The sequence below is a fragment of the Enterobacter cloacae complex sp. SHL021 genome, assembly GCF_049237765.1.
Taxonomy (GTDB): Bacteria; Pseudomonadota; Gammaproteobacteria; order Enterobacterales; family Enterobacteriaceae; genus Enterobacter; species Enterobacter cloacae.
On record NZ_JBMKJG010000001.1, the window covers coordinates 1 to 56969 of the forward strand.

Annotated in this window: 54 protein-coding genes, 1 pseudogene and 1 CRISPR repeat array; of the genes and pseudogenes, 28 read left to right on the forward strand and 27 right to left on the reverse strand. The window is 55.6% G+C overall.

Features of this window, described 5'->3' with window-relative positions; translation table 11 throughout:
• Positions 1–116: 116 nt before the first annotated feature.
• Entirely contained in the window at positions 117–2549 is a 2433-nt protein-coding gene (locus ACOTZF_RS00005) for a formate C-acetyltransferase/glycerol dehydratase family glycyl radical enzyme (RefSeq protein ID WP_038984953.1), read from the reverse strand.
• A 4-nt stretch (positions 2550–2553) separates the two neighbouring features.
• Positions 2554–3453 (reverse strand): glycyl-radical enzyme activating protein, encoded by a 900-nt coding sequence (locus ACOTZF_RS00010; RefSeq protein WP_040020702.1) that lies wholly within the window; start codon positions 3451–3453, stop codon positions 2554–2556.
• 128 nt (positions 3454–3581) lie between these two features.
• Here ACOTZF_RS00010 and fsa point away from each other — a divergent pair, with 128 nt between their 5' ends.
• Positions 3582–4244: a fructose-6-phosphate aldolase gene (gene fsa, locus ACOTZF_RS00015; RefSeq protein ID WP_029882869.1), complete on the forward strand. Its 663-nt coding sequence runs from the start codon at positions 3582–3584 to the stop codon at positions 4242–4244.
• A 62-nt stretch (positions 4245–4306) separates the two neighbouring features.
• On the opposite strand, the gene moeB is transcribed toward fsa, so the two are convergent.
• Together moeB and moeA are read right to left on the reverse strand one after the other, a co-directional pair.
• Positions 4307–5059, reverse strand: coding sequence for a molybdopterin-synthase adenylyltransferase MoeB (moeB, locus tag ACOTZF_RS00020; protein ID WP_100168458.1), 753 nt, complete (start codon positions 5057–5059; stop codon positions 4307–4309).
• A 1-nt stretch (position 5060) separates the two neighbouring features.
• The gene (gene moeA / locus ACOTZF_RS00025; protein ID WP_100168457.1) at positions 5061–6293 is read right to left on the reverse strand and encodes a molybdopterin molybdotransferase MoeA; all 1233 of its coding nucleotides are present in this window, start codon (positions 6291–6293) and stop codon (positions 5061–5063) included.
• 189 nt (positions 6294–6482) lie between these two features.
• Here moeA and iaaA point away from each other — a divergent pair.
• The 5 genes and pseudogenes from iaaA to gsiD all read left to right on the forward strand — a co-directional run bounded on the left by iaaA (position 6483) and on the right by gsiD (position 12705).
• Positions 6483–7446, forward strand: a pseudogene (gene iaaA / locus ACOTZF_RS00030) (beta-aspartyl-peptidase).
• Positions 7433–9304, forward strand: coding sequence for a glutathione ABC transporter ATP-binding protein GsiA (gene gsiA / locus ACOTZF_RS00035; RefSeq protein ID WP_040020707.1), 1872 nt, complete (start codon positions 7433–7435; stop codon positions 9302–9304). The pseudogene iaaA and the gene gsiA overlap by 14 nt, the downstream one beginning before the upstream one ends.
• 23 nt (positions 9305–9327) lie before the next feature.
• Complete coding sequence (gsiB, locus tag ACOTZF_RS00040; protein WP_129251488.1) at positions 9328–10866, forward strand: glutathione ABC transporter substrate-binding protein GsiB; 1539 nt, start codon at positions 9328–9330, stop codon at positions 10864–10866.
• 5 nt (positions 10867–10871) lie between these two features.
• On the forward strand, positions 10872–11792 hold the full coding sequence (gene gsiC, locus ACOTZF_RS00045; RefSeq protein ID WP_020689877.1) for a glutathione ABC transporter permease GsiC: 921 nt from the start codon (positions 10872–10874) through the stop codon (positions 11790–11792).
• Between the two features lies 1 nt (position 11793).
• Positions 11794–12705 (forward strand): glutathione ABC transporter permease GsiD, encoded by a 912-nt coding sequence (gsiD, locus tag ACOTZF_RS00050; RefSeq protein ID WP_029882874.1) that lies wholly within the window; start codon positions 11794–11796, stop codon positions 12703–12705.
• A gap of 63 nt (positions 12706–12768) precedes the next feature.
• On the opposite strand, the gene rimO is transcribed toward gsiD, so the two are convergent.
• A complete protein-coding gene (gene rimO / locus ACOTZF_RS00055; RefSeq protein ID WP_013097432.1) occupies positions 12769–14094 on the reverse strand; it encodes a 30S ribosomal protein S12 methylthiotransferase RimO in 1326 nt (441 codons plus the stop codon).
• 216 nt (positions 14095–14310) lie between these two features.
• On the opposite strand from rimO, the gene bssR reads away from it, so the two are divergent.
• Both bssR and ACOTZF_RS00065 read left to right on the forward strand, forming a co-directional pair.
• Positions 14311–14694 (forward strand): biofilm formation regulator BssR, encoded by a 384-nt coding sequence (bssR, locus tag ACOTZF_RS00060; protein WP_013097430.1) that lies wholly within the window; start codon positions 14311–14313, stop codon positions 14692–14694.
• Between the two features lie 106 nt (positions 14695–14800).
• The gene (locus ACOTZF_RS00065) at positions 14801–15919 is read left to right on the forward strand and encodes a PQQ-dependent sugar dehydrogenase (RefSeq protein ID WP_129251487.1); all 1119 of its coding nucleotides are present in this window, start codon (positions 14801–14803) and stop codon (positions 15917–15919) included.
• Here ACOTZF_RS00065 and ACOTZF_RS00070 read toward each other — a convergent pair whose 3' ends face one another.
• Positions 15920–16546 carry a glutathione S-transferase family protein gene (locus tag ACOTZF_RS00070; protein ID WP_013097428.1) on the reverse strand — a complete coding sequence of 209 codons (627 nt, stop codon included), beginning with the start codon at positions 16544–16546 and terminating at the stop codon, positions 15920–15922.
• 241 nt (positions 16547–16787) lie between these two features.
• Between ACOTZF_RS00070 and dacC the strand changes: the two genes are divergently transcribed.
• Entirely contained in the window at positions 16788–17993 is a 1206-nt protein-coding gene (dacC, locus tag ACOTZF_RS00075; RefSeq protein ID WP_040020720.1) for a serine-type D-Ala-D-Ala carboxypeptidase, read from the forward strand.
• A gap of 49 nt (positions 17994–18042) precedes the next feature.
• Here the strand turns inward: dacC and deoR are convergent, their stop codons facing one another.
• The 3 genes from deoR to ACOTZF_RS00090 all read right to left on the reverse strand — a co-directional run bounded on the left by deoR (position 18043) and on the right by ACOTZF_RS00090 (position 20213).
• On the reverse strand, positions 18043–18801 hold the full coding sequence (deoR, locus tag ACOTZF_RS00080) for a DNA-binding transcriptional repressor DeoR (RefSeq protein ID WP_129251486.1): 759 nt from the start codon (positions 18799–18801) through the stop codon (positions 18043–18045).
• A gap of 67 nt (positions 18802–18868) precedes the next feature.
• Positions 18869–19477, reverse strand: coding sequence for an undecaprenyl-diphosphate phosphatase (gene ybjG, locus ACOTZF_RS00085; RefSeq protein WP_020689884.1), 609 nt, complete (start codon positions 19475–19477; stop codon positions 18869–18871).
• 7 nt (positions 19478–19484) lie between these two features.
• Entirely contained in the window at positions 19485–20213 is a 729-nt protein-coding gene (locus ACOTZF_RS00090; protein WP_047351942.1) for a phosphatase PAP2 family protein, read from the reverse strand.
• A gap of 167 nt (positions 20214–20380) precedes the next feature.
• Here ACOTZF_RS00090 and ACOTZF_RS00095 point away from each other — a divergent pair, with 167 nt between their 5' ends.
• Complete coding sequence (locus tag ACOTZF_RS00095; RefSeq protein ID WP_129251485.1) at positions 20381–21613, forward strand: MFS transporter; 1233 nt, start codon at positions 20381–20383, stop codon at positions 21611–21613.
• A 58-nt stretch (positions 21614–21671) separates the two neighbouring features.
• On the opposite strand, the gene ACOTZF_RS00100 is transcribed toward ACOTZF_RS00095, so the two are convergent.
• Together ACOTZF_RS00100 and ACOTZF_RS00105 are read right to left on the reverse strand one after the other, a co-directional pair.
• On the reverse strand, positions 21672–22484 hold the full coding sequence (locus ACOTZF_RS00100; RefSeq protein WP_023620241.1) for a Cof-type HAD-IIB family hydrolase: 813 nt from the start codon (positions 22482–22484) through the stop codon (positions 21672–21674).
• Entirely contained in the window at positions 22474–23688 is a 1215-nt protein-coding gene (locus ACOTZF_RS00105) for an MFS transporter (RefSeq protein ID WP_421636038.1), read from the reverse strand. The genes ACOTZF_RS00100 and ACOTZF_RS00105 overlap by 11 nt, the downstream gene beginning before the upstream one ends.
• 82 nt (positions 23689–23770) lie before the next feature.
• On the opposite strand from ACOTZF_RS00105, the gene ACOTZF_RS00110 reads away from it, so the two are divergent.
• Positions 23771–24322 (forward strand): TetR/AcrR family transcriptional regulator, encoded by a 552-nt coding sequence (locus tag ACOTZF_RS00110; protein ID WP_014831216.1) that lies wholly within the window; start codon positions 23771–23773, stop codon positions 24320–24322.
• Between the two features lie 15 nt (positions 24323–24337).
• On the opposite strand, the gene arsC is transcribed toward ACOTZF_RS00110, so the two are convergent.
• From arsC to ACOTZF_RS00140, 6 genes are all read right to left on the reverse strand, one after another.
• Complete coding sequence (arsC, locus tag ACOTZF_RS00115; RefSeq protein WP_038984932.1) at positions 24338–24769, reverse strand: glutaredoxin-dependent arsenate reductase; 432 nt, start codon at positions 24767–24769, stop codon at positions 24338–24340.
• Between the two features lie 12 nt (positions 24770–24781).
• Positions 24782–26071 (reverse strand): arsenic transporter, encoded by a 1290-nt coding sequence (locus ACOTZF_RS00120; RefSeq protein WP_038984930.1) that lies wholly within the window; start codon positions 26069–26071, stop codon positions 24782–24784.
• A gap of 35 nt (positions 26072–26106) precedes the next feature.
• Positions 26107–26427, reverse strand: coding sequence for a metalloregulator ArsR/SmtB family transcription factor (locus ACOTZF_RS00125; protein ID WP_038984928.1), 321 nt, complete (start codon positions 26425–26427; stop codon positions 26107–26109).
• Positions 26428–26741: 314 nt separating this feature from the next.
• Positions 26742–27437: a DUF6216 family protein gene (locus tag ACOTZF_RS00130; RefSeq protein WP_421636039.1), complete on the reverse strand. Its 696-nt coding sequence runs from the start codon at positions 27435–27437 to the stop codon at positions 26742–26744.
• 338 nt (positions 27438–27775) lie between these two features.
• The gene (locus ACOTZF_RS00135; RefSeq protein WP_014831221.1) at positions 27776–28378 is read right to left on the reverse strand and encodes a GIY-YIG nuclease family protein; all 603 of its coding nucleotides are present in this window, start codon (positions 28376–28378) and stop codon (positions 27776–27778) included.
• A gap of 345 nt (positions 28379–28723) precedes the next feature.
• On the reverse strand, positions 28724–30409 hold the full coding sequence (locus ACOTZF_RS00140; RefSeq protein WP_014169303.1) for an aspartate:alanine antiporter: 1686 nt from the start codon (positions 30407–30409) through the stop codon (positions 28724–28726).
• A gap of 270 nt (positions 30410–30679) precedes the next feature.
• Here ACOTZF_RS00140 and ACOTZF_RS00145 point away from each other — a divergent pair, with 270 nt between their 5' ends.
• Positions 30680–31063 (forward strand): inner membrane protein YbjM, encoded by a 384-nt coding sequence (locus tag ACOTZF_RS00145; RefSeq protein WP_013097375.1) that lies wholly within the window; start codon positions 30680–30682, stop codon positions 31061–31063.
• 27 nt (positions 31064–31090) lie between these two features.
• Here ACOTZF_RS00145 and ACOTZF_RS00150 read toward each other — a convergent pair whose 3' ends face one another.
• Together ACOTZF_RS00150 and ACOTZF_RS00155 are read right to left on the reverse strand one after the other, a co-directional pair.
• Entirely contained in the window at positions 31091–32602 is a 1512-nt protein-coding gene (locus tag ACOTZF_RS00150; RefSeq protein ID WP_129252567.1) for a hypothetical protein, read from the reverse strand.
• A gap of 433 nt (positions 32603–33035) precedes the next feature.
• A CRISPR array of direct repeats spans positions 33036–33543; the repeat unit is 28 nt; unit sequence GTGCACTGCCGTACAGGCAGCTTAGAAA.
• A gap of 331 nt (positions 33544–33874) precedes the next feature.
• Positions 33875–34144, reverse strand: a complete 270-nt coding sequence (locus tag ACOTZF_RS00155) for a GrxA family glutaredoxin (protein WP_006809455.1) — start codon at positions 34142–34144, stop codon at positions 33875–33877.
• A 184-nt stretch (positions 34145–34328) separates the two neighbouring features.
• Between ACOTZF_RS00155 and nfsA the strand changes: the two genes are divergently transcribed.
• The 11 genes from nfsA (at position 34329) to ACOTZF_RS00210 (ending at position 45077) form a co-directional block, all read left to right on the forward strand.
• On the forward strand, positions 34329–35051 hold the full coding sequence (gene nfsA, locus ACOTZF_RS00160) for a nitroreductase NfsA (protein ID WP_020689894.1): 723 nt from the start codon (positions 34329–34331) through the stop codon (positions 35049–35051).
• A gap of 51 nt (positions 35052–35102) precedes the next feature.
• The gene (gene rimK / locus ACOTZF_RS00165) at positions 35103–36005 is read left to right on the forward strand and encodes a 30S ribosomal protein S6--L-glutamate ligase (RefSeq protein ID WP_013097373.1); all 903 of its coding nucleotides are present in this window, start codon (positions 35103–35105) and stop codon (positions 36003–36005) included.
• A gap of 63 nt (positions 36006–36068) precedes the next feature.
• Positions 36069–36545 (forward strand): YbjN domain-containing protein, encoded by a 477-nt coding sequence (locus ACOTZF_RS00170; protein ID WP_003858385.1) that lies wholly within the window; start codon positions 36069–36071, stop codon positions 36543–36545.
• A 351-nt stretch (positions 36546–36896) separates the two neighbouring features.
• On the forward strand, positions 36897–38009 hold the full coding sequence (gene potF / locus ACOTZF_RS00175) for a spermidine/putrescine ABC transporter substrate-binding protein PotF (RefSeq protein ID WP_013097372.1): 1113 nt from the start codon (positions 36897–36899) through the stop codon (positions 38007–38009).
• Positions 38010–38152: 143 nt separating this feature from the next.
• Positions 38153–39286, forward strand: a complete 1134-nt coding sequence (gene potG / locus ACOTZF_RS00180) for a putrescine ABC transporter ATP-binding subunit PotG (RefSeq protein ID WP_013097371.1) — start codon at positions 38153–38155, stop codon at positions 39284–39286.
• A 10-nt stretch (positions 39287–39296) separates the two neighbouring features.
• On the forward strand, positions 39297–40250 hold the full coding sequence (potH, locus tag ACOTZF_RS00185) for a putrescine ABC transporter permease PotH (protein ID WP_038984429.1): 954 nt from the start codon (positions 39297–39299) through the stop codon (positions 40248–40250).
• Positions 40247–41092 (forward strand): putrescine ABC transporter permease PotI, encoded by an 846-nt coding sequence (potI, locus tag ACOTZF_RS00190; RefSeq protein WP_020689897.1) that lies wholly within the window; start codon positions 40247–40249, stop codon positions 41090–41092. The genes potH and potI overlap by 4 nt, the downstream gene beginning before the upstream one ends.
• A 65-nt stretch (positions 41093–41157) precedes the next feature.
• On the forward strand, positions 41158–41631 hold the full coding sequence (locus tag ACOTZF_RS00195; RefSeq protein ID WP_020689898.1) for a YbjO family protein: 474 nt from the start codon (positions 41158–41160) through the stop codon (positions 41629–41631).
• Between the two features lie 40 nt (positions 41632–41671).
• Positions 41672–42811, forward strand: coding sequence for a 23S rRNA (uracil(747)-C(5))-methyltransferase RlmC (gene rlmC / locus ACOTZF_RS00200; protein WP_038984433.1), 1140 nt, complete (start codon positions 41672–41674; stop codon positions 42809–42811).
• Positions 42812–42916: 105 nt separating this feature from the next.
• Positions 42917–43624, forward strand: coding sequence for a response regulator transcription factor (locus ACOTZF_RS00205; RefSeq protein WP_029883196.1), 708 nt, complete (start codon positions 42917–42919; stop codon positions 43622–43624).
• Complete coding sequence (locus ACOTZF_RS00210; RefSeq protein WP_038984436.1) at positions 43608–45077, forward strand: sensor histidine kinase; 1470 nt, start codon at positions 43608–43610, stop codon at positions 45075–45077. The genes ACOTZF_RS00205 and ACOTZF_RS00210 overlap by 17 nt, the downstream gene beginning before the upstream one ends.
• Positions 45078–45163: 86 nt before the next feature.
• Here ACOTZF_RS00210 and artJ read toward each other — a convergent pair whose 3' ends face one another.
• The 6 genes from artJ to ACOTZF_RS00240 all read right to left on the reverse strand — a co-directional run bounded on the left by artJ (position 45164) and on the right by ACOTZF_RS00240 (position 49667).
• Positions 45164–45895, reverse strand: a complete 732-nt coding sequence (gene artJ / locus ACOTZF_RS00215) for an arginine ABC transporter substrate-binding protein ArtJ (protein WP_013097364.1) — start codon at positions 45893–45895, stop codon at positions 45164–45166.
• A 155-nt stretch (positions 45896–46050) separates the two neighbouring features.
• Positions 46051–46719: an arginine ABC transporter permease ArtM gene (gene artM / locus ACOTZF_RS00220; protein WP_013097363.1), complete on the reverse strand. Its 669-nt coding sequence runs from the start codon at positions 46717–46719 to the stop codon at positions 46051–46053.
• The gene (gene artQ, locus ACOTZF_RS00225) at positions 46719–47435 is read right to left on the reverse strand and encodes an arginine ABC transporter permease ArtQ (RefSeq protein WP_013097362.1); all 717 of its coding nucleotides are present in this window, start codon (positions 47433–47435) and stop codon (positions 46719–46721) included. Before artQ ends, artM begins: the two co-directional genes overlap by 1 nt.
• Positions 47436–47441: 6 nt before the next feature.
• Entirely contained in the window at positions 47442–48173 is a 732-nt protein-coding gene (gene artI, locus ACOTZF_RS00230) for an arginine ABC transporter substrate-binding protein ArtI (protein WP_020689903.1), read from the reverse strand.
• Positions 48174–48193: 20 nt separating this feature from the next.
• Positions 48194–48922, reverse strand: coding sequence for an arginine ABC transporter ATP-binding protein ArtP (gene artP, locus ACOTZF_RS00235; protein ID WP_013097360.1), 729 nt, complete (start codon positions 48920–48922; stop codon positions 48194–48196).
• A gap of 226 nt (positions 48923–49148) precedes the next feature.
• Positions 49149–49667, reverse strand: coding sequence for a lipoprotein (locus ACOTZF_RS00240; RefSeq protein ID WP_013097359.1), 519 nt, complete (start codon positions 49665–49667; stop codon positions 49149–49151).
• Between the two features lie 107 nt (positions 49668–49774).
• Between ACOTZF_RS00240 and ACOTZF_RS00245 the strand changes: the two genes are divergently transcribed.
• The 3 genes from ACOTZF_RS00245 (at position 49775) to ACOTZF_RS00255 (ending at position 51812) form a co-directional block, all read left to right on the forward strand.
• Complete coding sequence (locus tag ACOTZF_RS00245) at positions 49775–50098, forward strand: heavy metal-binding domain-containing protein (protein ID WP_006174327.1); 324 nt, start codon at positions 49775–49777, stop codon at positions 50096–50098.
• Complete coding sequence (locus tag ACOTZF_RS00250; RefSeq protein WP_038984441.1) at positions 50095–50925, forward strand: N-acetylmuramoyl-L-alanine amidase; 831 nt, start codon at positions 50095–50097, stop codon at positions 50923–50925. Before ACOTZF_RS00245 ends, ACOTZF_RS00250 begins: the two co-directional genes overlap by 4 nt.
• A 263-nt stretch (positions 50926–51188) precedes the next feature.
• Positions 51189–51812, forward strand: a complete 624-nt coding sequence (locus ACOTZF_RS00255) for a helix-turn-helix domain-containing protein (RefSeq protein WP_029883200.1) — start codon at positions 51189–51191, stop codon at positions 51810–51812.
• Here the strand turns inward: ACOTZF_RS00255 and ACOTZF_RS00260 are convergent.
• Together ACOTZF_RS00260 and ACOTZF_RS00265 are read right to left on the reverse strand one after the other, a co-directional pair.
• Complete coding sequence (locus ACOTZF_RS00260) at positions 51809–52435, reverse strand: hypothetical protein (protein WP_038984443.1); 627 nt, start codon at positions 52433–52435, stop codon at positions 51809–51811. The two genes, ACOTZF_RS00255 and ACOTZF_RS00260, sit on opposite strands and share 4 nt — an antisense overlap.
• Entirely contained in the window at positions 52435–53988 is a 1554-nt protein-coding gene (locus tag ACOTZF_RS00265; protein WP_038984445.1) for an ExeA family protein, read from the reverse strand. Before ACOTZF_RS00265 ends, ACOTZF_RS00260 begins: the two co-directional genes overlap by 1 nt.
• A 299-nt stretch (positions 53989–54287) precedes the next feature.
• Between ACOTZF_RS00265 and gspC the strand changes: the two genes are divergently transcribed.
• Together gspC and gspD are read left to right on the forward strand one after the other, a co-directional pair.
• Positions 54288–55019: a type II secretion system protein GspC gene (gene gspC / locus ACOTZF_RS00270; protein WP_029883203.1), complete on the forward strand. Its 732-nt coding sequence runs from the start codon at positions 54288–54290 to the stop codon at positions 55017–55019.
• A 12-nt stretch (positions 55020–55031) separates the two neighbouring features.
• A complete protein-coding gene (gene gspD / locus ACOTZF_RS00275) occupies positions 55032–56960 on the forward strand; it encodes a type II secretion system secretin GspD (protein WP_013097352.1) in 1929 nt (642 codons plus the stop codon).
• Positions 56961–56969: the final 9 nt, after the last annotated feature.

The window sequence follows — 56969 nt, forward strand, 5'->3', positions numbered from 1 at the left end:
CTGTAAAGGCACGATGAGGTCTCTTCTGATTTGTTAGCGCAACCAGTAGATCACACTTCATCGTGCTTTTCATTTTTCTGGGGAACCCTCAGCCCGATGGGAGAGGGGATACTTCGTTACAGCGTATGCTCCGTACGCGCAATGATATCGTCCTGCGCATCCGGCGACAGGGCGGTGAAGAACGCCGAGTAGCCTGCGACGCGTACCACCAGGTCACGATACTGGTCCGGGTGTTTCTTCGCGTCCAGCAGCGTTTCGCGTGAAACGATGTTGTACTGAATATGCCAGCCTTTATGCACCTCGAAGAAGGTACGCAGCAGTATCATCAGCTTTTGACGGTCGCTGTCGTTTTCCAGCGTTGACGGGTTCAGCTTCTGGTTTAACAGCACGCCGCCAAGAATCGCTTCGGTCGGCAGTTTACCCACGGAGCCGATCACCGCCGTTGGACCGAGATGATCGGTACCGGAGGCCGGACTGGCGCCTTCCGCCAGCGGGGTGTGCGCTTTGCGTCCGTCCGGAGTCGCCATTGTCGCTGCACCAAACGGCACGTTTGCGGAGATGGAGGATGTGCCCGCGTAGTAGTTACCGCCAATGGGGCCACGGCCGTAACGCGGGTTGTGATACTGCTTCAGCTCGTCAATGTAGGTCTGATAAGCACGGGTCAGCAGCATGTCCACACTGTCGTCATCGTTGCCGTACTTCGGCGCACCGTTGATAAGACGCTGACGCAGCTGCTCGTGCGTCAGCCCGTCGAAGTCATCCGCCAGCGCCGCCGCCAGCTGCTGCTGACCGATGACGCCCTGCTCGAACACCAGTTTCTTCACCGCCGCCAGGCTGTTACCGAGGTTGGCAATACCTACCTGCAGGCCGGAGACCCAGTCATACTTCGCACCGCCCTGCTTGATGCTTTTCGCCCGCTCGATGCAGTCATCCACAAGCGCCGAGCAGAGGATATCGTGGACATTCTCTTCCAGCATGGTGTCCACGACATACTCAATCTCGATGGATTTACGGGTGTAATAGCGGATCTGGGTATCCCAGGCCGTCATCACCTCGTCGAAATTGCCGAAGTTACCGGCAGAGAGCGCTTTCTCCTGCGGCAGGAACACTTTCCCGCTGGTGGCGTCGCGGCCGCCTTCCAGCGCGGCGAGCATCACGCGGGCGAAGTTAATAAAGCTCATGCCGGTGCAGCGGTAGCCCCATTTGCCGCCAACGGCGGTTTCGATGCAGCCGATGGCGGCATAGTCGTACGCATCTTCTTTTTCTACGCCGAGCTTGATGAATTCCGGGATCACGATTTCATCGTTGTTGAACGCTGGCATGCCGAAGCCGCAGCGGATCACCTGCACGCAGGCGTCGAGGAAGTCGTTGCTCATCCCTGCGTGATAACGCACGCTCAGGTTTGGCTGGGTGGAGCGCAGACGACCGCAGGACTCCAGAATCGCGTAAGAGAGCGGGTTGACGGCGTCCATTGGCTCACCGTTGACCAGCTTCTGACCGCCGATGGTGACGTTCTGGTACAGCGGGCTGCCTGCGGAGGCTTTGGAGTGCGAGCCGGAGCGGATCTTGTTCACTTCCAGCAACTTCAGCCAGCAGCTGTGGAGCAACTCGATGGCGTGCTCGCGGTCAAGGCTCTGGTTCAGTTCTACGTCGCGACGGTAGTACGGGTAGAGATACTGATCCATGCGGGCGAACGACACGGAGTGGCCGTTGGACTCAATCTGCAGGATAAGCTGAATGAAGTAGCACAGCTGCAGCGCCTGCCAGAAGGTTTTTGGCGGTTCATGGGCAATCGCGTCACAGTTTTCCGCTATCGCCAGCAGCTCGTCGCGGCGGCTGACGCGGGATTCGGTAGCCGCCATTTCACGCGCCAGGGCTGCAAAACGTTCGATATGCAGACTTACCGCCTCCAGCACGATATCTATCGCTTTCAGGAACTGATCGCCGTGCAGGTCGTCCAGCACCGTCAGGTTGATGCGCGAGCGGCGCTCGGCCACTTTAGCACGCAGGCCGTCGAGCCCTTTTTCCAGCACCAGCGGGAAGTTCACCGCCAGGTGGGCATCGCCGGAGGTCATGTTGCCTTCGGCTTTGATAATGCCGGTTTCCAGCAGGCTTTTCTGCTCGTCGGTGAACATGCCGTAACAGCGATCCTGTACCGTCTGGCCGCGCCACCACGGGCAGATCTCATGCAGAACGCGCTTATTCTCTTCGCTGACCGCAAAGCCTGCGCCGGGACGGTCCGCCAGATCGTCAATCTCTTTCTCAATCCAGGAGACGGTATATTCCGGGAAGATCGGCGCGGCGCGCACTTCGCTTGCCTGGTTACCAACGATCAGCTCATCGTGTTTGATCCAGATGGTGCGCTGCGCGAGATGATGTGCCAGCGCCAGCGCGCGACGCACCGGGATCGGTTTATCCATATGCTGCTGGTACATTTCAGTGTAGTGCTGCGCGCGCTCGGTACAGACCGGCGGCTTCACGATATGCACCAGGGCCATTTTGTGCGCTTTAATGCGCTCGCTGAGGGTGTTGAGATTCAGGGTAGTCATCGTTTTATCCTCGTAAGGTCGCGGTTAACCCTTTCTGGCAGGCATACTGCTGTGCAAAGTCCAGTAGCGCAGGGTTATCCAGCGGTTTGTCAGGGGCAGAGTAGGGTTGGCCGAGCAGTGTGTATTTGTTCATGCCCAGCGTGTGATACGGCAGAAAGTGAATGTCGCGAACGTTCAGTTCGTCGGCGGCGAAATTGGTAATGGCGGTAACAGAGGCTTCATCGGCGTTAAAGCCCGGGATCAGCGGCACGCGAATGATGATTTTTTTCCCGGCCGCCGCCAGGCGTTTCAGGTTGTCCAGGATGCGTTTTGCCGAGCCGTCCGTCCACTGTTTGAACACCTCTGCATCCACATGCTTCAGGTCGGCGAGGAACAGATCGATATACGGTAGTGAAGGCGCGATATAGTGCCACGGCACGTGAAGGCAGGTTTCGACGGCGGTATGAATACCCTGTTCATGGCTGGCTTTAAACAGCGCCAGTGCTAGATCGGGGTTCATAAACGGCTCGCCGCCGGAGAGGGTGATTCCGCCGCCGCTGCGGTCGTAAAACGGCTTATCGCGCAGGACGGTCGCCATGATCTCCTCCACCTGACGTTCTTCACCACATACGGTGAGCGCCTGTGTCGGGCAGCAGTCGGTAAGGGCGTTAAGCGTCTGTTCGTCTAGTTTCTCTCGGTGGATGACCAGCCCGTTCAGCGCACGTTCGATACAGCCCGGTGCCGCCTGCTGGCACAGATCGCAGCCGTCCAGGCAAAGACGTGCATCAAACAGCACGTCCCGCGTGCGGGCCCGGCTTTCCGGGTTCTGGCACCAGCGACAGCCCAGCGAGCAGCCTTTCAGGAACACCACGGTACGGATCCCGGGGCCATCGTGGGTAGAGTAACGCTGAATATTGAAGATCATGATTTCGCCTCTCATCTTGCATATGAAGATTAAATTACTTTCGAATGAAAGTTATCTTGATGCAGGTCAACTCCTGAGCAGGTTTTGTCGTGATAGGGTAAGTGCAGGCTAAAATTGAGGGCGACATCATGGAACTTTATCTCGACACTTCTGACGTTGCGGCAGTGAAAAAGCTCGCACGCATCTTCCCGCTGGCGGGCGTAACCACCAACCCCAGCATTGTGGCGGCAGGCAAAACGCCGCTTGAGGTTCTGCTGCCAGAACTGCACGACGCGCTGGGTGGCAAAGGCCGTCTGTTCGCGCAGGTGATGGCCACGACCGCCGAAGGCATGGTGGACGATGCGCGTAAGCTGCGTGCCATCATTAACGACCTGGTGGTGAAAGTGCCGGTGACGGCGGAAGGGCTGGCGGCGATCAAAATGCTGAAAGCAGAAGGGATCCCGACGCTGGGGACCGCGGTATATGGTGCCGCACAGGGGATGTTGTCCGCGCTGGCGGGGGCAGAGTATGTCGCGCCTTACGTTAACCGCGTGGATGCGCAGGGCGGAGACGGGATCCAGACCGTTGTGGAATTACAGCAGTTGCTGACGCTGCATGCCCCGCAATCAAAAGTACTGGCGGCGAGCTTCAAAACCCCGCGTCAGGCGCTGGATTGCCTGCTGGCCGGCTGTGAGTCCATCACGCTGCCGCTGGACGTGGCGCAGCAGTTTATTACCTCTCCGGCGGTGGATGCGGCGATCGTGAAGTTTGAGCAGGACTGGCAGGGGGCGTTTGGACGGACGGCTCTCTGACGCGTTATCTCCCTCTCCCGGTGGGAGAGGGCAGGGGTGAGGGCATCAGGCCGCAACGAGGTTTAACCGCTGCACACCTCACACCCCGGATTACGCATCAGCTTCATCTCGCGGAACTGGCAGGTCATTGCGTCATACATCACAATTTTCCCCGCCGCTGGCGTACCGTAACGGGTCAGCACTTTGATCGCTTCCATCGCCTGCAGTGACCCGATCACGCCGACTAACGGCGCCATCACGCCCGCCTCGACGCAGGTGAGCGCATTCTCACCAAACAGGCGGCTCAGACAGCGATAACACGGTTCGCCTTCAGCATAGGTAAAGACGCTGATCTGTCCTTCCATGCGGATTGCCGCGCCAGAAACCAGCGGCGTTTTGTGGGTAAAACAGCCGGCGTTTAGCTGGTTGCGGATGGCGACGTTATCAGTACAGTCCAGCACCAGATCGTGCTTTGCGATTTGCGCGTTTAACGCCTCGTCATCCAGCATCGCGTTAATCGGAGTGAACTGAACGTGGGGGTTGATGCGCGTTAACGCTGCGCGGGCAGAGTCCACCTTCGGCTGGCCGAGTGTCGCATCGCTGTGCAGCGTCTGGCGCTGCAGATTGGACACCGACACGGTATCAAAGTCCAGCAGCGTCATCTTGCCCACACCCGCCGCGGCGAGGTATTGCGCGGCGGCGCAGCCCAGACCGCCCAGGCCGACGACCAGTACGCTGGCCGCCTTGAGCGCTTCCTGGCCTTCAAAATCAAAACCGCGCAGGACAATCTGGCGGTTATAGCGCATCATCTCTTCATCGCTCAGTTCCGCCGCCATCTTAGCCTCCGAACAGGTGGTTAAAGCGCTCCACCTCAACCCATTCGCCTGCTTCCACATTGCCACGCTCGCGCTCCAGCACTATAAAGCAGTTGCCCTGGCTGAAGGAGCTGAAAATGTGCGAGCCCTGATGGCCGGTGGTGCTCACCTCCAGCTCGCCCTCCGCGTTGCGCGTTAGAATACCGCGCTGGAAATCAAGACGACCGGGGGATTTCTTAAGGCGCGTAGCGGCACGCACGCGCTGGCGTACCGGCAGCGGACTGGCACGGTTACCCGAAAGCTTCGCCAGCAGCGGGATCACCAGCTGGTAGAAGGTCAGGGCGGCAGAGACCGGGTTACCCGGCAGGCCGCAGAACCAGCTGTGCTTAAGCTTGCCAAAAGCGAACGGTTTGCCCGGCTTGATGGCCAGCTTCCAGAAGGCGATTTCACCCAGCTCTTCCAGGATGGTTTTGGTGTAATCCGCTTCACCCACCGAAACACCGCCGGAGCTGATCACCACGTCGGCCGCGTTGTCTGCCTCAATAAAGGCGGCGCGCAGTTTTTCCGGGTCATCAGGAATAATGCCAAGGTTGATCACTTCACAGCCCAACTGCTCCAGCATCAGGTGTACCGCCAGACGGTTGGTGTCGTAAATCTGCCCGTCCTGCAGCGGCTGGCCCGGAAGCTGCAATTCGTCACCGGTAGAAAAGAGCGCGACGCGCACCTGACGGATCACCTCAATGTCTGCGATACCGAGCGAGGCCAGTACCGGCAGTTCACCCACCGTCAGCTTCTGCCCCGCAGCGAATACCGTTGCGCCAAGAGCAATATCTTCGCCGGTGCGGCGGATGTTCTGGCCTGCTTTGACGCTGGCGGTAAAGCGCACGCCGTCAGCGGTCTGTTCGGTCTCTTCCTGCATCACTACCGCATCGCAGCCTGCGGGAACCGGCGCGCCGGTCATGATGCGCACGCAAGTGCCCACAGGCCATTCTCCGTTAAACGGTTGACCGGCGAAGGCTTTTCCTGCGACAGGCAGCGCCTGACCCGTCTGGAGATCCGCCAGGCGTACCGCGTAACCGTCCATCGCTGAGTTATCAAACCCCGGCACGTTAAGCGGGGAAATGATGTCGCGTGCGGCAATACGACCAAAACAGCGCGCCAGCGGCAGCGTCTCTACGTCGTGCAGCGGGGAAAGTCGGTCAAGCATCTGCGTGAGTGCCGTCTCAAGCGGCATCAGTCCGGCGGTAAAATCCATGGTGGGCTCCAGCACAGTAACAACGAAAGCGCTCATTATGGCAGAAAAGTGCGGCTAACTGTATGACCCACCATGAGTACCCTTTACATCGCAGTTGCGTCTTTCTATATTCAAAAATTATCTGAAGAATCATCAACGATAATGATATTTATAGAAAAAGCCGCCATGCAGGCTGACAGGTGAGGCGAAATGGTTAATGCGGTAATCGCAATTCATGGCGGCGCCGGGGCTATTACCCGTGCACAGCTCAGTCCTGAGCAGGAGAAGCGCTACATTGATGCGCTCTACGCCATTGTCGAAACGGGCCAGCGAATGCTGGAGGCGGGCGAAAGCGCGCTGGATGTGGTGACCGAAGCGGTACGTCTGCTGGAAGAATGTCCGCTGTTCAATGCGGGGATTGGTTCCGTGTATACGCGTGACGAGACGCACGAGCTGGATGCCTGCGTGATGGATGGCGTCACCCTGAAAGCAGGGGCCGTGGCGGGCGTGAGCCATCTGCGCAACCCGATTCTGGCGGCGCGACTGGTGATGGAAGAGAGTCCTCATGTGCTGCTGACGGGCGTTGGGGCGGAGAACTTTGCCTTCGCACACGGGATGGAGCGGGTATCGCCGGATCTTTTTTCCACTGACGAGCGCTACCAGCAGCTACTGGCAGCCCGTACGGCGGGCATGACCCAGCTGGACCACTCCTCACCGCTCAATGAAACCACCAAAATGGGCACGGTTGGCGCGGTGGCGCTTGATAAGGCTGGCAATCTGGCGGCGGCCACCTCAACCGGCGGCATGACCAACAAGCTACCGGGCCGGGTTGGCGATAGTCCGCTGCCGGGCGCCGGGTGCTATGCCAATAACGCCACGGCGGCGGTCTCCTGCACCGGGACCGGCGAAGTGTTTATTCGCGCGCTCGCCGCATACGACATTACCGCCCTGATGGATTACGGCGGGCTCAGCCTGAGTGAAGCCTGCGAGCGTGTGGTAATGGAAAAGTTGCCCGCGCTGGGCGGTGAGGGTGGACTCATTGCGGTGGACCGTGAGGGTAACGTAGCCCTGCCGTTCAACAGCGAAGGGATGTACCGCGCCTGGGGCTATGCCGGTGATGAACCCAGCACCGGGATCTATCGTGAATAAGGGGGCAACGCGTGCCGCACAGTGAAGAGCTGGATAACCGCGAAGTGCTGGCTGTCCATCAGCTGAATATTGCGTTTCAGGAGGAGCGGCAGTTCATCCCCGCAGTAGAGAATTTATCCTTCTCACTCAACCGCGGCGAAACGCTGGCGATTGTGGGGGAGTCCGGCTCCGGGAAATCGGTCACCGCGTTGGCGCTGATGCGCCTGCTGGAACAGACGGGCGGGCAAATCAGCAGCGAGAAGATGCTTCTGCGCCGTCGCAATCGTCAGGTCATTGATTTAAACGAGCTGAGCGCAGCACAGATGCAGGGCGTGCGCGGGGCGGATATCGCGATGATCTTCCAGGAGCCGATGACCTCGCTGAACCCGGTCTTCCCGGTTGGAGAGCAAATTGCCGAATCCATCCGCCTGCATCAGGGACTGAGCGGCGATGAAGCCCTTCTGGAAGCCAAACGGATGCTGGAGCTGGTACGTATCCCGGAGTCGCAGTCCATACTGGGCCGCTATCCGCATCAGCTCTCCGGCGGGATGCGTCAGCGGGTGATGATTGCCATGGCGCTCTCATGCCGTCCGGCGGTATTGATTGCGGACGAGCCGACGACAGCGCTGGATGTCACCATTCAGGCGCAGATCCTGCAGCTTATCAAAGTGCTGCAGCAGGAGATGGAGATGGGGGTGATGTTTATCACCCACGATATGGGCGTGGTCGCGGATATTGCCGATCGCGTGCTGGTGATGCACCAGGGCAGGGCGGTAGAAACCGGCACGGTAGAGCAGATTTTCCATGCGCCCGCCCACCCATACACCAAAGCGCTGCTGGCGGCGGTTCCGCGTCTGGGAGCGATGAACGGCAGCGATCTTCCGCGCCGTTTCCCGCTGATTTCCCTTGAGGCGGCGGGCCGCCAGGAAGAGGAAACCGAGCAGGACACCGTGGTCCCCGGCAAGCCCATTCTTGAGGTGCGGGATCTGGTGACCCGTTTTCCTCTGCGCAGCGGCATTTTCAACCGCGTAAAGCGTGAAGTGCACGCGGTTGAAAATGTCAGTTTTGATTTATGGCCAGGCGAAACGCTGGCGCTGGTGGGGGAGTCGGGCTGCGGCAAATCCACCACCGGACGCGCGTTACTTCGGCTGGTGGAGTCGCAGGAAGGGAGCATTACCTTTAACGGCGAACGTATCGACACCCTTCCTGACAGTAAGCTTCAGGCGGTGAGGCGGAATATCCAGTTTATTTTTCAGGATCCGTATGCGTCTCTGGACCCGCGCCATACGGTGGGGTATTCGATTATGGAGCCGTTGCGGGTGCATAACCTGCTCGACGGCGAAGCCGCACAGCGTCGGGTGGCGTGGCTGCTGGAACGCGTGGGGCTGAAGCCGGAACATGCCTGGCGTTACCCGCATGAGTTTTCCGGCGGTCAGCGGCAGCGAATTTGTATTGCCCGCGCGCTGGCCCTGAACCCAAAAGTGGTGATCGCAGACGAATCTGTCTCGGCGCTGGATGTCTCTATCCGCGCGCAAATCATCAATTTATTGCTCGACTTACAGCGGGATCTGGGGATTGCCTTTCTCTTTATTTCCCACGACATGGCGGTGGTGGAGCGCATCAGCCATCGCGTGGCGGTGATGTATCTGGGGCAAATCGTCGAGATTGGTCCGCGGCGGGCGGTGTTTGAGAACCCGCAGCACCCATACACCCGTAAGCTGATGTCTGCAGTACCGGTTGCCGATCCCGAACACCGTCACGGGCAGCGCGTGCTGCTGCAGGATGAGATGCCGAGCAATATTCGTAAACGGGGTGAGGTCATGGAGCGGGTCACGCTGCGTGAAGTGGGCCCCGGACATTTTGTTGCCCCTCCGCGTCAGGACAATGCATTTTCGCGGTTATAACGTACAACAGGCAGGAGAACACAATGGTTAAATTTGTTGCTCGTACATGGCTGTTAGCCGCGAGCGTGACGGCAGCCCTGGCCGCCTCTCCCGCGTTCGCTGCCAAAGATGTGGTGGTTGCCGTCGGCTCCAATTTCACCACCCTCGATCCCTATGACGCCAACGATACGCTGTCGCAGGCGGTCGCCAAATCGTTCTACCAGGGGCTGTTTGGCCTGGACAGAGAGATGAAGCTGAAAAATGTGCTGGCAGAGGGGTACACCGTCTCGGATGATGGGCTGGTCTATACCATTAAGCTCAGAACCGGCGTGAAGTTCCAGGATGGCACCAATTTCAACGCGGAGGCGGTGAAGGTTAACCTCGACCGCGCCAGCAACCCGGAAAACAGCCTCAAGCGCTATAACCTCTATAAAAATATCGCCAGCACCGAGGCGGTCGATCCGACAACGGTAAAAATTACCCTGAAAGAGCCGTTCTCGGCCTTTATTAATATTCTGGCGCATCCGGCGACGGCGATGATCTCCCCTGCCGCGCTAAAAAAATACGGGAAAGATATTGGGTTCCATCCGGTCGGTACCGGCCCGTATGAGCTGGTGACCTGGAACCAGACGGACTTTGTAAAGGTGAAGAAATTCGCCGGCTACTGGCAGCAGGGGCTGCCGAAGCTCGACACCATCACCTGGCGCCCGGTGGTGGATAACAACACCCGCGCGGCGATGCTGCAAACCGGCGAAGCGCAGTTTGCCTTCCCGATCCCGTACGAGCAGGCGGCGATCCTGCAGAAGAACAGCAAGCTGGAGCTGGTGGCCAGTCCGTCGATTATGCAGCGTTACATCAGCATGAACGTGACGCAAAAGCCGTTTGATAATCCCAAAGTGCGCGAGGCCATCAACTACGCGATTAACCGTCAGGCGCTGGTGAAAGTGGCCTTCGCGGGTTTCGCCACCCCGGCCACCGGCGTGCTGCCACCGGCTATTGCCTATGCGCAAAGCTATCAGCCGTGGCCATACGATCCGGCGAAAGCCCGTGAACTGTTAAAAGAGGCGGGCTTCCCGAACGGCTTTAGCACCACGCTGTGGTCATCCCATAATCACAGTACCGCGCAGAAGGTGCTGCAGTTTACCCAGCAGCAGCTGGCGCAGGTCGGTATTAAGGTGCAGGTCACCGCGATGGATGCCGGGCAGCGTGCAGCAGAAGTGGAAGGGAAAGGGCAGAAAGAGAGCGGCGTGCGGATGTTCTACACCGGCTGGTCGGCCTCTACCGGTGAGGCTGACTGGGCGCTGTCGCCGCTGTTCGCCTCACAGAACTGGCCGCCGACCCTGTTCAACACGGCGTTCTACAGCAACCCACAGGTGGATAAAGATCTTGCCGATGCGCTGAAAACCACCAAACCGGATGAGAAAGCGCGCCTCTACAAAGACGCACAGGATATCATCTGGAAAGAGTCGCCGTGGGTACCGCTGGTGGTGGAAAAACTGGTTTCGGCGCATAACAAAGCGTTGACCGGGTTTTACATCATGCCGGATACGGGCTTTAGCTTTGACGATGCGGATTTAAAATAACACTCATGCTCAATTATGTTTGTAAACGCCTGCTGGGGCTTATCCCGACGCTGCTGATTGTGGCGGTACTGGTGTTTTTGTTTGTCCATCTGCTGCCGGGCGATCCGGCGCGTCTGGTGGCCGGGCCAGAGGCGGATGCCACCGTCATTGAACTGGTGCGCAAACAGCTTGGTCTCGACCAGCCTCTGTACATGCAGTTTCTCCATTATATTTGCAACGTGCTGCAGGGCGATTTTGGTATCTCGATGGTGTCGCGTCGCCCGGTATCGGAAGAGATTGCCAGCCGCTTTATGCCTACGTTCTGGTTAACGATTGCCAGCATGTGCTGGGCGGTGGTGTTTGGGCTTGGCGCCGGGATTGTCGCTGCCGTCTGGCGCAACCGCTGGCCGGACAAGCTCGGCATGGCACTGGCGGTGACCGGGATCTCTTTCCCTGCCTTTGCGCTGGGGATGCTCCTGATGCAGATTTTCTCCGTGGAGCTGGGCTGGTTGCCCACCGTCGGGGCCGATACCTGGAAGCACTACATTCTGCCGTCCATGACGCTGGGCGCGGCCGTCTCCGCGGTGATGGCGCGCTTCACCCGCGCGTCGTTCGTTGACGTGTTGAGTGAAGATTACATCCGTACCGCACGGGCGAAAGGGGTGAGCGAGAAGTGGGTCATCCTCAAGCACGGTTTTCGCAACGCGATGATCCCGGTGGTGACCATGATGGGGCTGCAGTTCGGCTTCCTGCTGGGGGGCTCTATCGTGGTGGAAAAGGTCTTCAACTGGCCGGGGCTGGGGCGCCTGCTGGTGGATTCGGTCGAGATGCGCGACTATCCGGTCATTCAGGCGGAAGTTCTGCTCTTCTCGCTGGAATTTATTCTTATCAATTTAGTGGTGGATGTGCTGTACGCCGCCATTAATCCGGCCATCAGGTATAAGTAAGATGCGATTGTTGAACTGGCGTCGTCAGGCCATTGTAAACGCTATGCCGGGGCTGAAGCCGGACCATATCCGCACCCCATGGTTTGAATTCTGGCGGCGCTTTCGTCGCCAGCCTGTTGCCATGACGGCGGGGCTGTTTGTACTGCTGCTGATTGTGGTGGCCGCCATTGCGCCGTGGGTGGCACCGTATGATGCGGAAAACTACTTTGATTACGACCGCCTGAATGACGGACCGTCGATGATGCACTGGTTCGGCGTGGACTCTCTGGGACGCGATATTTTTAGCCGCGTGCTGATGGGCGCGCAGATATCGCTCGCCGCCGGGGTGTTTGCGGTGCTTATCGGTGCGGTCATCGGGACCGTTCTGGGCCTGGTGGCAGGGTATTACGAGGGCTGGTGGGACCGGATCATTATGCGCATTTGCGACGTGCTGTTTGCCTTCCCCGGCATTTTGCTGGCAATTGCGGTTGTCGCCATTATGGGCAGCGGCATGGCGAATGTCATCATCGCCGTCGCGGTCTTTTCGATCCCGGCGTTTGCCCGTCTGGTGCGCGGTAATACGCTGGTACTGAAGCAGCAGACCTTTATTGAATCCGCCCGCAGTATGGGGGCCAGCGACGCCAACATCCTGTTCAGCCATATTCTGCCGGGTACGGTGTCGTCGATTGTTGTCTATTTTACGATGCGTATTGGCGTGTCGATAATTTCCGCCGCCAGCCTGTCGTTTCTGGGATTAGGGGCCCAGCCACCGACGCCGGAGTGGGGCGCGATGCTCAACGAGGCGAGGGCAGATATGGTGATTGCGCCACACGTGGCGATATTCCCGAGTCTGGCGATTTTCCTGACCGTGCTGGCGTTCAACCTGCTGGGGGATGGGCTGCGCGATGCGCTGGATCCGAGGATTAAGGGGTAGGGCAGTGGAATGTGCCGGGTGGCGGCTACGCCTTACCCGGCCTACAAAACAGGCGCTGGGTGTTTAAACCCGGCTACCCCACAGGTCATACTCGTCGGCGTTTTCCACTTTCACGCGAATGATGTCACCCGGCTTAACGTTGGTTTCCCCGTTCAGGTACACCGCGCCGTCGATTTCAGGGGCATCCGCCATGCTGCGGCCAATCGCGCCTTCTTCGTCAACTTCGTCGATGATGACCATAATTTCGCGGCCCACTTTCTCCTGCAAACGTTCAGCAGAGATCTGCTGTTGCAGCTGCATGAAGCGGTTCCAGCGCTCTTCTTTTACCTCTTCCGGCACCTGATCCGCCAGTTCGTTAGCGGTTGCGCCTTCAACCGGGCTGTACTTGAAGCAGCCTACGCGGTCCAGACGGGCCTCTTTCAGGAAGTCGAGCAGCATCTGGAAGTCTTCTTCGGTTTCACCCGGGAAGCCAACGATGAAGGTCGAACGCAGAGTCAGATCCGGGCAGATTTCACGCCACTGCTTGATGCGCGCCAGCTGGCGGTCAACGGAGCCTGGGCGTTTCATCAGCTTCAGGATACGCGGGCTGGCGTGCTGCAGCGGGATATCCAGGTACGGCAGGATTTTGCCTTCGGCCATCAGCGGGATGACGTCGTCAACGTGCGGATAAGGGTAAACGTAGTGCAGACGCGTCCAGATGCCCAGTTTAGCGAGCTGTTCGCACAGGCCGACCATGCTGGTTTTCACCGGCTCGCCGTTGTGGAAACCGGAACGGTGCTTCACATCCACGCCGTAGGCGGAGGTATCCTGGGAGATCACCAGCAGCTCCTTCACGCCCGCATCGGCCAGACGTTTGGCTTCTGCCAGCACTTCGCCAATTGGGCGGCTCACCAGATCGCCACGCATGGACGGGATAATGCAGAAGGTGCAGCGATGGTTGCAGCCTTCGGAAATTTTCAGGTAAGCGTAGTGACGCGGCGTCAGCTTCACCCCCTGTTCCGGCACCAGGCTCAGGAACGGGTTGTGCTTAGGCTTGGGCACGTAGTGATGAACATGTTCCAGCACCTGCTCGTAGCTGTGTGGACCGGTGATCTCCAGCACCTTCGGGTGCACTTCACGGATCTGGTCCTCTTTTGCGCCCAGGCAGCCGGTCACAATCACTTTGCCGTTTTCCGTCAGGGCTTCACCAATGGCTTCCAGGGATTCCTGAACCGCGCTGTCGATAAACCCGCAGGTGTTCACGATCACCATGTCGGCGTTGTCGTAGCTTGGCACCACGTCGTAGCCCTCGGTGCGAAGTTCGGTCAGGATGCGTTCAGAATCCACCAGGTTTTTCGGGCAGCCCAGGGAGACAAAGCCGATTTTCGGCGGGTGCGTAACATTGCTCATAGGTTAAAAATTCATCAATTATGGAGTTATCAGGGCGGGATTTTACAGCGTATCGCGGGGGATTTATACACTCTTTGCAGTGCAGATGATGCCCGCGCAGGTTGTAACATTGTAAAGAATGTTAATCAGTTAAGAATAATTGATCTCAGGCATTAAACTGTACAAAAAATAACCTTATTCTGACTGTGCACAGGGGCTGACAGAGGAGGAATGAGCATGTCCGTTGACAGACTGAAACGCGATCTGCTGAACAAGCTGATCAACGCCCGAATCGACCTTGCCGCATATCTGCAGCTGAGGAAGGCGAAAGGGTATATGTCAGTCAGCGAAAGCGAACATCTGCGTGATAATTTCTTTGAACTTTGCAATTTCATGCGTGAAAAAGCACCCATCCTGAAAGCGGAATACGCCGAAAGCGAATGTATTGCGCTGCGCCGCGCCGCCGAGGTGCTCTCCATTGCCGGGGTTTGTCTGATGAATGGACGCCATGACTGCCCGACTTTTATCGCTGTAAACGCGGAGAAGCTTGAAAACTGCCTGACAACGCTCTCTCTATGCATCATGTGTCTGAACGAGCACGCGAAGCTTGAACAGCACTGATTCCGGGGGAGGCAACTCCCCCTTCTGATTAAGCTTTTGTAAAAGTGATAACGCGCCCGGACGTAGTGGCTAATCTTTATGCCATATGCCGATAAAGGAGCGCGTTATGCACCGATCCTCGCTGATTTTCCTGCCTGCGTTGTTATTTCCGTTTTCGCTCCTTGCTGCGCCTGATGCGGTTGAGGTTGAGGTATTGCAGAACAAACTCGAACACCCCTGGTCGCTGGCGTTCCTGCCGGATAACAAAGGGCTGCTCGTGACGTTGAAGGGCGGCCAGTTGAAACACTGGCAGGCCGGGAAAGGGCTGTCAGACCCGATAACAGGGGTGCCCAAAGTCTGGGACAACGGACAGGGAGGACTGCTGGACGTGGTGCTGGCGCCGGATTTTGCCACCTCGCGCCGCGTCTGGCTGAGCTACGCCGAGGCAGGCGCTGACGGCAAAGCCGGAACGGCAGTGGGTTATGGGCGCTTAAGCGACGATCTTTCCCGCCTTGAGGCGTTCCAGGTGGTGTTCCGTCAGATGCCGAAACTCTCCACCGGTCACCACTTTGGCGGAAGGCTGGTGTTTGATGGCAAAGGCTATCTGTTTATTGCGCTGGGCGAAAACAACCAGCGCCCGACGGCGCAGGATCTGGATAAACTCCAGGGGAAAGTGGTACGCCTGACGGAGGATGGCAAAGTCCCGCCGGATAACCCCTTTGTGAACACCGCCGGTGCGCGGCCGGAAATCTGGTCTTATGGCATTCGTAACCCGCAAGGGATGGCGATGAACCCGTGGAGCGACACGCTGTGGCTTAATGAACACGGCCCGCGTGGCGGGGATGAGATCAACATCCCGGAGAAAGGGAAAAACTATGGCTGGCCGCTGGCGACCCACGGTATCAACTACAGCGGATTAAAAATTCCTGAGGCGAAAGGTGAACACGTTGAAGGAACCGAAAAACCGCTGTTTGTCTGGAAAGTCTCACCCGCCGTGAGCGGAATGGCGTTTTATAACAGTGACGTGTTCCCGCAGTGGAAAAACAAGCTGTTTATCGGGGCGTTGAAAGAGAAGGATGTGATCGTGCTGAGCGTGAACGGCAACACGGTGACCGAGGACGGGCGGATCCTGGGCGACCGGAAACAGCGCATTCGCGATGTGCGCGTCGGTCCGGACGGCTATCTGTATGTTCTGACCGATGAAACGGACGGGCAGTTGCTGAAAGTCAGCCCGTCCGGGAGGTGATCAGCTTACCGGAATCATCACCACGTTACGGTAGGCCGGGCGTTCGCTCAGCTGTTTAAGCCAGCGCGCCAGGTGCGGGCGCGGCGTCCACGTCAGACCGAGGTTGGTCAGGTTCCAGACAAATGGCGCAACGGCAATATCGCCCACGCCGAAGTCCGCACCCGAGAACCAGGCGTGTTTCGCCAGCTCATCGTCCATCATCGCAAACAGATTTTCACAGGCGTCCTGCGCCGCATGAATGGCGGGATAGTCGCGCTCGGCTTCGGGGGTTCTGACCAGCCCCATCAGGATCACGCGGTGCGTGGGGGAGAGCGTCTGGTTGGCCCAGTCCATCCATTTTTCCCCCTGCGCGCGGCGGGCCGGATTTTCTACCCACAGACGGCCTTGTCCATACTGGGCGGCCAGGTAGCGGACAATGGTGTTGGATTCCCACAGCGTGGCGTCCGTCTCATCATCGCGCAGCAGCGGCACCAGGCCGTTCGGGTTCATCGCCAGGTAGTCGGCGTCTTTATTAACCCCATACTGCAAACCCGCCATTATCTGGTTAAACGGTAAATCCAGCTCCTCCAGCGTCCAGAGCACTTTTTTGACGTTGGTCGAATTATTCCTTCCCCACAGCGTAATCATAATTACTCCCGATAAGATGTGAATCCGAGTCAGCTTTTCGCCATGGTGAGATAAACCTAACAATTACGCAACAGAAGAGAAAAAAATCGCCTTAATCAAAGCGTATCTGAATGTTATTGCATAAACTTTAATAACTTTACCCTCGTTGGGTTTCATTAACCGTTTTAGTGCGCTATTACTCATCGCTTCTTGCGACACGGTGATGTGACGTAATTTTTGAATGGACACTCGGGTGGCATTTATGACGCGAAAAATGACTTCTCTGCGCAGCCTGGCGGCAGGCTCCGCGCTCCTTTTCCTGTTTGTACCAACTCTCTATGCGGCTGAGCAGGCTGCGCCCGAAGCGCCGCCGGTAGATGCGCGTGCCTGGATCCTGATGGATTACTCCAGCGGTAAAGTGCTGGCGGAAGGCAATGCGGATGAGAAACTCGACCCGGCCAGCCTGACCAAAATCATGACCAGCTACGTGGTTGGCCAGGCGTTGAAGGCGGGTAAGATCAAGCTCGACGATATGGTCACTATCGGGAAGGATGCCTGGGCGACCGGCAACCCGGCGCTGCGCGGGTCATCGGTAATGTTCCTGAAACCGGGCGATCAGGTTTCCGTTTCCGATCTGAATAAAGGGGTGATTATCCAGTCCGGCAACGATGCCTGTATCGCCCTGGCAGATTATGTTGCGGGAAGCCAGGACTCGTTTATTGGCCTGATGAACGGCTATGCGCAAAAGCTGGGTCTGACCAACACCACCTTTAAAACCGTCCACGGTCTGGATGCGCCGGGCCAGTTCAGTACCGCGCGCGATATGGCGCTGCTCGGCAAGGCGCTTATTCATGATGTGCCGGACGAATATGCCATCCACAAAGAGAAAGAGTTTACCTTTAATAAGATCCGCCAGCCGAACCGCAACCGTCTGCTGTGGAGCAGCAACGTCAACGTTGACGGGATGAAAACCGGCACCACGGCCGGGGCGGGTTATAACCTGGTGGCCTCCGCGACCCAGGGTGACATGCGTCTGATCTCGGTGGTGCTGGGCACCAAAACCGACCGTATTCGTTTTAACGAGTCAGAAAAACTGCTGACCTGGGGCTTCCGCTTCTTTGAAACCGTGACGCCGATTAAACCGGATGCCACGTTCGTCAGCCAGCGCGTCTGGTTTGGTGACAAGAGTGAAGTGAACCTGGGGGCCGGTGAAGCCGGGTCGGTGACCATTCCACGTGGTCAGCTGAAAAACCTGAAAGCGAGCTATACCCTGACCGATCCGCAGCTCACCGCACCGCTGAAAAAAGGCCAGGTGGTCGGGACGATTGATTTCCAGTTAAACGGTAAGTCGATTGAACAGCGTCCGCTGATTGTGATGGAAGCGGTCGAAGAGGGCGGCTTCTTCAGCCGGATGTGGGACTTCGTGATGATGAAATTCCATAGCTGGTTTGGCAGTTGGTTTAGTTAAGTCTTCCAGCTTTTCACCCTCTCCCTGTGGGAGAGGGTCTGATGCCCTCTCAATACATCAACTTCACCTGCTGCGCCTTTGCGTAGGTCACGTATTCTTCATCCGGGCGGCAATCGCTGACGATGGCATTGAACTGTGCCAGCTCGCCCATCCGTGCCGGACGCACCTTGCCGAACTTGCTGTGATCCACCACCAGCACATGGTACTGCGCGGCGCTTAACGCCCAGTGTTTTACCGGTAGCTCTTCCAGGTTAAAACAGGTCGCCCCCTGACGGGTACTCACGCCCGCCGCGGAGTAAAACGCGATATCCGGGCACAAATTGCTGAGCGTGTCCTGAAGATTGATCGGTTTAAAAATGGCGTTGCTGGCGTGGAACTCACCGCCGCAGAGGATCACCCGGCACTCGGGTTTCTCCTGAAGGGCCAGGAAGGTGTTCAGCGAGTAGCACACGGCGGTAAAGGGGATGCTGCTGTCGATGGCTTCGATTATCCACGGCGTGGTAGTGCCGCAGTCAAAAAACAGCGTCTGGTGCGGTTGCACCAGAGAGGCCGCCAGACGGGCGGCTTTGCGTTTCTCTTCAACCAGGCGCGTCTTTTGATCGCTGATCAGATAATGACTGGCGCTACGTGGCTCCAGCACAATATAACCGCCCAGCAGCACGACGGGCGCGCTCTCGCTGTTCAGGTCACGGCGAATGGTCATCTCTGAAACGCCGAGGAGGGTAGCGGCTTCCTTAAGATGAAGCTTATCACTACGCTTCAGCGCCTGTATCAACTGAGCTATGCGGTCATCGCGGCGTGTTTCCATAGATCCTCAGGATGAAAAAGTGAGCCCCCGCAGGGCGGGGGCTCAAGTGTAACCTGTCATACCGGGGTTAGTCACGTATCCAGCCTTTGCGGATCGGGATAGCGAAAAGGGTGCGATAGAGAGACGAGAGTCCGCGATACAGCGCCAGCCCGAAGAGGTTCCACAGGATAGCCGCGCTGACGCAGCCGATCAGCCCCACCAGGAAGCCGCCAACCATATCCAGCGGCCAGTGTACGCCCAGATACACGCGAGACCAGGCAATGGCGACCGCAATGGCCATCAGCAGCGCACCTGACCACAGGCGATGCCAGAACAGGAAGGCCAGCGCAAAAGCAAAGATCACCGTACCGTGATCGCTTGGGAACGAGTCATCCGGCGCGTGGTGCAGGAAGGTATAGCCGACGTGTTCGACAAAAGGACGATCGTGCGGGAAGGCGAGACCCAGAACATAGCTGACCAGCACACTGACCCCCAGCGTCATCGCCACTTTGATCACCAGCTGACGCTGCGCGTTGACCTGGCTGCGCGGTCCCCACAGCCAGAGGATGGCCGCCAGCACAGGCACAATACTGATCAGATCTTTTGCCAGGAAAGTGGCCAGATCGATCATCCACTCAGGCGAGGCCGGGGTGGCGTTGATCAGATAAAACAGCTGGTAATTCAGATTCTCTAACATAGCGTTTTTACTCTTTAGCAAACCAGGCAGAAACGAGGCCGTAGACCGCTACCTGGGAAAACCAGACCCACCACCCAGCCCACAGGTTGTGAGAGAAAAAATGCGCCCCGCGCATGACCTGGCCAAAGCCCATCGCCAGACCTAACACCACGCCGAAGGCCACAAAGCTCCAGGCGAGACGCGGACGTTCGCGCCAGAAGGCAAAGAACAGACCCATCACCATAAAGCCGCTGGACGCATGGCCGCCGGGGAAGCAGCGGCCAGGACCGCTGTCTGCCGGAGCGGAACTGAACAGGGGGTAAGAGACGGCCTTACCGCCATACTCCACCAGATCCCACGGGCAGCTGTGATGGCTCAGGCTTTTCAACACGCCAACCACCAGCGTGCCAAGCCCCATCAGCAGTGCGGCAGTGACCAGTCTCGCATTGCGCTTCCAGGCACCGTAAAACAGCGCCCCAACCGCCATGGCAATGGCGATGTACTTCGCCAGCCGGTGGTTCAGCAGATCCAGCAGCGGGTTTTTCTGCAGCGGGAAACGGTGTGTTGCCGCGTCATACCAAAAGCCAGTGATCCATTTATCAAGCGTTTCGCCACGAGAAAGCCAGGTAAACACCACGGCAAGGGCGATCAGCACTAAAAGCTGATAACCATAAAAGCGCACAGGCAAGCGGTAAAGTTGTTTTGTCTTATTTGTCGGTAACTTAGACAATTCTGAACGAGGGGATATGCGGGTCATAGAGTTGGTTGGCAGCGTGAAATATGGCTATCATATTGGTGTCAACTTAAGGAAACCTTAAACAACGACGATAAATGCTTTATTTCTGTTTCTTCTGGATAATTTGCTATCTCAGACAGCGGCAATTCATTACACTCATCGCGATTTTTTCATCATAAAGAGATTGCATGTTAAACCGTTCTTCTTCGGGTACGCGTCTGGGTCGTCAGGCGTTACTTTTCCCTCTGTGTCTGGTGCTTTACGAGTTCTCTACCTATATCGGCAACGATATGATCCAGCCCGGCATGCTGGCCGTGGTGGCGCAATACAACGCAGGTATTGAATGGGTGCCGACCTCTATGACCGCCTATCTTGCTGGCGGCATGTTTTTACAGTGGCTGTTAGGGCCGCTGTCGGATCGTATTGGCCGCCGTCCGGTGATGCTGACGGGCGTGGTGTGGTTTATCGTGACCTGTCTCGCCACGCTGCTGGCGCAAAACATTGAACAGTTCACCCTGCTGCGTTTCCTGCAGGGGGTAAGCCTGTGCTTTATCGGTGCCGTGGGGTATGCCGCCATTCAGGAGTCCTTTGAGGAGGCGGTGTGTATCAAAATCACCGCGCTGATGGCGAACGTGGCGCTGATTGCTCCGTTGCTGGGGCCGCTGGTGGGCGCCGCGTGGGTGCATGTGGCACCATGGGAAGGCATGTTTGTGCTCTTCGCCGTGCTGGCCGCCATCGCGTTCTTCGGCCTGCACCGCGCAATGCCGGAAACGGCCACCCGACTGGGTGAGACGCTGTCGCTGAAAGAGCTGGGACGGGATTATAAAGCGGTGCTGAAAAACGGCCGCTTTGTGGCAGGCGCGCTGGCGACGGGCTTTGTTAGCCTGCCGCTGCTGGCGTGGATCGCCCAGTCACCGGTCATTATCATCAGCGGTGAACAGCTCAGCAGCTACGAGTACGGGCTGCTGCAGGTGCCTATTTTTGGCGCACTGATTATCGGTAACCTGGTGCTGGCGCGTCTGACGTCACGACGCACGGTGCGCTCGCTCATCATCATGGGCGGCTGGCCGATTGCGGCGGGCCTTACCGTAGCCGCGGTGGCGACGGTGGTATCATCTCATGCCTATCTGTGGATGACGGCGGGGTTGAGTGTTTACGCCTTCGGTATTGGCGTGGCGAATGCCGGGCTGGTGCGTCTGACGCTGTTTGCCAGCGAGATGAGTAAAGGCACCGTTTCGGCGGCGATGGGGATGCTGCAGATGCTGATTTTTACCGTCGGGATCGAGGTGAGCAAACACGCTTATGCGCTCGGCGGCAACGGTCTGTTCAGCCTGTTTAACCTCGCCAACGGCGTGCTGTGGGTTGTGCTGATGGTGATGTTCCTGAAAGACAAACGCGTCGGGAACGCCCTGCAGCCATAATTCTTATTCCCTCTCCCGGTGGGAGAGGGTCAGGGTGAGGGTACCTGAGCGCACGGAATTAATTAAACGGTGCTTCTCTGTTGAGCACCTTATCAATCACATCCAGTACGCCTTCCTCGTTATTATGCGGCGCTTCAAACCGCGCCGCTGCCTTAATATGCGGTCTGGCATTCGCCATCGCAAAGCTGAAGCCTGACTGGCGCAGCATCTCCACATCGTTCCCGCTGTCACCGAAAGCCACCACCTCGCTGTCGTCAATGCCCCAGCGCTGTTGCAGGATCCGCAGGCCGTTGGCTTTATGCACGCCGGGGATAATCAGATCGATACTTCCATGGCCGGTCGTGACGGGCACCATAATGTCGTTGAGTTTTTCGTGCAGCATGGCCTGAATGCGCGGGATTTCATCATCAGAAACGTTGAGTCCGAACTTGAAGAAAATATCGTTCAGGTTGTCGAAATCACTTACCATTTCGAGGCGATGATAGTACTTCGCGGCGATAGCTTTGAACTCATCGTCATAGGCTTTGAGCGTATAGGCACTGCCTTTGCCGCAGGCGATAATCTCAATGCCGGGAACGTCGTTTAGCACGGCAGCAACGGTGTCGAAGTGCGTTTTCGACAGTTCACCGTTAAAAACATCTTCCCCGGCGCTGACCACCCAGCCACCGTTTTCGGCGACAAACGCAATCTCATGCGCAATCTCCGGGAAGAAGGAGATCAGCTGGTAATACTGGTTACCGCTGGCCACCACAAAGCGAATACCTTGCTCCTTCATACGCGCATACTGCGCCAGAAAACGTTCGCGATTGTAGGTTTTCGCGTCGCTCAGGAAGGTGCCATCCATGTCGACTGCAATCAGTTTAACGCTCATATCCCTTCTCCAGTGTCGTTTGTTCTTTTTCCGGCTTCGCCACGGCGCGCGCCACCAGCGCCGCAATCATGACCAACCCTAACACCACCAGCATGGCGCTGCGCAGCCCGTAGTGCTCACCCAGGAAGCCCAGCAGCGGCGGCCCGACCAGGAAGGCCAGATAGCCTGTGGTTGCCACCACGCTGACGCGCGTCGGGGCGTCCGGGCCGGTATCGCTGGCGGCGGAGATGGTCAACGGGAAGCCAAGTGAGGCACCCAGGCCCCAGAGGATCACCGATACGCCGGCAATCCAGTCCACATCCACGAAGATGATCATCGCAATGCCCAGCCCGCCGAGCAGGGCGCTGGCGCGCACCACCGCCACGCGGCTGTAGCGGTCAATAAACCAGCCGCCGGTAAAGCGTCCGACGGTCATCCCCAGCGTAAAGCCGGCGTAGATCAGCGAGCCAGAGGTCGGGCTAAAGCCGTGGCCGTCCACCATCAGCAGCGGCAGCCAGTCGTTGGCGGAGCCTTCGGCAAACGCCATCGCCAGCACCACCACGCCGATCAGCATCAGCTGGAAATCACGGTAGAACGGCAGCCCTTTTTCCACCGTTTTATGTTCATCAGAGGTGTTTTTGCCCGTGCCGTCCGGAATGGCGCGGATGCCGGTCAGCACCGGCACAACAGAGATCAGCGCGGCCAGCAGGATATGCAGATTCGCGCTTACGCCGGAGGCCGTCAGCGCCATGCCCACGCCCGCACCGGCCAGCGTGCCAAGGCTGTAAAAGCCATGCATCATTGGCAGCACGGTTTTATTCATCTCGCGCTCGACCGCAGCCCCTTCAACGTTAATGGCCACTTCCGCCGCGCCAAAGCTGCCGCCAAAGATCAGCAGACCCAGGGCAAACAGGACCGGCGAGGCATACCACAGCGCCACGCTGAGCACCAGCATCCCCAGTATTGCGCAGCACATGGTGGTGCGGATCACCGCCCGGGAACCAAAGCGCTTCACCAGCCACGCCGAGCAGAGAATACCGCTCATTGAGCCTATCGACAGGCCAAACAGCACAATGCCCATCTCCGCGGTGGAGACCGACAAAATGTCGCGGATTGCCGGGGTACGCGTGGCCCAGGACGCCATCAGCAGACCCGGAATAAAGAAGAACATGAAAAGCGCCCACATGCGCAACCGCAGGGCCTTACGGGATGAGGTCAGAGTCATTGAGATAAGCACCAGAAGCACAACAGTAGCGACAACACTAGCAAGTTTGTGTACATTTGTACACAAATCAGATGAGGCATGTATGAGCAGACCACCAAACGACCCGCATCGCCGGGAGAAGATCCTGCAGGCGACGCTGGACACCATTGCTGAGCACGGTATCCATGCCGTCACGCACCGTAAAATCGCCAGTTGTGCCGGGGTTCCGCTGGGGTCGATGACCTACTATTTTGACGGCATGGAGTCGCTGCTGGAAGAGGCGTTCACGTGGTTTACCCGGCAGATGTCGCAGCAATACCGTGATTTCTTCGCGGGGGTAACCAGCCCGGAGATGGCGTGTGAATCCATCACCACGCTGATCCACAGCTCGCAGGTGACGACGCCACACAACATGGCGCTGATGTATCAGCTCTACACTTTTATGCACCGCAGCGCGGCGCTGAAAACGGTAATGCAGGACTGGATGCAGATGAGCCAGACGACGCTTGAGCAGTGGTTTGACCCGGTCACCACCCGCGCGCTGGACGCCTTTATCGAAGGAATGACGCTACACTTTGTCACCGACAGAGCGCCGTTAACGCGCGAGGAGATCCGGGCGATGGTGGGAAGGATTGCAGGCGAGGGGGACCGCTAGCCTGCAGGCCCGCCTCTATTTCTGAGTGATTTTTTTCCCGCTGGCATCCACGACGGCTTCACCGTCCTCTTTCGTAAATGCCCCTTTCTGCGCATCCGGCAGAATATCAAGGACCACTTCAGACGGGCGGCACAGGCGGGTGCCCAGCGGCGTCACCACAATCGGACGGTTAATCAGGATCGGGTGTTGCAGCATAAAACCGATAAGCTGGTCGTCAGTGAACGTCTCTTCTGCCAGGCCCAGTTGCTCATAGGGCTCCACGTTTGTACGCAGCAGCGCCCGCACCGAAATGCCCATGTCGGCAATCAGTTTGATCAGTTCATCGCGTGACGGCGGATTTTCCAGATAGAGAATGATCTCTGGCTCGATGCCGCTGTTGCGGATCATCTCCAGCGTGTTGCGCGAGGTGCCGCAGGCGGGGTTGTGGTAAATGGTGATGTTGGTCATATCAGTGGCTCATTACAGTGTGAAGGAGAGACGTAACGCCAGCGCGGCGAGCGTCACAAACAGAACCGGCAGCGTCATGATGATGCCCGTCCGGAAATAGTAGCCCCAGGTAATGGTCATGTTTTTTTGCGCCAGCACGTGGAGCCAGAGCAGGGTGGCGAGACTACCGATAGGCGTGATTTTTGGCCCCAGATCGCAGCCAATCACATTGGCGTAAATCATCGCTTCTTTAATCAATCCTGTTGCCGTGCTGCCATCAATAGAGAGCGCGCCAATCAGCACCGTGGGCATATTGTTCATTATGGATGACAGGAAGGCGGTGATGAACCCGGTTCCGAGGGTAGTTACCCATAAACCGTGGGTGGACAGCACATTCAGTACGCCTGAAAGGTATTCGGTTAACCCGGCGTTACGCAAACCGTAGACCACCAGATACATCCCCAGTGAGAAGATGACGATCTGCCACGGTGCGCCGCGCAGCACTTTTCCGGTATTAATCGCGTGTCCGCGTTTTGCAACGGCGAATAAAATCAGCGCGCCAGCTGTTGCAATGGCGCTGACCGGAATGCCGAGAGGCTCAAGCACAAAGAAGCCGACGAGAAGAAGCAGTAGCACTATCCAGCCTGTTCTGAACGTCGGGAGATCGTGAATGGCCCGGGCGGGCTCCCGGAGTTTCGCAAGATCATATTCCGGTGGAATTTCCTTGCGAAAGAACAGATGCAGCATCACTAGCGTGGCAGCAATCGCGGCGATATCAACCGGGATCATCACCGAGGCGTATTCGCTGAACCCCAGCTTAAAGAAGTCTGCCGACACAATGTTGACCAGGTTCGAGACAATCAGCGGCAGGCTGGCGGTATCGGCGATAAAACCTGCCGCCATCACAAACGCCAGCGTGGCCTGCTTGCTGAACCCCAGCGCCAGCAGCATGGCGATGACGATTGGTGTCAGGATCAACGCTGCACCGTCATTGGCAAACAGCGCCGCAACGGCCGCCCCCAGCAGCACGATATAAGTAAAGAGCAAACGCCCCCGACCGTTTCCCCAGCGGGCGACATGCAGCGCCGCCCACTCGAAAAAGCCGGACTCATCCAGCAGCAGGCTGATGATAATAACGGCGATAAACGTCGCCGTGGCATTCCAGACGATATTCCACACCACCGGAATATCGTTAAGGTGGATCACGCCGCTGGCCAGCGCCAGCACGGCGCCAATCGTCGCGCTCCAGCCGATACTGAGCCCTCTGGGCTGCCAGATGACCAGTACCAGCGTAAACAGAAAAATTGCCCCTGCCAGAAACATCGTTTACTCCGTTATATCTGTTTTTATGAATGTGTTTAACACGTCCCTGGAAGGCTATTCTTTAGCCTTGCACGCGTTTCATCCCGCAGGCAGTTCCAGCTGTTATCGATGACGGTAGCTGCCCACGCAGGCATGTTCGGAGACAAACGGTAATAGACCCACTTCCCCTCACGACGGTCGATAACCAGCCCGGATTCGCGAAGTAATGCCATATGGCGCGAGACTTTCGGCTGTGACTCCGTGGTTGCGGAGCAGAGATCGCAGACGCACAGTTCACCGGCTTCACGCAGAAGCATGACGATGGAGAGCCGCGTTTCGTCGGAGAGGGTTTTGAAAAGCTGGAGCGGGTGGAGCATGGTTGAACCCTGCGGATAGCTGATACATATTTGTTTAATCATATATGTTTGAGGCGGGGGAGGGAAGAGGGGGGATTACTGAACGGGAATTCAATAGTGGGGATACTTTTTGCTGATGCTTAGTTCAGTTGTACGCAAGTAACGACGGACAGGTATTACATTTAGCTGTAATACCTGTCCTGGTTTATATCTGGCTACATAAGGCGAAAGATTTACCCTTTGTATGTTCATGCGGTTATGAGGTTATGCCGGACAGAAAGTTAGTAGATATTCTTAACAATGTTTTATGCAATAATAGTTACCTATAACCTAATTTATGTTAAGTACTGATAACTTCTTTCTGTTTCTGAATTGTTAAATTTAGTAATTTTTTTATTTATATACAAATCAATAAACATGGCAGAACCTAGCATAAAGAAAAATAATAATGTTAGGTAAGCAATCGGAATTAAAACCATCAACCCGAGTGCATTTTTATTGGCGGCTTTATTTAATGCTTCTTTCTTTTTGGGGTCAAGCATGTAGCTACAGATAAAATCTTTAGTGGCTTGCTTTATAAAAGTTATTTTTGCTAAAGACTTACTATCAAGACATATATCAGGGGATATGTTCCATTCAGGTTTATTTGGTTTATTCTTGGCTTCATTCACCTTTATCCAAAACGAATCATTCGTTTCTTTGTGTTTATAATCAATCCATTGTATTGGCCCTTGTTGAACAATATTGGTGAATTGGTATAAACCGATAATCGATATCACTATAACTACAGAGCCAAATATTGCGAGGAAAATTTTGTTGTGTTTAGTATAGGGCTTAGTACTTTGTTTGTACTTGCAGAGGCTTAGCCTGATTAAGGGTTTCGCTATGCTGATTTTAGATACTAAAAAATCTTCATCAGGATGAGATTTATTTAACCACAACCAAAAAGAAGAAACCCCACCCGCAAGCCATTTAAATATTATTCCGCCAATTGCTGTGGCTAAGAATGCATTTATTTTATCGAATTCCATTCAGATATCCTTCTTACTTAAATTTTGATAGATGCAATAATCAGAGATTACACAATAACGCATCTTTTGGCATAAAATTACGATAATGTAGCGAAAAAAAAGTGCAATTAATAGAAATCATTCGCCTTATCACCGACCTGTTCCGCACCTGTATCCACTGTAAGCAACTAGGTCGCACATTAACATTAGCTGTCAGGGTTTGTGTGAAGCCAAAGAATGATACAGACAGTGCACTAATGTTAAGTTAGGGCATAAGTTTGTTATTTCGTTGGCAAAAATGTCGCACCATCTTATCCGAAGGGAATGCAGGAACGATTAGCTTACTGATTCTGTCCCACTTACGTCGGTGCCATTAATCTTCTTCTCAACCCCCTTTCATCAGCAATCTCCATCAATCTTGCCTCGGCAGCAGCCAGCCTCCGCATTTCCGAAAGCGTAATTTTAAATTCATGAGCATTCCCCTGAATGTTTAATGGAAGGGGAATAGATGCGATCAGTTTATCCTCAATCTCCCAGGGCGCTTCGACAGGTATCCAGTGAACCCTGGCATTCTTTTCCATCCAGACATCAAGCCACTGCTCGCCAGGATGAGTAAATGTCATTCTGGATCCAGATCCCACACGGCGCAGCGGAAAGCCACTTGAACTACTCAATAACACACCCAGCGTGCGCCTGAGCGTTGAGCCAGCGGCATTGCCGCTATAGTGCGTTTTGATGCGTTTCCTTAAGTTCGAACGGCTGTTAGGTTTCCCTCGCTGGTCGGGTGAGATACCCACATACAACAGCGTGTAGCCGTCAGAGGTAACGCACCCCTCTGTCGGTACACCTGGAGGAATTTCCTTAAACCACCAGAAGTAGATGCCATTTACTGGCGGAACTGGTGATGGTTTGCTCATCACTTCCGTTCTGCTGTAGATTCTCTCGGGATAAAAAACGAACATGCGGCTTTCCTTGCTGATCTTTTTACTGATTTTATTCTTTTGCTGGCAGGGGGCGATGATTTTTCATGAGGAAGGGACAAAAAAATTAAATGGGATGCTGATTTTGATCAGACGGATTTTTCGAAATCTTCTGATATCAGAAAACGTGATTGTAAGTAGCTGTTTTTAAGAGTCATAGAATTTCAGGCAACAAAAAACCCATCAACCTTGAACCAAAACGGCGGGGTTGATGGGCTCCACAAATTGGGGACATCAAAGAAAAGCAGTGGCACTAGTTATGACTGCCCCCTGATAAAAAAGTTCTGCGCATAACGAAAATTTTTTCGTTACGCGCAAAGTTAAGAGTTATCCGAGTCCAGGCCAGATGATGATGATGAGCGTACCTGCCAGCGTAAGCAGTACGTTAGCGATAGCGTAGGTGCCCGCATAACCCAGCGCCGGGATGTTGCTGCGGGCAGTATCACTGATGATTTCCATCGCTGGCGCACAGGTACGCGCACCCATCATTGCCCCGAAGAGCAGGGCGCGGTTCATGCGCAGCACGTAGGCGCCGAACAGGAAACAGATCACCACCGGTACCAGGCTGACGATAAGTCCGGAAACCAACATTTGCCAGCCGACGGCGCCGAGGCTGTGGCCAATGCCGCTACCGGCGCTTAAGCCGACACCCGCCATAAAGACCATCAGACCAAACTCTTTCACCATGTTCAGCGCGCCCTGCGGAATGTAGCCGAAGGTTGGATGGTTCGCTCGCAGGAAGCCCAGCATGATACCGGCAAACAGCAGCCCGGCAGCGTTACCGATGCCAAAGCTAAAGTTGCTGAACTGGAAAGTGATCATCCCAATCATCAGGCCAACAATAAAGAAGGCGCAGAAGGCCAGCAGGTCGGTGACCTGGCTGTGAATGGAGATAAAGCCGATGCGGTCGGCGACGGTTTTCACGCGGCGTGCGTCGCCGCTGACCTGCAACACGTCGCCTTTATTCAGGACGACATTATCGTCGATAGGCATCTCAATCTGGCTGCGGATCACGCGGTTCAGGAAGCATCCGTGGTCGGTCAGCTTCAGTTGTGCCAGACGACGGCCGACGGCGTTGTGGTTTTTTACCACAATCTCTTCGGTGACAATACGCATGTCGAGCAGGTCGCGGTCGAATACCTCTTTACCGTTACGGAAGCTTGGGTCCAGCCGCGCGTGGGCATCCGGGTAACCCACCAGCGCGATGTCGTCGCCCATCTGCAGTACCGCGTCGCCGTCCGGGTTCGCCAGGATGCCGTTACGGCGGATACGTTCGATATAGCAACCCGTCTGGCGGTAAATCCCCAGCTCGCGCAGATTTTTACCGTCCGCCCAGGCGACCAGCTCTGGCCCGACGCGGTAGGCGCGGATCACCGGCAGATAGACTTTTCGTTTGGAGTCCGTGTCCAGACCACGCTCGCGGGCGATTTGCTGGGCGCTGGTCTGCAGATCCTGATGCTGCAGTTTCGGCAGATAGCGTGCGCCTACAATCAGGCTCACCAGACCAATCAGATAGGTCAGGGCATAGCCCAGGCTCAGGTGATCGAGTGCGGTAGAAAGCTGTGCCCCGGCCATACCGGAATGGCGCAGGGTATCGCCTGCACCCACCAGAACCGGCGTCGAGGTCATGGAGCCTGCCAGCATACCGGCCGTTAACCCGATATCCCAGCCAAACAGTTTACCCAGCCCTAACGCGATCAGCAGCGCACTGCCGACCATCACCAGCGCCAGCATCAGATAATTTTTGCCGTCGCGGAAGAAAATGGAAAAAAAGTTAGGACCCGCTTCCACACCAACACAAAAAATAAACAGCATAAAACCTAAGTTAAGCGCGTCTGTGTTAATGCTGAAATGCTGCTGACCTAATAATAAGGAGACGACTAAAACGCCAATGGAATTACCAAGTTGTACTGAACCCAGGCGCAATTTACCCAGGCAAAGGCCCAGCGCCAGTACCACAAATAATAACAGGATGTAATTCCCATTTAACAAGTCTGCGACGTTTATATTCACGGAGGCTAACTTCTTGTTTACCAGTAAGTTGTTGAATGAAAGGACATTTTGGGCTACTGTTTTCAGTGCCAGGGAATACTTCTACACTCCCTGCGGCCAAAAAAATTCCCTAAGACAATAGCAGCTGGATAGTTTAATCGCATTAGCTACCAACGGCTACTCATTATCGCATAACCGTATGCGGGTTTTGGCAAGGATTGCCGCATAACTTTATCCGATCGGGTGTCCACGCGACGAAACTTTATTTGATAGAGAAGTCAGGAGGATAATTTGAACATTAAAGGAAAATGGGCAGGGGCGATAAGCTGTTTCTTACTGTTCACCGTTGTCTGTATGTCATTAGCGTTTAATGTTAAGGGGGCATTCAGAGCCTCCGGGCATCCGGAACTGGGACTGCTCTTTTTCATTCTGCCTGGCGTGGCCGCGAGTTTTCTCTCGCGCGAGGGTGAGGTTGTTAAGCCGCTGTTAGGGGCAATGCTGGCGGCACCGCTGTGTCTGGTGCTGATGCGGTTGCTTTTCGTGTCCACGCGAAGCCTCTGGCAGGAGCTGGCCTGGCTGCTGAGCGGCGTATTCTGGTGCGCGCTCGGTGCGCTGTTTTTCCTGTTTCTTCGCACTCTGATACGGCATCAACGGTTACATAATAAAAAAGAATGAGGACGTCGTTGCGCCCTCATTGCGTCCTCATAACGGCAGCACGGTTCCGCCGGGCAATTGCACCCTCATTGGCCCCAGAATGCTATTCATCAGGAGATCGCCATCCGGCATAAACTCCATCTGCGCGTAAATGCCGTTGCCGCAGATATTGTCGTTAAATACGGTACTGTGCACGGTTTGCCCGGTATTCCAGTCCATACCTACCACCTTCCATCCGCCGTTATTGCGATAGTAACCGCTGGTATAAACCGTATTACTCGCAGAACTGATGGCCGGGATCATGGTGTTGGAGCAGATATCAGCCCGGCTCCAGGTTGAGCTCCAGCTGTGACTGATGGGATCCCAGGCAAAGCGCTCAACGCCCTGAGGGGAATCAAGGATCGTGCCGCGCGCCAGCGCGTCGGTAAGGGCGACTCCCGTACCGGTGCCTGCGCCCACATTATTGACCACAAAGGCACCGTAGTCCTGAATCGCCACGGACTGATCGCTCTGGATGTATTCAGTGCTCAGCGGCAGACCGCAGGTTACCGGGATGATCCCCGCAATGCGCTCGCTGAACCCGGTTGGGATCGCATCGCGCCAGAAAGCCACCAGACTCATTCGCTTCTTACCGTCGGTGATCACTACCAGCTTATCGGCATCGCTGCCGAACCCCATTAATGTCGGCGTAGCCCCTGAACCCGAGCCGAAGATGGTCGGGTAGGTATCACCGGTGGGATAAGAACTTACCCATGCGCCATCGGCCGGATCGGCAGAGAGCGTGCTGCCTGTCCAGACGACTTTATGCATCAGCTTATCCGAGACGACATAAATACCGCCGTGTTCATCTACCGCCGCCGAGTTTGAAACGTACTCATCGGCTCCCAGCGTCAGGGTATGCACCGGGCCAGAGAAGGTGCGAGAAACGACCGAAATGGACCGCGTGCCCAGCACAACCAGATTCCCGTCATAGGTTAACACGAGACCTGTGATGGCCTGTCCTTCAGGAATAAATGCCGAGGTATCCAGCGTGCGTTTAATGCCTATCCCCAATAACGGTAAATCAGGAACATTCAACCCAACGGCATAGACTTTTGTGCCGTAGTTAGCGAACAAGGTATTGGTGTTATCCACAAGGCAATAGGCACTGTTAATTCCCCCGGAAGGGGTAACCGGTGAGAGTTGAGAAGTGATCCCTTCGATCACGCCAGGTGAATCCAGAGGTTGGGTGAGCAGTGTCACCAGCAGGTCTATGGGAAACTGAGTCAGTCCCGGAACGGGCAGGCGCGCTACGGGTGTAAAGGCATTACCGCTGGTACTGATATAGGTAATGCCGGTCCAGGTAACTCCCCACATATAATCGGGTGAGGGGGAGGCGAGGGTCATGATGTTAATGGGACCATTGACCGCCTGCGGTAGAGCAGGCGTGAGCGGTAACGACGCATGCACTGTACTTTCACCCGACGGAACCGGAAACGGCAGCGAGTCAGATTGAGAAGAGTCGAAGTGTGTGATAGCGGCTTTAGGGGCGGCGAGATAAGTATTCACGACAGGGTTCATGGTGTATCTCCACGGGGTAACCTGCATAACGGACGTTGCCCAGCGTCAGGCAACGACCTGCCCGGAACACAATTTAGCTGTATATATATACAGTATTTTGAGTTCGTTCAGAAAGTATAATCAGATCGCCCGGCTTCGCCAGAGAAAAAGGATAATTTTTAATTTATTGATTTTTAATCGTTTATTTTTTGTTTTGTCTATGTAACAGGTTGAGGTGGGGAGCCCGGACTTCATCGTAAAGAGCATTTGTGAAGAAATACGCAAGGGGGTATTGAAAGGTCTGTCCTGACGAACTGCGTCAAAACCCTTTTTAGGGAAGGCCTTGTAAGTTGTTGATTTATTAAGAATGAACTGAATGAGTTGAAAAAAGGGTTAAAGGTATCAGAATTGATTATTTTCTTTTATGACAATACGATAGCGATGTTTGCTTTCAGTGCACTGCCGTACAGGCAGCTTAGAAATGAGAAACCAGCCCCCGAAAGGTCTTTTGTGTGTGCACTGCCGTACAGGCAGCTTAGAAAAGCAGCACCGTTCGCAGCAGCGTATTGAGGTCGTGCACTGCCGTACAGGCAGCTTAGAAAATTAAAGCCAGGGCAGCAGTCATTTAAAGAGCGTGCACTGCCGTACAGGCAGCTTAGAAAAGCGACACCCCGACACGGCGCGCCGGTGTTGAGTGCACTGCCGTACAGGCAGCTTAGAAAACCAGCCGCGCCGCACTTAAACGGCGGGGTTTGTGCACTGCCGTACAGGCAGCTTAGAAACTGCGCCCGCACTTCAGCCAGGAAAGCGTCGGGTGCACTGCCGTACAGGCAGCTTAGAAATGGGTGGTGAACGTGGCAGGTTTGCACTACCGGTGCACTGCCGTACAGGCAGCTTAGAAACGATGTGATGACCCGGTATCAGATCGACGACGGTGCATTGCCGTACAGGCAGCTTAGAAACATTCAAACCAACCGTCTGCAAATCAGATTGCATGCACTACCGTAAAGGCAGCTTAACGAGAATTAACCGACAGTTCCGGGAGCAGTGACATTTTTACTGCCGTTCAGGAAGATTTATAGCAACCTGGCCGTCAACAATGCCGGGTGGCGCTGCGCTTACCCGGCCTACAATCGGTATTAATATCAAGGGATTGCATAATTTATCGTAGGCCCGTGCAAGCGTAGTGCTCGCGGGTTTATCCAGTTTGCCATAACTAAAAGTTATCGCCTGGCTGCTATGCACTGGCAAACAGATAAAACCCCACGTCAGGGCGTGGGGTTTGCTTAGTGATTACTGAGCGGCAAACAGCCCCAGATGTTCTTTAGCGTAAGCTTCAAAATCGGTGCAGCCGCCAATGTGTTTCTGATCGAGGAAGATCTGCGGTACGGTTTCAACCGGTTTACCCACGGTTTTTTCCAGATCGGCTTTGGTGATGCCTTCTGCGTGGATATCCACATAGCGGAAGTTAAAGTCATCACGTTCTTCAGTCAGTTTTTCAGCCAGCTCTTTTGCGCGCACACAGTAAGGGCATCCTGGACGACCAAAAATTACTGCAAACATTTCTCTCTCCTCAAAAAACAAGCCTGACGGCGAATGACACGTATAGTGCACGATAACCTGCCGTCATTAAAGTAGGTTTCGCCTGTCGCTTTAATATCCTTGAGCTATGTTTCGCCAATTACATGCCGCGCATCATTGCCTATACTGGCTGCCACACGTATTAAGCAAGACAAAGAGAGAGACGATGACGCCAACAATTGACCTGCTCCGTTCCCACCGTTCTATCCGCCACTTCACCGATGAGCCCATTACCGAGGCGCAGCGTGAGGCCATCATCGACAGCGCCAGAGCCACCTCGAGCTCCAGCTTTCTGCAGTGCAGTTCGATTATTCGCATTACCGACAAGGCCATGCGCGAGCAGCTGGTGACGCTCACGGGCGGGCAGAAGCATGTAGCCCAGGCCGCCGAGTTCTGGGTATTCTGCGCTGACTTTAACCGCCACCTGCAAATTTGCCCTGAAGCCGAGCTGGGGCTGGCAGAACAGCTGCTGCTGGGTGTGGTCGATACCGCGCTGATGGCGCAAAACGCCTTCACGGCGGCGGAATCGCTGGGATTAGGCGGCGTGTATATCGGCGGGCTGCGTAACAATATTGAAAGCGTAACCGAACTGCTGAAGCTGCCGAAGCACGTCCTGCCCCTGTTCGGTCTCTGCCTCGGCTGGCCGGCTGACAACCCGGATCTCAAGCCGCGCCTGCCTGCGGCGATGCTGGTCCATGAAAACCACTACCAGCCGGTCGACAACGACGTGCTGGCGCAGTATGACGAGGAGCTGGCGCACTACTACATGACGCGCGGCAGCAATAACCGCCGCGATACCTGGAGCGACCACATCCGCCGTACCATCATTAAAGAAAATCGCCCGTTTATTCTCGATTATCTGCATAAACAGGGCTGGGCGACGCGCTAGTCCATTCGGTATGATACGCAGGCTTTTCCCATGTCTTTAGAGAGGTGCAGGGTGAAAATTGCCATTTTGTCCCGGGATGGAACGCTCTATTCATGCAAACGCCTGCGAGAAGCGGCGGCAAAACGCGGACATCAGATTGAGATCCTCGATCCGATGTCCTGCTATATGAACATTGACCCTGCTGCTTCCTCGATCCATTACAAAGGCCGCAAGCTACCGCATTTTGATGCGGTGATCCCCCGCATCGGCTCGCAGATCACCTATTACGGTACGGCCGCGCTGCGCCAGTTTGAAATGCTGGGCAGCTATCCTCTCAACGAATCTGTCGCCATTTCCCGTGCCCGGGATAAGCTGCGCTCGCTGCAGCTGCTCGCCCGCCAGGGTATCGATCTTCCGGTCACCGGCATCGCTCACTCCCCGGACGACACCAGCGATCTGATCGACATGGTGGGCGGCGCGCCGCTGGTCATAAAGCTGGTGGAAGGCACACAGGGTATTGGCGTGGTGCTGGCAGAGACGCGACAGGCGGCAGAGAGCGTGATTGACGCCTTCCGCGGCCTGAATGCGCACATTCTGGTGCAGGAGTACATTGAAGAGGCCAAAGGGCGCGATATCCGCTGTTTCGTGGTGGGCAATGAGGTGGTGGCGGCCATTGAGCGTCAGGCGAAAGAGGGCGATTTTCGCTCCAACCTCCACCGGGGCGGCGTTGCGCGGGTTGCTGATATCAGCGAGCGCGAGCGGGAGATTGCCGTGAAAGCGGCGCAAACGCTGGGGCTGGACGTGGCAGGCGTAGACCTTCTGCGGGCGACGCGCGGGCCGCTGGTGATGGAAGTGAATGCCTCGCCCGGGCTGGAAGGGGTAGAAAAAACCACCGGTGTCGATATTGCAGGTAAAATGATTGCATGGATTGAGCGTCATGCCACGCCGGGCTACTGTCTTAAAACGGGTGGTTAAATGGATTACCGCGCACTTTTTGAGTACCCTATGCGAAGTTTTTACTAAAGAGGCTCCACCGCGATGGATTTACAGGTCGTTCCAACACTGGATACGTTACGTCAATGGCTTGATGATGCCGGTATCACCTTCTTTGAATGTGATTCCTGCCAGGCGCTGCATCTGCCTCACATGCAGAATTTCGACGGCATTTTTGATGCCAAAATCGATCTCATTAACGACGTGATCCTCTTCTCTGCGCTGGCAGAAGTTAAGCCGTCTGCGCTGCTGGCGCTGGCCTCTGACCTCTCTGCGATCAACGCCAGTTCTTTGACGGTGAAAGCATTCCTCGATATACAGGATGATAATCTGCCAAAACTGGTCGTTTGCCAGTCTTTGTTCTCCGGCGCGGGGCTCTCCTTCAAGCAGTTCGCCTGGTTTATGCGTTTGAGTGAAGAGCAAATTTCAATGGTTATGATGGAAGCCAATGCACACCATCTGCTGTACAGCGCGGAAGACGATGCAGAGAATAATGATGCATCTCCCAATTTTCTTCACTAAGCCTGTCTGACTTTTGCGCAGTCGCTGCCAGAGCGGCTGCATAACGCCATTTATTCTGCTGCTTTTAACCTTTCTTTAAAGAATTTTTCACCTCCTCAAAGGCCATTTCGGCTTATCACGTAGACATAACCTGCATAAAAAATTGATAAAAGGCGTTTTTTCGTCTGGGCTATAGCCGGAGACACGGGCTACAGTTATTCTTGCGATGCTTAAAAAAGCGAGCGGATCCTGCCGGGTAAAGAGGTTTCTTTTTATTTTGAGCAGAGCGACAAACTATGCATGATTTTTGCATATATCCAGATTGCACAGTTTTAGTTCGTTTGTTAACGAGCTTTCAGAAGGAATAACACTATGATCGCCTTGAATAAAAAATGGTTATCGGGTCTGGTTGCGGGTGCTCTGATGGCCGTCTCTGCCGGCACGCTCGCTGCGGAACAAAAAACGCTGCATGTTTATAACTGGTCTGACTATATTGCCCCGGACACGGTGGCTAATTTTGAAAAAGAGACCGGCATTAAAGTGGTCTACGACGTGTTCGATTCCAACGAAGTGCTGGAAGGCAAACTGATGGCAGGCAGCACCGGTTTTGACCTGGTGGTACCGTCCGCAAGTTTCCTGGAGCGTCAGCTGACCGCAGGCGTTTTCCAGCCGCTGGACAAGAGCAAGTTACCAAACTGGAAAAACCTCGACCCGGAAGTGCTGAAGCTGGTCTCTAAGCATGACCCGGAGAACAAATACGCCATGCCGTATCTGTGGGCGACCACCGGTATTGGCTACAACGTGGATAAAGTCAAAGCGGCGCTGGGCCCGGACGTCAAGCTGGACAGCTGGGACGTGGTGCTGAAGCCGGAGAACCTCGCCAAGTTGAAAAGCTGCGGCGTCTCCTTCCTGGATGCCCCGGAAGAGATTTTCGCCACCGTGCTGAACTATCTTGGCAAAGATCCGAACAGCAACAAGGCGGATGATTACACCGGCCCGGCGACCGATCTGTTGCTGAAGTTGCGTCCGAATATCCGTTACTTCCACTCTTCACAGTACATTAACGACCTGGCTAACGGCGACATCTGCGTGGCAATTGGCTGGGCAGGGGACGTCTGGCAGGCGGCTAACCGTGCGAAAGAGGCGAAAAACGGCGTGAATGTCTCCTACTTCATTCCGAAAGAGGGGGCGCTGGCCTTCTTTGATGTCTTCGCCATGCCTGCCGATGCGAAAAACAAAGATGAAGCGTATCAGTTCCTTAACTATCTGATGCGTCCGGAAGTGATTGCCCATATCAGCGACCATGTCTACTACGCCAACGGTAACAAGGCCTCCTTGCCACTGATTAGCGAAGAGATCCGTAATAATCCGGCTATCTATCCGCCAGCGGATGTGTTTGCCAAGCTCTTCACCCTGAAAGTACAGGATCCAAAAATTGACCGCGTACGTACCCGTGCGTGGACCAAGGTGAAAAGCGGGAAATAACGGCGTTTGGTAACGTTGCCCGGTGGCGCTATCGCTTACCGGGCCGACACAACCCGTAGGCCGGGCAAGCGTTCGCGCCGCCCGGCGATGCGCACCCTGACGGTGCGTTTGCACCAGTTTTGATCTATGCCGGAGAACACCCCGTGAATGACGCGATCCCCCGCCCGCAGGCGAAAGTCCGTAAAGCGCTGACCCCGCTACTTGAAATTCGTAACCTCACCAAATCTTTCGATGGCCAGCATGCCGTGGACGACGTCAGCCTGACTATCTACAAAGGCGAAATATTTGCCCTTCTCGGGGCGTCTGGTTGCGGTAAATCAACCTTGCTGCGCATGCTGGCCGGGTTTGAACAACCTACCGCCGGGCAGATTGTGCTGGATGGCGTGGATCTCTCCAGCGTACCGCCGTATCAGCGTCCGATTAACATGATGTTCCAGTCTTACGCACTGTTCCCGCATATGACGGTGGAGCAGAACATCGCGTTTGGCCTGAAGCAGGACAAGCTGCCAAAAGCCGAAATCACCGCGCGTGTGGCGGAGATGCTGAGTCTGGTGCACATGCAGGAGTTCGCGAAGCGTAAACCGCACCAGCTTTCTGGTGGTCAGCGTCAGCGCGTGGCACTGGCCCGAAGCCTGGCGAAACGCCCGAAACTGCTGCTGCTTGATGAGCCGATGGGTGCTCTGGATAAAAAACTGCGCGACCGTATGCAGCTCGAAGTGGTGGATATCCTCGAACGCGTAGGCGTGACCTGCGTGATGGTCACCCACGACCAGGAAGAGGCCATGACCATGGCCGGGCGTATCGCGATCATGAACCGCGGTAAGTTCGTACAGATTGGCGAGCCGGAAGAGATTTATGAACACCCGACTACCCGCTACAGCGCGGAGTTCATCGGCTCGGTGAATGTTTTTGAAGGGCTGCTGAAAGCGCGTGAAGAAGACGGGCTGATCATCGAATCGCCGGGGCTGCAGCATCCGCTGAAGGTCGACCCGGATAACTCCGTGGTAGACAACGTGCCGGTCTATATCGCCCTGCGACCGGAGAAAATCATGCTCTGTGAAGATCCTCCGGCCGATGGCTTTAACTTTGCCGTGGGCGAAGTGGTGCACATTGCCTATCTGGGCGATCTCTCTATCTACCACGTCCGTCTGAAGAGCGGGCAGATGCTCAGCGCCCAGCTTCAAAACGAACATCGCTACCGTAAAGGACTGCCGACCTGGGGCGACGAAGTGCGTCTGTGCTGGGATGCGGACAGTTGTGTCGTGCTGACGGTATAAGGAGCGGCCAATGAGTACACTTGAACCGCCAGCCCGCGTCGAAAAACCGGGCGGCTTTGCGCACTGGCTGGCGCGCATGCAGATGAACCACGGCCGCAAGCTGGTGATTGCCATGCCTTACGTGTGGCTGATCCTGCTGTTCATGCTGCCGTTCCTGATCGTTTTCAAGATAAGCCTGGCGGAAATGGCGCGGGCGATCCCGCCTTACACCAATCTGCTGGACTGGGCAGACGGCCAGCTGACGCTGACGCTTAACCTTGGCAACTTCCTGCAGCTGACGGAAGATCCGCTTTATGTCGAAGCCTATTTGCAGTCACTGCAGGTGGCGGCCATCTCCACGCTCTGCTGTCTGCTGATGGGCTACCCGCTGGCATGGGCGGTGGCGCACAGTAAGCCCTCGACGCGCAACATTCTGCTGCTGCTGGTGATCCTGCCGTCGTGGACCTCGTTCCTGATCCGCGTCTACGCGTGGATGGGGATCCTGAAAAATAACGGGGTGCTGAATAACTTCCTGATGTGGTTAGGGGTTATCGATCAGCCGCTGACTATTCTGCACACCAATCTCGCGGTCTATATCGGGATTGTGTACGCCTACCTGCCGTTTATGGTGCTGCCGATCTATACGGCACTGACGCGTATCGACTACTCGCTGGTGGAAGCCTCGCTGGATCTGGGCGCCCGTCCGCTGAAGACTTTCTTCAGCGTGATTGTGCCGCTGACCAAAGGCGGGGTTATCGCCGGGTCGATGCTGGTGTTCATTCCGGCGGTTGGGGAGTTTGTGATCCCGGAACTGCTCGGCGGCCCGGACAGCATCATGATTGGCCGCGTGTTGTGGCAGGAGTTCTTCAATAACCGCGACTGGCCGGTAGCCTCCGCAGTGGCGATCGTGATGTTGCTGCTGCTGATCGTGCCGATCATGTGGTTCCACAAGCATCAGCAGAAACAGATGGGAGACCACGGATGAACAACTTACCGGTAGTGCGCTCTCCGTGGCGAATTGCGATCCTGGTGATCGGCTTTACCTTCCTGTATGCGCCGATGCTGATGCTGGTGATCTACTCGTTCAACAGCTCCAAACTGGTCACCGTATGGGCTGGCTGGTCGACGCGCTGGTACAGCGAACTGTTTCACGACGATGCGATGATGAGCGCGGTGGGGCTGAGCCTGACCATCGCGGCGCTGGCGGCCACGATGGCCGCGGTGCTGGGCACCATCGCCGCGCTGGTGATGGTGCGCTTCGGGCGTTTTCGCGGCTCGAACGGCTTTGCCTTTATGATCACCGCGCCGCTGGTGATGCCGGACGTGATCACCGGCCTGTCGCTGCTGCTGCTGTTTGTGGCGCTGGCGCATGCCATTGGCTGGCCGGCGGATCGCGGCATGCTCACCATCTGGCTGGCGCATGTGACCTTCTGTACCGCGTACGTGGCGGTGGTCATCTCCTCGCGTCTGCGCGAGCTGGATCGCTCCATTGAAGAGGCGGCGATGGATCTCGGTGCCACGCCGGTGAAGGTCTTTTTCATCATCACGCTGCCGATGATTATGCCTGCGGTGATCTCCGGCTGGCTGCTGGCCTTTACCCTGTCGCTCGACGATCTGGTGATCGCCAGCTTTGTTTCCGGGCCAGGGGCGACGACGCTGCCAATGCTGGTCTTCTCCAGCGTGCGCATGGGGGTGAACCCGGAGATCAACGCCCTGGCGTCGATAATCCTCGGCGTGGTCGGAATTGTCGGATTTATCGCCTGGTATTTGATGGCGCGCGCGGAAAAGCAGCGCGTGCGCGATATCCAGCGTGCAAGACGCGGCTGAAGGAATTATTATTTCCAGTGATGTGCCGCGCATGACGCGGCACTGTTTTTCAGGGAAGTAAAACATTGGGATTATTAAAAAAATCACGTCTTACGCACGCTCGTCCAAACGTACCTGCGCTGGTGCAGGTGGCGGCGCTCGCTATTATTATGATCCGCTGTCTTGATGTACTGATGATCCTCAACACCCTGGGGGCGCGCGGCATCGGTGAGTTCATTCACCGCAGCGTGCAAACCTGGAACCTCACGCTGGTATTCCTCAGCAGCCTTGTGCTGGTGTTTATCGAAATCTACTGCGCGTTTTCGCTGGTTAAAGGGCGCAACTGGGCGCGCTGGGTCTATCTGCTGACGCAGGTGACCGCCGCCAGCTATCTGTGGGCCGCCTCGCTGGGCTATGGCTATCCGGAGCTGTTCAGCATTGCCGGTGGATCCAAACGTGAGATCTTCCATGCGCTGGTCATGCAGAAATTACCCGATATGCTGGTGCTCCTGCTGCTCTTTGCTCCAGCTTCAAGCCGGCGGTTCTTCCGCCTGCAATAATGTGTATAATCGCAGCCCTCGTTATTCTTAAGGTTTTCCTATGCAGTGCGCACTCTATGACGCCGGACGCTGCCGCTCCTGTCAGTGGATAGAACAGCCGGTCTCTCAACAACTCACCGCCAAAATGGCCGACCTGCAACAGCTGCTGGCTGAACATGCGGTGGGCGAGTGGTGCGCCCCCGTCAGCGGCCCGGAGCAGGGTTTTCGTAATAAAGCCAAAATGGTGGTCAGCGGCAGCGTAGAAAAACCGCTGCTGGGCATGCTGCATCGCGACGGTACGCCGGAAGATCTCACCGGCTGCCCGCTTTATCCTGCCTCGTTTGAGCCGGTCTTCGCGGCGCTCAAACCATTTATTGCCCGTGCGGGGTTAACACCTTATAACGTTGCCCGTAAGCGCGGCGAGCTGAAATATCTCCTCCTGACCGAGAGCCAGATGGACGGCGGTATGATGCTGCGTTTCGTGCTGCGCTCGCAAGCCAAGCTGGAACAACTGCGCGCGGCGCTGCCGTGGCTGCAGGTGCAGCTTCCGCAGCTGAAGGTCATTACCGCCAATATTCAGCCGGTTCATATGGCGATTATGGAGGGGGAGACAGAGATCTTCTTCTCCGGGCAGCATGCGCTGGCGGAAACGTTCAACAACGTGCCGCTGTGGATCCGTCCGCAAAGTTTCTTCCAGACCAACCCGACGGTGGCGAGTGCGTTATATGCCACCGCCCGCGACTGGGTAAGGGCGTTAAACATCCATCATATGTGGGATCTGTTCTGCGGTGTCGGGGGCTTTGGTCTGCATTGCGCCACGCCTGAGATGCAGCTGACCGGGATTGAGATCGCCGCCGAAGCGATTGCCTGTGCGAAACAGTCTGCCGCTGAGCTCGGATTAACCAATCTGCACTTCCAGGCGCTGGACTCCACGCAGTTCGCGACCGGCCAGGGCAACGTACCGGAGCTGGTGCTGGTCAACCCGCCGCGCCGGGGCATTGGCAAGGCGCTGTGCGACTATCTGAGCCAGATGGCGCCGGATTACATTATCTACTCCAGTTGCAACGCCCGTACCATGGCGACAGATATCGCTCACCTGCCGGGCTACCGCGTTGAACGCGTTCAGCTTTTCGATATGTTCCCGCATACCGCGCATTATGAAGTGTTGACGTTGTTAACCCGCATCCCGGGTAAGGCGTAGCCGCCACCCGGCATGACATCCGCAAAATCTTCAACAAAATGTGAACTCTTCAACCCTGCGAAATCAGGTAAGCTTACGTCATAAGAGATGAAATAAGGCTTACCCATGAAGCAGATCCTGCTGGTGGAAGATGACCACGATATCGCGGCACTTCTGCGACTCAATTTAGAAGATGAAGGCTACATCATCACCCACGAGCCCGACGGCGGCAACGCGTTACAGTGCCTTGAAAAACAGCCGTGGGACGCGGTGATCCTCGATCTCATGCTCCCCAACGTCGACGGCCTGGAGATTTGCCGTCGTATTCGCCAGATGACCCGCTACCTGCCGGTGATCATTATCAGCGCCCGCAGCAGCGAAACCGATCGGATCACCGGCCTGGAAACCGGCGCGGATGATTATCTGGCAAAACCGTTCTCGGTGCAGGAGCTGATTGCGCGCATTAAGGCGCTGTTCCGCCGCCAGCAGGCGATGGGGCAGGCGCAGAGTGCCGGGAATATTCAGGCGCATGGCCTGACGATCGACCCGCTGGCCCGCAGCGTGCTGCTTCACGGCCAGATAGTGGATCTCACCCCGCGCGAGTTTGAACTGCTGTACTTCTTTGCCCGCCATCCTGGCGAGGTCTTCTCGCGTCTGGCGCTGCTGGAGCAGGTGTGGGGCTATCAGCACGAAGGTTACGAGCATACCGTTAACACCCATATCAACCGCCTGCGCATCAAGATTGAAAAAGACGCTGCCGAGCCGGAGATCATTCGCACCGTGTGGGGAAAAGGCTATAAATTTGCGGAGCCGCACCATGATGCGCCGCTTTAGCCTGAGCCAGCGCCTGACGCTGCTGTTCATTTTATTGATGATGCTCTGTGCCGCCGTCGCCTGCGCCGTCCAGCTCTACAGCAGCATGCAGTATGGTAACGCCATGGTTCAGCGTCTCTCTGGCGGCCTGGCGCAACAGATCGTGCAGCGCGAACCCATTCTGAACGCCCAGGGCAGGGTCGACCGTACCGCGCTGAAACCGCTCTTTGACAGGCTGATGACCTTCAACCCGAGCGTGGAACTGTACGTCGTCTCCCCGGATGGCGATATTCTGGCCGATGCCGCCCCGCCTGGCCATATTCAGCGACAAAGCATCAATCTCGCGCCGGTACAGGAGTTCCTCAGCGGTGCGGCCATGCCGGTTTTTGGCGACGATCCGCGTAGCCAGAACAAGAAAGTGTTCAGCGCGACGCCGTTACGTCAGGACGGCGAGCTTAAAGGCTATCTGTATATTATTTTACAGGGCGAGGAGTCGAACGCGCTGGCGGACATGGCCTGGCACAAGGCGCTGTGGAGTACGGTGCTCTGGTCAATGCTGTGGGTGGCGCTGTTTGGCCTGCTGGCGGGCTTACTGATCTGGTACTGGGTCACGCGTCCGGTTAAACGATTGACGCGTGAAGTGGCCGGGCTGGAGCATGACAGCATGAGCGCGATACGCGCGCTGGCGGTCCAACAGCCGGATGCGACAGCAAAAGATGAAGTGGCGCTCCTGCGTAACAGTTTTATCGAGCTGGCACGCAAAATCACTCAGCAGTGGGATCAGCTGGCCGACAGCGACCGCCAGCGCCGGGAGTTTATCGCCAATATTTCCCACGACTTACGCACGCCGCTGACCTCGCTGCTGGGCTATCTGGAAACGCTGTCGCTGAAATCCGCCACCCTGACGCCGCAGGAGCATCAGCAATACCTCGCCACGGCGTTGCGTCAGGGGCAAAAGGTGCGTCACCTGTCACAGCAGTTGTTTGAGCTTGCGCGTCTTGAGCACGGCGGCATCAAGCCCCAGCGCGAGCGTTTTGCGATGGGAGAGCTTATTTCCGACGTGGCGCAAAAGTTTGAGCTCACGGCGCGCACGCGCGAGCTTCAGCTCCAGATAGACGTTCCCGGGCCGCTGCCGCTGGTGTATGCCGATGTCTCAATGATAGAGCGCGTGGTGACCAATCTGCTGGATAACGCCATCCGCCATACCCCCACCGGCGGCAAGATCCGTCTCGCCGTATGGCAGGAGAATGAAAAGCTACAGGTTGAGGTGGCCGATTCAGGAACCGGTGTGGATGCCGCGCTGCGCGACGATCTGTTCCAGCGGCCTTCAGCGTTGAATCCGCAAGCATCGCGGGAGAATCGCGGTGGGTTAGGGCTGTTGATTGTCAAACGGATGCTGGAACTACACGGGGGAGGGATCAGGCTGATGGAGTCGGTGAGCGGGGCGCGGTTCAGGTTCTTCGTGCCGTTGTGAGAGAGTGCCGGGTGGCGCTGCGCTTACCCGGCCTACAACTCCCCCCGTAGGCCGGGTAAGGCGAAGCCGTCACCCGGCAAAAAAAGTTACTGCGGGAACCACTGGTCGCTGATTTTCTGATACGTACCGTCAGCTTTAATCGCCTTCAGCGCGCCGTTCAGTTTTGCCAGCAACGCTTTGTTATCCGGACGCACCGCAATGCCCAGACCCGTACCGAAGTACTGCGGATCGGTCACTTTTTCGGTTGCCGTACCCAGCTGCGGGTTGGTTTTCAGCCATTCGTTGACGACCGCGGTGTCACCAAATACGCCATCAATACGGCCGTTTTTCAGGTCGATAATCGCGTTCTGGTAGCTGTCATAGGCCACGGTTTTCACTTCAGGATGTTTGTCCTGGAGGTATTTCTGGTGCGTGGTGCCGTTTTCCATCCCGATGCGTTTGCCTTTCAGCTCATCAAAGGATTTATAAGCCCCTTTCTTCGCAATGACCACCGCCGAGTTGGCATAGTACGGGTCGGTGAAGGCCACCTGCTTGCTGCGCTCTGGCGTGATGTCCATACCGGAGATCACCGCGTCGTATTTTTTAAATTTCAGGGACGGGATCAGGCTGTCAAAGGCATGGTTGGTAAAGGTACAGTCGGCCTGCATCTGTTTGCACAGCGCTTTTGCCAGATCGATATCAAAACCCACGATCTGGTTGCTGGCATCCAGCGATTCAAATGGCGGATATGTGGCAGAAACGCCGAAATTGATTTTATCGGCAGCCGTTGCGCCTGCGGCAAACGTTGCCAGTAATGCGGCCAGAACTAACTTTTTCATTGTAATACTCCCGTCTGTAGGTCTTATGAAAGTACAATGCCATTTAATGAATTTATATTCAATATAAATGATTAAATATTTATCATGGAATAAAAAAAAGCGGATAACCCATCAGGTTACCCGCTTTATCAATACCGTTTTATGCATTTACGTGATTAATTTCTGCGCTCAAATGCCAGCGCTTTACGCTCGATCAGGCGCATCATCAGCGTCAACAGTCCGTTAACTACCAGATACACCACGCCTGCCGCGCCAAACACCATCACATCGTAGGTGCGTCCATAGAGCAGTTGCCCGTGGCCCATCACTTCCATCAGGGTAATGGTGTAGGCCAGCGAGGTACTCTTGAACACCAGCACCACTTCGTTGGAGTAAGAGGAGAGGGCACGCTTAAAGGCGTACGGCAGCAAAATGGCCAGCGTATCTTTTTTGCTCATACCGAGCGCGCCGCAGGACTGCCATTGTCCTTCCGGAATGGCGCGGATCGCTCCGTAGAACAGCTGAGTGGTGTAGGCGGCGCTGTTCAGTGAAAGGGCGATCAGGGCACACAGCCACGGCTCAGAGAGCAGATGCCAGATAACCGGATACTCCTGCAGCGACGGGAACTGGCCCGGGCCGTAGTAAATCAGGAAGATCTGCACCAGAAGCGGCGTACCGGTAAAGAGGGTGATATAGCCGCGCACAATCCACACCAGCACCGGCGTTTTCAGCGTCAGGATGATGGTAAAGATCAGCGCCAGGATCAGTGCCACGATGATGGACGCCACGGTCAACGTCAGGCTGGTGTGCAGCCCTTTCATCAGCTCGGGTAAATAGTCCAGCATCAGCCTGGTCTCCGTTCAAAGCGCGTCGCACGCAGGTCAATACGCTTAAGGATGTACTGACTCAGCAACGTGATCACCAGGTAGATAGCCGCCGCCACAATGTACCAGGTAAACGGCTCCTGGGTGCGGGTAGCGATGCTTTTGGTCTGCAGCATTAAATCGTTAACGCTTATCAGGCTCACCAGCGCGGTATCTTTCAGCAGCACCAGCCACTGGTTCCCTAAACCCGGCAGGGCATGACGCCACATCTGCGGCATCACCAGACGGAAGAAGATCGCCGCTTTCGACATTCCCAGCGCCTGGCCAGATTCCCATTGTCCTTGCGGTACCGCTTTCAGCGCACCGCGCAGGGTTTGCGACGCGTACGCAGAATAGAGCAGGGAAAGGGCAATGACGCCACAGAGGAACGGGCTGACGTCGAAGTTTTCAATCTGCATCTGCACCGGGATCTGCACGACGCCAAGATTGAGGGTAAAGCCGTCCGACAGCGTCAGCAGCAGCTGTGAGGAACCGAAATAGATAAACAGGACCACCAGAATCTCCGGTAGCCCACGCAGCACGGTGACCAGCGCGGAGCCGGTCCAGGCGACAGGGAACCACTTTGCAGATTCCCATACCGCAAAGAACATCGCCAGCACCAGGCCGATAATCAGTGCGCAAACGGCAAGGCCGACGGTCATCCCGGCGGCGCTTGCTAAAGGAAGAATTTCATTCATCAGGAATTACTTCTGGAACCATTTTTTATAGATGGTTTCGTAGGTGCCGTCTTTCTTCACTTTTTCCAGCGCAGCGTTGAATTTCTGCTGCAGCTCAGTGTTGCCCTGACGAACGGCAATCCCCAGACCTGTGCCGAAGTAGTCCTTATCGGTCACTTTGTCGCCCACTGGCGCGAGTTTATCGTTGGCTTTCAGCCATTCGGTTACTACCGCGGTGTCACCAAACACGCCATCGATACGGCCGTTCTGCAGATCCAGCTTCGCGTTCTGGTAGCTGTCGTAAGGCACGGTGGTGATTTCCGGATGTTTATCCATGATGAATTTCTGGTGCGTGGTGCCGTTCTGTACGCCCACTTTTTTGCCTTTCAGCTGGTCAACAGAGGTAAATTTCCCTTTCTGACCAATAAACAGGGCGGAGTTGTCATAGTACGGCGTGGTGAACAGCACCTGCTTTTCACGCTCTGGGGTGATGTCCATACCGGCCATCACGGCGTCGATACGGCGGAACTTCAGGCTTGGGATCAGGCTGTCAAACGCCTGGTTGCTGAAGGTACAGGTCGCGTCGATCTCTTTACACAGCGCGTTAGCCAGATCGACATCGAAGCCCACAATCTTGTTGTTGGCGTCGATAGATTCAAACGGAGGATAGGACGCTTCGGTGGCGAAACGGATGGTCTGGGCTGCGGTAGCGGAAAGGCTGACGCTAGCGAGCAGCGCGGCAATCAATACTTTTTTCATTATCATTTTCCCTGGCACTCTCAGTGAGATAAGTAGTTTTTGAAGGCATCGGTTTGCGGGTTGGTAAAGCAACTCGCATCACCTTGCTCAACGATATACCCGTTTTCCATGTAGACCACACGGCTGGCGGTTTTACGCGCCACTTCCACTTCATGGGTGACGATGACCTGAGTAATGTTGGTTTCCGCCAGCTCACGAATGATGCTCACGATCTGGGCGGTGATTTCCGGGTCCAGCGCAGCGGTCGGCTCATCAAACAGCAGTACCGCTGGCTCCATCATCAGCGCACGGGCAATCGCCACACGCTGTTGCTGACCCCCGGAGAGGTGCAGCGGATAACGATCGCTGTAGGGCTTAAGGCGCAGACGCTCCAGCAGCTTTTCAGCACGCGCCATCGCCTGATCCTTGCTCAAACCGAGAACGCGGCAGGGCGCTTCAATCAAGTTTTGCAGGACGGTCAGATGCGGCCAGAGGTTGTATTGCTGGAAGACCATGCCAACGTTTTGACGCAGTTCACGAATCGCTTTATCGGACGGCGTTTTCGCAAAATCAAAGTGGTTACCGGCGATAGCCAGCGTTCCTGAACGGGGCATTTCAAGCAGATTAAGGACACGCAAAAGAGAACTTTTACCCGCGCCACTTGGGCCAAGCAAAACCAGCGTTTCGCCTTCCGGGCACTCCAGCGTGATGTCGAACAGCGCCTGGTGTGCGCCGTAGAAGCAGTTAATGCCGTTTAGTTTAATACTCATCGGGGCAGTCTTTACTCATCCAGGCAATCTATAGCAATTGAGGCCGCAGATAGTACCGTTGACAGAATAGTTATGCAATATTTCTGCGTTAAAAGTTAAATATAACCCGTAATACCCCTTAAACATAGCACAAAATAGCGAAGCCCATGGTCGGCGAGTATAAATGTCGGCATTCCGCATGAAATGCCGCACATTTTTCGGGGTTTACAATTCTGAAACAGTGGGTTTAGCGATTCTCAATCGACTGGCGCAGCGTGCCTGCCGGGGCATGTACGCTCCCGCCGATATAGCGTACGTCATCCACCGCCCAGCACTGGCCTTCGCGGATCATCAGCACTTCATCCTGCCAGGTTTGGGTGCCCTGGGTCAGCTTCACGCGCAGGGGGATGTTACGCGCATCGGTGTTCGGGATGGTCGAGGCGCTGGCCACTTCGGCGCTGTCCGGCAACGTCGTGCGGCTGGAGAACGGATCGGATTTCAGCAGCGCGTTGTGCTGCGGATCGCGCGTGGCATCGTTCAGCAGTTTTGCCAGCCCATCGCTCAGATACGGACGCAGGCCGGTGAGATCGTTGCTGCGGTGTTGAATGCGATAATCATAGAACTGTTGCGCCACGGTATCCGGGCCGCCCTCTATACAGGGGCCGCTGCGGGTACCGATATCCTTAAAGGCTGGCGTGACCGTGGTGGTACACGCGCTGAGCACCAGCGCGCAGGGCACCAAAAGCGTTAAAGCAGAGTAGCGCATGTTGATTTCCTTATTTATTAACTATCCTTTCAATCATAGCGTAACGAACCGATAATGCTGGTGAAGTTATGGGCTAAGGCATTGAACGCTAAAGAAGGAGAGAAACCATGCAGTTTTCAACAACGCCAACCCTGGAAGGGCAGCCGATCACCGAGTATTGCGGTGTGGTCACGGGCGAAGCCATTCTGGGGGCCAACATTTTTCGCGATTTCTTTGCCGGTATCCGCGATATCGTCGGCGGCCGCTCTGGCGCGTATGAAAAAGAGCTGCGTAAAGCCCGGGAAATCGCCTTTAAGGAGCTGGGCGAACAGGCCAAAGCACTGGGGGCGGATGCGGTTGTGGGGATTGATATCGACTACGAAACCGTCGGTAAAGATGCCAGCATGCTGATGGTGAGCGTAAGTGGTACGGCGGTGAAAACCCGTCGATGAAACGCGCGTTTTCAACACTCCTGCTGGCGCTGTTGCTGGCAGGGTGCGCCACGGAAAAAGGCATTGTGGATAAAGGCGCCTATGAACTGGATACCCGCCACCAGGCGCAGGCGGCCTATCCGCGCATCAAGGTGCTGGTTATCCACTATACGGCGGATGACTTTGACAGTTCGCTGGCCACGCTGACGGACAAGAACGTCAGCTCCCACTATTTGATCCCGGCGAAGCCGCCCGCACCGGACGGTAAACCGCGCATCTGGCAGCTGGTTCCCGAGAACGAACTGGCCTGGCATGCGGGCATCAGCTTCTGGCGCGGCACCAACCGTATTAATGATACGTCGGTTGGCATTGAGCTTGAGAATCGCGGCTGGCAAAAAACGGCCGGGGTAAAACACTTTTCGCCATTCGAACCCGCGCAAATTGCGGCCCTGGTGCCGCTCGCAAAAGACATTATCGCCCGCTATCAGATTAAACCCGAGAACGTGGTGGCCCATGCGGATATCGCGCCTCAGCGCAAGGACGATCCCGGTCCGCTGTTCCCGTGGCGCGAGCTTGCAGAGCAGGGGATTGGCGCCTGGCCCGACGCGTCCCGGGTGGCGTTCTATATGAACGGGCGGCCACGGTATCAGGCCGTGGAGACCGCAGCGTTACTCGATTTGCTCGCGCGTTACGGTTACGAGGTTCCCGACAACAGCACCCCCGCTCAGCAGAAGCGCATCATTATGGTCTTCCAGATGCACTTCAGGCCGCAGCTGTGGAACGGCGTGGCAGATGTGGAAACGCTGGCCATTGCCGAAGCACTTTTAGAGAAATACGGGCAGGGGTAATCCTTCGGGATTAACCCGAATGCCTCGTTTTTGTGAGCATGATCATAAGATTAATCTTAAGTACATTCTCAATTCATTTTAAGTAAATTGATTTAAAATCGCCCTCATCTAAGATTGATTCATCGATTCACAGCATGAATCAAATTAAAGAAACAGTCCTCTTCTGGTTTTTTTAATTTCAAAAAGAATACCAACACATTTTACGGCAACGTAACGCCTTGTCGGATAATTTTCTTATTTAAACATCTTAATTGGGTATAATAATGTTAAGCATTTTTGGTAAAAAAACACGTCCCCATCATGAAATGGAAGCCATTATTTCTGCAACGGCCGGGTATGAAGAAAAAACGTTAAGAAAATGGCAAAAAATATCAACCTGCAACTCCGATAATATTCACATTATCGTCAGCGGAGAAGTCGAGTTCCGCCGCAGTTCTGATGACTTATGTATGTTTACGCTACAGGGACAATGTATCTTTGGTCTCTCCGCTATTTTCTACAACTCTACGCATATGCAGGGCGTGGTACGCAGTAATACCGTGGTTCGTACCATACATAAGGACGAATTCCAGCAGTTAATGACTCAGCACGGGCTGTGGCCTGAACTGACTAAAGTGCTGGCATGGTATATCTGTTTGCTCAGCAAGCGTGATGATGTTTTGGTTGCCCGCAGCGCGTACTCCGTCGTCCGTGAATTCCTGATAGAAATTAACGAACTGATTGTTGATCATCAGCGAGATATTAATATTTATGATTATATTCAGGAATACACCAACCTGGCACGTAGCACCATTATTAAAATTCTCTCAGACCTGAAAAAAGGTCAATATATTGTGGTCGAAAAAGGGCGACTGATTAGCCTGACCACCCTGCCGGAAAAATATTAATCCCCTCCCGCGTCTCCTTTTATTATCGAAGGAGACGCATTTTGCGTTTCGTCAACCGGTGGTGCGGGCATTTTTCCCTTCGCCATATCATCCTGCTGCTGTTTTAGCGCCTGCATAAATAACGTTTTTAATGAATTGTCTTCATCCGGCTGCGTTGCCTGCGCGTGTTTCATCGCCTGTTCGTGCGCTTCGGTGCCGGGTAAGGTATCGCGCGAGGTATCATGCGTGACGGGGCTGTCCGGCAATGCGCCATCAGGTGCCTGCTGCCAGTCATTTTCGTCGCTATTAATGGGCATATTGTCCATCGGCGGTAAATCTTCCTGCACTTTTACCGACTGTGGCTTTGGCTGCGGGTGCGGGAACGGTTTGGTGACATACACGTAATGCATATCAGAAAGGGTGGTGTCTGGCTTCGCGACGCTCACCTTTTTTATCACCGGTGCCGGGTGGCGCAGGTTCCAGTACACGTGCGCATAGAGGCCTGCGACGATCAGCGCGCACAGCCCCAGACACCAGAGCGTCACCACGCTGATAATTTTACTGAATGACGGCAAACGCCATGAGAACCAGACCGGTTCCCCGGTGGTATAGCTGCGCTGGGCAGCGAGGCAGATGGTAGACATTATGCGTGCTTCTCTTGCGTAGTCGGGTTAGCCTGGGTTGTCTGGATCAACACGCTCGGCGTGGTATGGGTTTCGCGCATCAGCTGCATCAGAGTGTCTTCACCCGGAATACCGTCGACGCGGAGGTGCATTTTTTCCTGGAATTCGCGGGTGCGCTTCATCAGTTCCGCCGTCCAGTTTTTATCGTGCGTTTCGTTTTCGCCCAGCGCCACGCTCAGCTGCTGATCCAGCCACTCAAGATCTTTACTGTCGCTGGCGGCGGTGATTTCGTCTTTGCCTGACGGGGTCAGGCGGTGCAGAAGGGTGTAATTGCCCGTTGCGTGCTGGTTATACCACGTGCGGCTCACCTGCCAGGTGCGGTTGTTCATCAGCAGATCGAGGGAATTTTTCCCGGCACGCGCCACGACGGCGTAATTAATGTGATCGCCTGTTTTAATCTCGCTCACCCACGGGTAACCGTCATTAGCCAGCGTGTCCAGGGAGGCATTACCCTGTTTACACATCAGGTTCACTTTTGCGGCATTCTGGCACAGGGCATCGTCGGCAGAGGCGTCATAGCCCCACATGGCATAAAGCTGGTGCATGGCATCGGGCTGATTCACCACCTCCTGTTCGATAACCGGCAGTACCGGCGCGTCTGGCGTTTTTACCTGCTGTTTCCAGCTGGCCGGTACCGGCAGCGCCACCGGCAGTTTTGCCGTAATGGACGAGGTCATCATCCAGCCGCAGGCGGCGAACAGGACGGACGCGAACAACCCGATGGAGGCCAGCGTTTTACCACGCTTAGGCGCTGGCAGGGCTTCACCGGTGGCGAGACGCAAATGACGCGGTCCAACGTTTGGCGCCCGTTCGGTCCAGGCGGCCAGCATGGAAAGATGAGCCAGTTCGTTCAGCTTGCTGATGTTGCCTTTAGTCAGGGCGTGGATTTTTTTCACGCGAGCGGGCGTCAGCGGAGAGACATCCGCGCCGTGCTCGTGGCACTGGGCGTCAACGTAGCTCAGGAACTCGCGGCAGGTCAGGTTGCGCAGGGTGTGGCAGGTCAGCACATATTCCTGCAGGGCAGAGGCTTTCAGCATCACTTCCTGGTCGGCCGTGCCCATCAGCACAATCGACAGGCGAACATCCAGCTCCTGCGCACGGGTAAGCAGTATGCCCAGGACGTCATAGCCGCTGGCCTTCATCGCCTGCGCCTGGGAAATGACCAGCACCTTGTGGGTCGACTTCGCATCGCGCCACAGGCGAATAATGGCGTCAACCGCCTGGAGCTTGTTCTTCTCTTTCGCTACCGGGTTGAGTTTGAAGAGCAGGCTACTGGCGCTCAGCTTCGGAAAGGCATTAATGCAGAGCACCGACTTGCTGCTGGCTTTGAGGGCATCGCTGAACTGCCCCAGCAGTTCGCTGTCGTGGTAAAAGAGCCCGGTGATCCCTGCCTGCTGGCTTTTCTCTTTCAGAAGATTAAACACATCCTGATGATAAGGCACCAGAAAATCGCCCGACTTGCGGGTGATATTTCTGAACGGCGGGGTACTGAATTTAAAATGGCTCTGATACATAACGACTTACCGTCTCTTCTCTTTAATAGCAATGGGCGAAAAGTACGGTAAGCCCCTGTCATGGTCAATTTAACACCAGAGTAAAAATAACCTGTCAGGCTGCATCTAACATTCCCTTTTTTTCCGGTCAATCATTTTCTTCATTAAAGTTAATAGCGAAGCCGGTGGTTTGCACTGGTCACGCTTATTACTATTTGCTCACTAAGTTATGCAGCATACCGCTGCGAATTCCTGCTTTGCTAAAAGGCCCGATAATAATGAGGAACGCATTCCTTTCCAGGCTAATGACGCCCTGCATAATGCTAGTCATGCTAATTTTTTGCAGCCAGCAGGGTTATGTCGTTTTTAAAGATTATAAAAAGGTTACGAATAAGTTAGCGAATGCTGATAAAGCGCCGCTAAAACCGCGTAACAGTGACAAAACGTTTGGTCTTTTTACGGCTGCGGTCCGTCAGGCCGACGTTCCGGCGGCAGTAAAAGCGCCGCTGTCTGCAGAAATTGAAGGCATCATCCGCAGCGATGAGTCGTGGCTGTCGTTCGCCGTGATTAAGACCCCCGCCGGGCAGCAGAGCTACCGGGAAGGGGAACCGCTGGTGGGGTTCGACGACGCGTATGTGGATGAAATTAATAAAGATAACGTGGTTGTTCAGTATGAAGGCACGAAGCAAACGCTCGCCCTCAAACAGCCGCCTTATTTTAAGGGCGATGCAGGCAATAGCCCGGTGACGAAATCGAAAAAAGATGCCGGCGCGGACAGTCTGCATCTCGATGATTATCTGGTGTTAAAACCGTTAATCGATAAAGGCCAACTGGAAGGCTTTAACATTAATCCACGCAATGCTTCGCCTTTTTACAGTGAAACAGGACTGAAACAGGGTGATGTGGTGGTGAAAGTGAATGACGTCGATATGACGAAAGAAGCGCAGGCGAAAAATATTATCGCCAACTGGTCGAAAATGAAAGAAGCGGAGGTCGTCGTCAGACGGCACGCTCACCTTGAAAATATTCGGGTTAATGTTCTAAACAATTAACAAGTGTAAATCATGAAGAAATTTCCATGGGCGTGCGTGGCGCTGACCGCATTGTCGTTATATTCCGGTTCGCTGTTTGCAGCCAACTTTAGCGCCAGTTTTAAAAATACCGATATTCGCGAATTTATCGATACGGTAAGTCGCAATCTGAATAAAACGATTCTCGTCGATCCGTCCGTTCAGGGCACGGTGTCGGTGAGAACCTATAACGTGCTGTCGGAAGAGGAATATTATCAGTTCTTCCTGAGCGTGCTGGATCTCTACGGTCTGTCGGTGATCCCAATGGATAACGGCATGATCAAAGTGGTGCGTTCCAGCGTGGCGCGTACCGCCGGGGTGCCGGTGGCCGACAGTAAAAACCCGGGCAAAGGGGATGAGATCATCACCCGCGTAGTGCGCATGGAGAACGTCCCCGTGCGCGAGCTGGCCCCGCTGCTGCGCCAGCTGAACGATGCCTCGGGGATCGGCAACGTGGTCCATTTTGAACCCTCTAACGTGCTGCTGTTAACCGGGAAAGCCTCGGTGGTGAACCGCCTGGTGGATCTGGTTGAGCGCGTGGACCGTTCCGGTATGCAGCGTCGTGAAATCGTACCGTTGCGCTATGCCTCGGCGAAAGAGCTCTCCGATATGTTGAATAATCTCAACAATGAAGAGCAGAAAGGGCAAAACGCCCCGCAGCTGGCGACTAAAGTGGTGGCCGATGATGAAACCAACAGCCTGGTGATCAGCGGCACCGAAGATGCCCGCGCGCGTACCCGCTCGCTGATTGGCCAGCTCGACCGCGAACAGAACAACGAGGGCAATACCCGCGTCTTCTACCTGAAATACGCCAACGCCTCGAAAGTGGTGCCGGTGCTGACCGGTATCGGTGAGCAGCTGAAAGACAAAGCCGGTACCGCGAAAAGCAAAACCGCCACAACCAATAGCGAGCTGAATATCACCGCCGATGAGTCCACCAACTCGCTGGTGATCACCGCTCAGCCAAACGTCATGAACTCGCTGGAGAAGGTGATCGACAAGCTGGATATTCGTCGTCCGCAGGTGCTGGTGGAAGCCATCATTGCGGAAGTGCAGGACGGTAACGGCATGGATCTCGGCGTGCAGTGGACCGGCAAACACGGCGGCGTGCAGTTCGGTTCAACCGGTCTGCCCATTAGCCAGGTCAAAAACGGCACGATCAAAGGGGCCTCCTTTACTGGCCTGGCGACCGGTTTCTTCAACGGTGACTATGGTGCACTGCTGACCGCGCTCTCCACCAGCGGCAAGAACGATATTCTCTCCACGCCAAGCGTGGTGACGCTGGATAACAAAGAAGCGTCGTTCAACGTGGGTCAGGATGTGCCGGTGCTGTCGGGTTCTCAGACCACCAGCGGCGACAACGTCTTTAACTCGGTTGAGCGTAAAACCGTCGGTACCAAGCTGAAGATTGTTCCGCAGATCAACGACGGGGACATGATCCACCTGAAGATCGAGCAGGAGGTCTCCAGCGTTGACGCCAGCGCCACCGAAGACGCCAGCCTCGGCCCAACCTTCAACACCCGTACCATCAACAACGAAGTGATGGTCCACAGTGGCCAGACGGTGGTGCTGGGCGGTCTGATGGAAAACGTCAGCAAACAGAACGTGTCGAAAGTGCCGCTGCTCGGCGATCTGCCGCTGGTGGGACAGTTGTTCCGCTATACCTCGGAGGATACGTCGAAGCGCAATCTGATGGTCTTTATCCATACCACCGTCCTGCGTGATGACGACAACTACAGCGCGGCGACGAAGGAGAAATACGACCAGATCCGCGCCCGTCAACAGCAGCGTCTGGAGGAGAAAAAGCTCGGCATTGTTGAGAACACCGATAACGCCGTCCTGCCTGCCTATCCAAAGCAGGATCACTCCATGCCGGTCGGCGTGAGCGCACCTGCCACCACGCGCAACCCCTTCAAAGAGTAAGGGGGGGTG

Bases quoted from the DNA above. Each gene is read 5' to 3' on its own strand.
- ACOTZF_RS00005 (WP_038984953.1), bottom strand. From the start codon at position 2,549: ATGACTACCCTGAATCTCAACACCCTCAGCGAGCGCATTAAAGCGCAC.
- ACOTZF_RS00010 (WP_040020702.1), bottom strand. From the start codon at position 3,453: ATGATCTTCAATATTCAGCGTTACTCTACCCACGATGGCCCCGGGATC.
- fsa (WP_029882869.1), top strand. From the start codon at position 3,582: ATGGAACTTTATCTCGACACTTCTGACGTTGCGGCAGTGAAAAAGCTC.
- moeB (WP_100168458.1), bottom strand. From the start codon at position 5,059: ATGGCGGCGGAACTGAGCGATGAAGAGATGATGCGCTATAACCGCCAG.
- moeA (WP_100168457.1), bottom strand. From the start codon at position 6,293: ATGGATTTTACCGCCGGACTGATGCCGCTTGAGACGGCACTCACGCAG.
- gsiB (WP_129251488.1), top strand. From the start codon at position 9,328: ATGGTTAAATTTGTTGCTCGTACATGGCTGTTAGCCGCGAGCGTGACG.
- gsiC (WP_020689877.1), top strand. From the start codon at position 10,872: ATGCTCAATTATGTTTGTAAACGCCTGCTGGGGCTTATCCCGACGCTG.
- gsiD (WP_029882874.1), top strand. From the start codon at position 11,794: ATGCGATTGTTGAACTGGCGTCGTCAGGCCATTGTAAACGCTATGCCG.
- rimO (WP_013097432.1), bottom strand. From the start codon at position 14,094: ATGAGCAATGTTACGCACCCGCCGAAAATCGGCTTTGTCTCCCTGGGC.
- bssR (WP_013097430.1), top strand. From the start codon at position 14,311: ATGTCCGTTGACAGACTGAAACGCGATCTGCTGAACAAGCTGATCAAC.
- ACOTZF_RS00065 (WP_129251487.1), top strand. From the start codon at position 14,801: ATGCACCGATCCTCGCTGATTTTCCTGCCTGCGTTGTTATTTCCGTTT.
- ACOTZF_RS00070 (WP_013097428.1), bottom strand. From the start codon at position 16,546: ATGATTACGCTGTGGGGAAGGAATAATTCGACCAACGTCAAAAAAGTG.
- dacC (WP_040020720.1), top strand. From the start codon at position 16,788: ATGACGCGAAAAATGACTTCTCTGCGCAGCCTGGCGGCAGGCTCCGCG.
- deoR (WP_129251486.1), bottom strand. From the start codon at position 18,801: ATGGAAACACGCCGCGATGACCGCATAGCTCAGTTGATACAGGCGCTG.
- ybjG (WP_020689884.1), bottom strand. From the start codon at position 19,477: ATGTTAGAGAATCTGAATTACCAGCTGTTTTATCTGATCAACGCCACC.
- ACOTZF_RS00090 (WP_047351942.1), bottom strand. From the start codon at position 20,213: ATGACCCGCATATCCCCTCGTTCAGAATTGTCTAAGTTACCGACAAAT.
- ACOTZF_RS00095 (WP_129251485.1), top strand. From the start codon at position 20,381: ATGTTAAACCGTTCTTCTTCGGGTACGCGTCTGGGTCGTCAGGCGTTA.
- ACOTZF_RS00100 (WP_023620241.1), bottom strand. From the start codon at position 22,484: ATGAGCGTTAAACTGATTGCAGTCGACATGGATGGCACCTTCCTGAGC.
- ACOTZF_RS00105 (WP_421636038.1), bottom strand. From the start codon at position 23,688: ATGACTCTGACCTCATCCCGTAAGGCCCTGCGGTTGCGCATGTGGGCG.
- ACOTZF_RS00110 (WP_014831216.1), top strand. From the start codon at position 23,771: ATGAGCAGACCACCAAACGACCCGCATCGCCGGGAGAAGATCCTGCAG.
- arsC (WP_038984932.1), bottom strand. From the start codon at position 24,769: ATGACCAACATCACCATTTACCACAACCCCGCCTGCGGCACCTCGCGC.
- ACOTZF_RS00120 (WP_038984930.1), bottom strand. From the start codon at position 26,071: ATGTTTCTGGCAGGGGCAATTTTTCTGTTTACGCTGGTACTGGTCATC.
- ACOTZF_RS00125 (WP_038984928.1), bottom strand. From the start codon at position 26,427: ATGCTCCACCCGCTCCAGCTTTTCAAAACCCTCTCCGACGAAACGCGG.
- ACOTZF_RS00130 (WP_421636039.1), bottom strand. From the start codon at position 27,437: ATGGAATTCGATAAAATAAATGCATTCTTAGCCACAGCAATTGGCGGA.
- ACOTZF_RS00135 (WP_014831221.1), bottom strand. From the start codon at position 28,378: ATGTTCGTTTTTTATCCCGAGAGAATCTACAGCAGAACGGAAGTGATG.
- ACOTZF_RS00150 (WP_129252567.1), bottom strand. From the start codon at position 32,602: ATGAACCCTGTCGTGAATACTTATCTCGCCGCCCCTAAAGCCGCTATC.
- ACOTZF_RS00155 (WP_006809455.1), bottom strand. From the start codon at position 34,144: ATGTTTGCAGTAATTTTTGGTCGTCCAGGATGCCCTTACTGTGTGCGC.
- nfsA (WP_020689894.1), top strand. From the start codon at position 34,329: ATGACGCCAACAATTGACCTGCTCCGTTCCCACCGTTCTATCCGCCAC.
- ACOTZF_RS00170 (WP_003858385.1), top strand. From the start codon at position 36,069: ATGGATTTACAGGTCGTTCCAACACTGGATACGTTACGTCAATGGCTT.
- potF (WP_013097372.1), top strand. From the start codon at position 36,897: ATGATCGCCTTGAATAAAAAATGGTTATCGGGTCTGGTTGCGGGTGCT.
- potH (WP_038984429.1), top strand. From the start codon at position 39,297: ATGAGTACACTTGAACCGCCAGCCCGCGTCGAAAAACCGGGCGGCTTT.
- potI (WP_020689897.1), top strand. From the start codon at position 40,247: ATGAACAACTTACCGGTAGTGCGCTCTCCGTGGCGAATTGCGATCCTG.
- rlmC (WP_038984433.1), top strand. From the start codon at position 41,672: ATGCAGTGCGCACTCTATGACGCCGGACGCTGCCGCTCCTGTCAGTGG.
- ACOTZF_RS00205 (WP_029883196.1), top strand. From the start codon at position 42,917: ATGAAGCAGATCCTGCTGGTGGAAGATGACCACGATATCGCGGCACTT.
- ACOTZF_RS00210 (WP_038984436.1), top strand. From the start codon at position 43,608: ATGATGCGCCGCTTTAGCCTGAGCCAGCGCCTGACGCTGCTGTTCATT.
- artJ (WP_013097364.1), bottom strand. From the start codon at position 45,895: ATGAAAAAGTTAGTTCTGGCCGCATTACTGGCAACGTTTGCCGCAGGC.
- artM (WP_013097363.1), bottom strand. From the start codon at position 46,719: ATGCTGGACTATTTACCCGAGCTGATGAAAGGGCTGCACACCAGCCTG.
- artQ (WP_013097362.1), bottom strand. From the start codon at position 47,435: ATGAATGAAATTCTTCCTTTAGCAAGCGCCGCCGGGATGACCGTCGGC.
- artI (WP_020689903.1), bottom strand. From the start codon at position 48,173: ATGAAAAAAGTATTGATTGCCGCGCTGCTCGCTAGCGTCAGCCTTTCC.
- artP (WP_013097360.1), bottom strand. From the start codon at position 48,922: ATGAGTATTAAACTAAACGGCATTAACTGCTTCTACGGCGCACACCAG.
- ACOTZF_RS00240 (WP_013097359.1), bottom strand. From the start codon at position 49,667: ATGCGCTACTCTGCTTTAACGCTTTTGGTGCCCTGCGCGCTGGTGCTC.
- ACOTZF_RS00245 (WP_006174327.1), top strand. From the start codon at position 49,775: ATGCAGTTTTCAACAACGCCAACCCTGGAAGGGCAGCCGATCACCGAG.
- ACOTZF_RS00250 (WP_038984441.1), top strand. From the start codon at position 50,095: ATGAAACGCGCGTTTTCAACACTCCTGCTGGCGCTGTTGCTGGCAGGG.
- ACOTZF_RS00255 (WP_029883200.1), top strand. From the start codon at position 51,189: ATGTTAAGCATTTTTGGTAAAAAAACACGTCCCCATCATGAAATGGAA.
- ACOTZF_RS00260 (WP_038984443.1), bottom strand. From the start codon at position 52,435: ATGTCTACCATCTGCCTCGCTGCCCAGCGCAGCTATACCACCGGGGAA.
- ACOTZF_RS00265 (WP_038984445.1), bottom strand. From the start codon at position 53,988: ATGTATCAGAGCCATTTTAAATTCAGTACCCCGCCGTTCAGAAATATC.
- gspC (WP_029883203.1), top strand. From the start codon at position 54,288: ATGCTAGTCATGCTAATTTTTTGCAGCCAGCAGGGTTATGTCGTTTTT.
- gspD (WP_013097352.1), top strand. From the start codon at position 55,032: ATGAAGAAATTTCCATGGGCGTGCGTGGCGCTGACCGCATTGTCGTTA.